The sequence below is a fragment of the Pseudomonas sp. NFPP25 genome, from assembly GCF_900116505.1.
GTDB lineage: Bacteria > Pseudomonadota > Gammaproteobacteria > Pseudomonadales > Pseudomonadaceae > Aquipseudomonas > Aquipseudomonas protegens.
The window spans coordinates 848,225-896,597 of record NZ_FPBG01000003.1 but is presented as its reverse complement, the minus strand read 5'-3'; the positions used below and the strand labels follow the sequence as shown (position 1 = coordinate 896,597).

Below are 48,373 nucleotides of genomic sequence, written 5' to 3'. Positions count from 1 at the left end.
GGCCGCTTGCCCGGCCACTTCGGTGTAGCCCTTGAGCTGGCTGGGGCTGCCGCCGTTGACCTCGTTGAGGATCACATTGGCCGCGCGGCCGCCCAGGTTGGAGTTGCCGAGAATGATTCCGCCCAGTTGGGTTTCCTGGGTGCGGCCGGTGGCGTTGTTGAGGATCAGCCCCTGCTGGCCGACGTTGTAGTCGCTGAACTTGTTGTGCGACAGGCCGCTGCCATTGGGCGTGGCAATGTTGACGATGGGCACGCCATTGCCCGCCTGACCCAGTGTTGTGCCGCTGCCGTTGACCACGATGCCGTCGGCCATCGCCACCACGGGCTGCCAGAACATCACGTTAGCCAGGATGAACGCCAGACCGCGTTTGGACAGCCCCCAGAACGTATCCCGCGCTTGCAGGGTGGCGGAAGGCTGGCGGGCCAGAAAGGCGAACTGACGAGCGTCCATGTCGTATATCTCGGGCAAAGAGCGGAGTTAAAGGAACAGGTCCAGGCGGAAATAGATCGGGGCTTCCCGTTCACTCAGGGCTTCGGGCCGTTCGAGGGAATGGGCAAAGGTCACGCTGGCGGCAAGGTGCTTGCCCCGGGCGAAGAATTCGATGGAGTCGCTGGAGACCCGGCCATGCTGCTCGGCGTTGTAGCGGTCGTTGCGGATCGCGCCGAAGTCATAGCCCAGCCCCGTGCCGTATTCGGCGAACACCGGACGCAGCCAGTCCCAGCCCACCGGACGAGTCCAGCGCAGGTCGTTGCGCCAGTAGTAGCCGCTGTCGCCGTTCAGGCTCTGGTCCTTGTAGCCGCGGATCGAGGACTGGCTGCCCAGGCTCATGCGTTGCGAACTGAACAGCACGTCCTCGCTGCGCTGGCCGGTGACCAGGCTGCTGAACACCAGGGATTCTTCCCCCAGCTTGAACGGCTGCAGGTAGCTGGCGGTGGCGCTGTACTTGCGATAACGGGCGTTGGCCTGGCGGTTGCCGAAACGGTCGCGCTGGTTTTCACGCTGCGCATCGAAGGCGCCGATGCCGTCCTGCAGCCCCAGGTCGAGGTTGAGAAAACCGCTGCCGATGCGCCGGCCATGGTTGATGCCGAACTGCGCCTCGCTGAGGCGGTTGCTGCTGTTGCTCAGTTTGCTGTCTTCGATGTAGTTGTTGGTGCGCAGGTAGCTCAGGCCGGTATTGAGCGAGGTTTTGCTGAGGGCGTCGCGATGGATCACCCGCTCCAGGCGCAACTGGTGATTCTGGCTGTCGCCGGTCTGCTTGAAGTTGAAGCCCTGGCCCTGGGCCAGGGAACGGTATTCGCTCTGGCTGTAGCTGTAGCTGAGGTTCCACCAGCCAAACGGCAGGTTGTAATAGAGCATGGCGTTGCGCGAGGTTTTCTGGTGGTCGCTGATGGCGTCGTGGCCGCCGCGCAGCACCAGTTGGTCGGCCAGCCCCAGGGGGCTGTCCCATTCGAAGGAGCTGCCCCACTGCTGCTCGCCGGTGCTCTTCTGGCCCTCGTTGCTGCGTGATAGGCCAACGCGCCAGGGCTTTTGCGCGTTGTTCTTGACCAAGACCTCGCTGCCGCCCACGGCCTGGCCCGGGGCCAGTTCCATCTGCGCCTGGTTCGACGGCAGGCGGTTGAGCTGGTCCACCATCTGTTCGATCTGCCGTAGGTTGAGCAGCTCACCGCTACTGCCGGGGAAGGCCATGTTCAGCTCACGGGCACTGAGCTTGCTGTCTTCGGCGGCCTTGAGCCCTTCGAGCTTGCCCTCCACCACCAGCACTTGCAGTTGGCCGCTGGAGAGGTCTTGCTGCGGCAGGTAGGCACGGCTGGTGACCAGGCCTTTTTCGATATAGCGGTCGGTGATGACCTTGAGCAGTGCATTGAGCTGCGCTACCCCCAGGCACTGGCCGATGTAGGGCTGGAGCAGGCGCTCGCGCTCGGCAGCCGATAGCGAGTCGGCGCCCTTGAGCTGGATGTCCTTGATCGGGAAGCAGCGGCTGTCGGCCGGCGCCGTGGGCGCTACAGGCGCGGCGCTCTTGCCGGGCAGGTCCTTGAGTTCTTCGAGGCGCCGCTGCTGTTCTTCCAGCAGGCGGTTCTGGCGGTCGCGGATCAGGTCCTGGTCGCCGGGGTTGAAAGCCGGGCCCGGCAACGGCGCGGCAGTGGCGCTGGGCAGCGCAGTGACCAGCAGCAAGCAGGACAAGGCACAGCACAACCTCATCCCGAGGGTGGAGAGAGACATATTCGGTCCTTCGAAACGGCAGCAAGGGTAGAGAAAGGGCGCGCGATGTTAATGTGCCACCATTCTGACGTCAATTAAGCGCGAGCATCGTCGATGGATGGCTGGTTTTGCGGGGCACGCGCCCTGCTACAAGGCCGGATGCTAGAGCTATCGGCGACGCCGGCAAATCAGATCCATCTGAATTGCCGAGTAAGAATTCCTGATCAGGCACGGCAATCAAAGCCGCGGCCACCGGCTCAATCCAACTGAACTTTCCCTGCCTCCGCTGCCTCAACCGGATGACTGCCCGTTCCGAATCACGAGGCCTACGCCATGAAGAACCTGAGCATTCTTACCCTCGCCAGCAGCCTGCTGTTCGCCCTGCCCACCTGGGCCTGCACCCCGGACGAAGCCACCGCCAAGCGCGAACAGCTGGCCCAGGAAGTCAGCAAGATCACCGAGCAGAACCCGGCCAAGGCCAAGGAGATCAACGCCGAACTGCAGAAGATGGACCTGAGCACCTCCAGCAAGGACCTGCCGGACAATTGCCAGTTGATCGACCAGCGGCTCAAGGAACTGGCCACTGCCGAGAAAAAGGCCGAGAGCTGACACCCGCAAAGCAAAAAGCCCGGACCAGGTCCGGGCTTTTCATCTGCATCAGGCGCCAGGCTTATTCAGCGGCGGGGGCCTGTGGCTTGCGGCGCTTGAGCGGCGCCAGGCCATCCTGGCTGACCAGGCTGTCGCTCTTGGGCCGGTTGGCGGTCTTGCGCTTGGTCGGGGCCTTGGCCACGGCCTTTTTCTTGTCGCCCTTGGCGTCGGTCTTTTTCTTCTTCACGCCCACCGCCTTGCCGGAGGCCTTGACCTTCTTCGGCCCGCTGTAGGTGCCTTTGACTTCCTTGATGGTGCGGCGCTCGAAGCTCTGCTTGAGGTAGCGCTCGATGCTCGACATCAGGTTCCAGTCGCCGTGGCAGATCAGCGAGATGGCCAGGCCATCGTTGCCGGCACGGCCGGTGCGGCCGATGCGGTGCACGTATTCGTCGCCGCTGCGCGGCATGTCGAAGTTGATCACCAGGTCCAGGCCGTCAACGTCCAGGCCGCGGGCAGCGACGTCAGTGGCCACGAGGATCTTCACCCCGCCCTGCTTCAGGCGGTCGATGGCCAGCTTGCGGTCCTTCTGGTCCTTTTCACCGTGCAGGACGAAAGCCTTGTAGTCCTGGGCCACCAGGCGGCCGTAGATGCGGTCGGCCATGGCTCGGGTGTTGGTGAAGACGATGGCCTTCTGGTAGGTCTCGTTGGCCAGCAGCCAGTTGACGATCTGTTCTTTGTGCTGGTTGTGGTCGGCAGTGATGATCTGCTGACGGGTGGTTTCGTTCAGCTGGCTGACGCTGTTGAGTTGCAGGTGCTCAGGGTTGTTGAGGACCTTGGCGACCATTTCCCGCAGGCCGGAGCCGCCAGTGGTGGCGGAGAACAGCATGGTCTGCTGGCGGTTCGGGCATTCGTCCACCAGGCGCTGTACGTCTTCGGCAAAGCCCATGTCGAGCATGCGGTCGGCTTCGTCGAGCACCAGCACTTCGACTTCCTTCAAGTCCAGGTTGCCGGCGTTGAGTTGCTCCAGCATGCGCCCCGGAGTGCCGATGAGGATGTCCGGCACCTTGCGCAGCATGGCAGCCTGGACCTTGAAGTCTTCACCACCGGTGATCAGGCCCGACTTGATGAAGGTGAACTGGGAGAAACGCTCGACTTCCTTGAGGGTCTGCTGGGCCAGCTCCCGAGTCGGCAGCAGGATCAGGGTCTTGATGCTGACGCGGATCTTCGCCGGGCCGATCAGGCGATTGAGGATCGGCAGGACAAAAGCCGCGGTCTTGCCGCTACCGGTCTGTGCCGTCACCCGCAGGTCACGCCCTTGCAGCGCGAGCGGAATAGCCGCTGCTTGCACCGGCGTCGGCTCGACAAATTTAAGCTCGGCCACGGCTTTGAGCAGGCGTTCGTGCAGGGCGAATTGGGAAAACACGGGTGCTACCTCGAAGATATGCAAAAAAACAGCTGCATAGGGTACCGGTTTCGAGCGCGAAGGCCGAGTTTCTTTGTGCAAACGGTGGCAAAGAGTTGGTTTTTTGTTAACCGATTTGTCCTTAACCGTAACTTTCCCAGGGTTAAATGCTCTAATCCCCCTCCTGTGCCTTATAGAAGAATCGTTTTAGCCCATGGATTTCAAACAGCTCTGGCTCAATACCCAGGATCTCTGGGGAGCACTCGACCAACACCCTCTCCTGCACGCCGGCATCGGCCTGGCCCTGTTACTGGTGGTCGCCCTGCTGGTCGGACGAGTGGCACGCTACCTGGTGCTGCACGCGGTCAAGCTGCTGGGCCGCCAGCCGGCCCTGCACTGGCTCAACGACCTGCGCCACAACAAGGTATTCCACCGCCTGGCACAGATGACTCCATCCCTGGTGATCCAGTTCGGCCTGCACCTGGTACCGGAGCTGAGCAAGACCAGCCTGCTGTTCCTCGGCAACCTGGCCATGGCCTTCACCATCCTGTTCCAGCTCCTGGCCCTGAGCGCCCTGCTCAATGCCCTGCTGGACATCTACGCGCGCACCGAACACGCCCGCACCCGCTCGATCAAGGGCTATGTGCAGTTGGCGAAAATGGTGTTGTACGTGTTTGGCGCGATCATCATCGTCGCCACCCTGATCGACCGCTCGCCGCTGTTGCTGCTGTCGGGCCTGGGCGCCATGTCGGCGGTGATCCTGTTGGTCTACAAGGACACCCTGCTGTCCTTCGTGGCCAGCGTACAGTTGACCAGCAACGACATGCTGCGGGTCGGCGACTGGATCGAAATGCCCCAGGTCGGCGCTGACGGCGACGTGGTGGACATCACCCTGCACACGGTCAAGGTGCAGAACTTCGACAAGACCATTGTCTCGATCCCCACCTGGCGGTTGATGAGCGAATCGTTCAAGAACTGGCGCGGCATGCAGCAGTCCGGCGGCCGGCGGATCAAGCGCAGCCTGTACATCGACGCCAGCGGCGTGCGCTTCCTGCATGACGACGAAGAAGTGCGCCTGAGCAAGGTGCGCCTGCTCACCGACTACATCGGGCGCAAGCAGTCCGAGCTCAAAAGCTGGAACGAAGCCCAGGGCAACGTCGCCGCGCTGTCGGCCAACCGCCGGCGCATGACCAATATCGGCACCTTTCGCGCCTATGCCCTGGCGTACCTGAAGAGCCACCCGGAAATCCAGCCGAACATGACCTGCATGGTGCGCCAGATGCAGACCACGGCCCAGGGCATTCCCCTGGAGATCTACTGCTTCACCCGCACCACCGCGTGGGTGGATTACGAGCGCATCCAGGGGGATATCTTCGATTACCTGCTGGCGGTGATGCCGGAATTCGGCCTGAACCTGTACCAGCAGCCCAGCGGCACCGACCTGCGGGCCGGCCTGCTGCCTGCGGTGCTGGGTGCCAGCCATGTGCCGACAGTAGAGAAGCAGGCTCTGTAACCTGGTAGGAGCTGGCTTGCCAGCGAAGGCGTTGGCCGGCCAGACGCAACGCTTGCGGGCCCTTTCGCCGGCAAGCCGGCTCCTACAGGTTAGGGCGTCAGGCGCGGCGCCGCGCCCCGGCGGCTGATCCACACCGCCCCCAGAATCACCAACCCGCCCAGCAACAGCCGCCCCAGGTCTTCGTGCTGGTTCCAGATCAGCAGGTTGATCAACAGCCCCACCGGCACATGCAGGTTGTTCATCACCGCCAGGGTGGCGCCGGTAACCAGGCACGCGCCCTTGTTCCACCAGTACATGCCCAGGGCCGTGGACACCAGGCCGAGGAACAGCAGCACCGCCCATTGCAGCGGCGCGTCGGGCAGGTAGTGGGCCTTGCCGAACAGCAGGAACGCCGGCAACACCACCAGCAGCGCCCCCAGGTAGAAGTAGCCGAAGCGCCGGTAGTGCGGCTCGTCGCTGGGGTAGCGCGCCACCAGATGCTTGTACAGCACTTGCCCGGCGGCATAGGTGAAGTTGGCCAGTTGCAGCAGCAAGAACCCCATGAAGAAGTCCGGGTTGACGCTGTCGTAGCGGATCACCACCGCGCCTGCCACCGCCACCAGCGCCGCCAGCAGGCCCCAGGGGTTGAAGCGCCGGTTCAGGGCGTCTTCGATCAGGGTCACATGCAACGGCGTGAGGATGGTGAACAGCAGTACTTCCGGCACCGTCAGCACGCGAAAGCTCAGGTACAGGCACACGTAGGTGATGCCGAACTGCAGCGCACCGATCAGCAGCATGCCGCGCATGAAGGCCGGGGCCACCCGGCGCCAGCGGGTCAGTGGAATGAACACCAGCCCCGCCAGCAGCACCCGCACCAGCACCGCGAAGTAACTGTCGACATGCCCGGCCAGGTATTCGCCGATCAGGCTGAAGGAAAACGCCTGGATCAGCGTGACAAAAAGTAGATAGCCCATGTTCGCCTCGTCTTGAATGGCGGCGACGATAGCGGTTTTGCCCCCTCAGATGAAATCCCGGGCAAAAAAAAGCCCGATCTCGCTAGGCGTGCAATCGGGCGTCGGTACTGAAGGAGCAACCAGTACAAAGGGAGGTTCGATGCGCGAACCGGCTTGAAGGGGGATGCGCAGGCGCTACTTGAACACCGGTGGATTATCTGCGGATTAACGGCGCCGCCCTGCCCTTCGCTGAGCGGCGCCTGGGCTCAAGAATCGCGGCTCAGGCCACCTGGGCCAGCTTGGCATTGGCCTGGTTCAGGCCCTTCTCGTGGAAATCGCCCCCCAGGTTCAGGCCTTCGGCGTGGATGAACTCCACATCGTGGATGCCGATAAAGCCCATCACCTGGCGCAGGTAGGGTTCCTGGTGGTCCGCAGTGCTGCCGGCGTAGATACCGCCGCGGGCAGTGAGCACGTAGGCACGCTTGCCAGTGAGCAGGCCCTGGGGCCCGGTGTCGGTGTACTTGAAGGTCACCCCGGCGCGCAGTACGTGGTCGAGCCAGGCCTTGAGGGTGCTGGGAATGGCGAAGTTGTACATCGGCGCGGCCATGACCAGGACGTCGGCGGCCAGCAATTCCTCGGTCAATTCATTGGAGCGTTGCAGGGAGTCCTGCTCGGCGGCGCTGCGCTGCTCGGCGGGTTTCATCCAGCCCCCCAGCAGGTTGGCATCCAGGTGCGGCACCGGGTTGCGGGCCAGGTCGCGTACCGTGATCGAATCACCCGGGTGGGCGGCTTGCCATTGCTGGATAAAGGTCTGGGTCAACTGGCGGGATACGGAATCCTGCTGGCGGGCACTGCTTTCAATGATCAGGACGCGGGACATGGCACAAATCTCCATCGGGGTATGCGTAAGTCGATGGAGCGCAGATTAAACAGAGTGATATCGATGAAAAAGCGCAAATAACTGCTATAACCAATCAACAAATTCGTTTATAAGCGGAGCCAGCCCTGCAGCAACCGGCCGGGCCGGGCCCACTTCGATCATTTGGCCTGGCAGGTCAGGTCCAGGCGCAGCTTGATGATCTTGCGATTGAACTTGGCGGTAACGTTCTTGCTCTGCCCTGCGGCGACTTCCACCTTGCGGGTGCGCGGCGCTTCGGGGCCATTGCGAAACACCACCGAGCACAGCGCATCGCTCTTGCCGTAGTTGTTCAACTGGATGGAGCCGATGTCTTCATCGGTGTCATAGGCCGTGTAATCGATGCTCTGGCCGTTGAGCTGCTTCTCGACTTCGATGGGATAGGCCCAGGCGCTCAAGGGCAACAGAGCCAGCAACACACAACAGAATTTTCTCATTCGGCAGTCTCCAGTAAGGAGCGCCAGCTTAGGACAAGAGGAGCCCCTCATGAAAGCGCCCCGCGTGACCCTGGATCAATGGCGCACCCTGCAGGCGGTGGTCGACCACGGCGGTTTCGCCCAGGCCGCCGAAGCGCTGCACCGGTCCCAGTCCTCGGTCAGCTACACCGTGGCCCGCATGCAGGACCAGCTCGGCGTGCCGCTGCTGCGCATCGACGGCCGCAAGGCAGTGCTCACCGAAGCCGGCGGCGTGTTGCTGCGCCGCTCCCGGCAACTGGTCAAGCAGGCCAGCCAGCTGGAAGACCTGGCCCACCATATGGAACAGGGCTGGGAAGCCGAAGTGCGGCTGGTGGTGGACGCTGCCTACCCCAACGCGCGCCTGGTACGCGCCCTGACCGCCTTCATGCCGCAAAGCCGTGGCTGCCGTGTGCGCCTGCGCGAGGAAGTGCTGTCCGGGGTCGAGGAAGTGCTGCTCGAAGGGGTGGCCGACCTGGCCATCAGCGGCTTCAACATTCCCGGCTACCTGGGTACCGAGATGAGCTCGGTGGAGTTCGTCGCCGTGGCCCACCCGGAACACGCCCTGCACCGCCTGCAGCGGGAACTGCACTTCCAGGACCTGGAAAGCCAGCTGCAAGTGGTGATCCGCGACTCCGGCCGCCAGCAACCGCGCGATGTCGGCTGGCTCGGCGCCGAACAGCGCTGGACCGTGGGCAGCCTGGCCACCGCCGCGACCTTCGTCGGCAGCGGCCTGGGCTTTGCCTGGCTGCCCCGGCACCTGATCGAGCGCGAGCTGCGCGAAGGCCTGCTCAAGGTCCTGCCCCTGGACCAGGGCGGCAGCCGCCACCCGACCTTCTACCTTTACTCCAACAAGGACAAACCCCTGGGCCCGGCGACGCAGATCCTCGTGGAGCTGCTGCGCACCTTCGACACCGCGCCCCTGGATGCGCCCTTTGCCGCCCCCGAGCAAGCCTGACGCCACCCCACCAGAACAGGAGTTCTGCCATGGCCTATTTCGAGCATGAAGGTTGCACCCTGCACTACGAGGAATACGGCCGGGGCGACCCCCTGCTGCTGGTCCATGGCCTGGGCTCCAGCGCCCTGGACTGGGAAAAACAGATCCCCGCGCTCTCGACCCGCTATCGGCTGATCGTCCCGGACATCCGCGGCCACGGGCGCTCCGACAAGCCCCGGGAGCGCTACAGCATCAAAGGCTTCACCGCCGACATCGTGGCGCTGATCGAGCACCTGAACCTGGGCCCGGCCCACTACGTCGGGCTGTCCATGGGCGGCATGATCGGCTTCCAGCTGGGGGTGGACCAGCCGCAGTTGCTCAAGAGCCTGTGCATCGTCAACAGCGGCCCCGAGGTCAAGCTGCGCAGCGCCAACGACTACTGGCAGTGGTTCAAGCGCTGGAGCCTGGCCCGGGTGCTGAGCCCGAGCGCCATCGGCAAGGCCCTGGGCCCGCGGCTGTTTCCCAAGCCGGAGCAGGGCGAGCTGCGGCAGAAGATGGCCGAGCGCTGGGCAAAAAACGACAAACGTGCTTATCTCGCCAGCTTCGACGCCATCGTCGGTTGGGGGGTTCAGGAACGTCTGTCGCGAATCACCTGTCCAACCCTGGTCGTCAGCGCCGACCGCGACTACACCCCGGTGGCGCTCAAGGAGGCTTATGTCAAACTGCTGCCGGACGCGCGGCTGGTGGTGATCGAGGACTCCCGACACGCCACGCCGCTGGACCAGCCGCAGCGCTTCAACCAAACCCTGCTGGACTTCATGACCACAGTCGACACCACCACCCAGGATCACTGACCCATGCTGAAAAAAATCGCCCTCGTCGCCGGCTCCGTACTCTTCGCGGCCAACCTGATGGCCGCGCAACCGGCCAAGGCGCCCCACGTCCTGCTGGACACCAGCTTCGGCAAGATCGAAGTGGAACTGGACCCGGTCAAGGCACCGATCTCCAGCAAGAACTTCCTCGACTACGTCGACAGCGGCTTCTACACCAACACCATCTTCCACCGGGTGATCCCGGGGTTCATGGTCCAGGGCGGTGGCTTCACCGCGCAGATGGTGCAGAAAGACACCCGCGACCCGATCAAGAACGAAGCCTCCAACGGCCTGCATAACGTGCGTGGCACCCTGTCCATGGCCCGCACCTCCAACCCCAACTCGGCCACCAGCCAGTTCTTCATCAACGTCGCCGACAACGCCTTCCTCGACCCGGGCCGCGATGCCGGCTACGCCGTATTCGCCAAGGTGGTGAGCGGCATGGACGTGGTGGACCAGATCGTCAACTCCCAGACCACCACCAAGCAGGGCATGCAGAACGTGCCGATCGACCCGGTACTGATCAAGTCGGCCAAGCGTATCGACTGATACTTCGCAGCCTGTCCCGACGGCGGCGCCCTACCCGGCGCCCCGTCCGTTTTCTGCACAGGAGAGCCCGTACCCCGGGCTTCAGACCCCATGCTCTTTCGTCGTTTTGAACAACTGATCGACATCTTCCGCGACGCTCCCAGCGCCACCCCGCCCAACCGGGTCCTGCCCTTCTACTTCCACTACATCAAGCAAGTCTGGCCGAGCTTCGTCGCCCTGCTGGTGGTGGGCCTGTTCGTGGCCCTGATCGAGGTGTCGCTGTTCAGCTACCTGAGCACCATCATCGACCTGGCCCAGGGCACCCCCAGCGTCCAGGTGTTCACCGACCACGGCCTGGAACTGGCCTGGATGGCGGTGGTGGCGCTGCTGTTCCGGCCCCTGATGGTGGGCCTGCACGACCTCCTGATGCACCAGACCATCAACCCTGGCATGACCAGCCTGATCCGCTGGCAGAACCACAGCTACGTGCTGCGCCAGAGCCTGAACTTCTTCCAGAACGACTTCGCCGGGCGCATCGCCCAGCGCATCATGCAGACCGGCTATTCGCTGCAGGACTCCTCGGTGCAGGTGATCGATGCCCTGTGGCACGTGACCATCTACGCCATCGGTTCCCTGGTGCTGTTCGCCGACGCCGACTGGCGCCTGATGATCCCGCTGCTGCTGTGGATCGCCGGCTTCATCGGTGCCATGCGCTACTTCGTGCCACGCATCCAGAAGCGCTCGGTGGACGCCTCCGACGCCCGCTCCAAGCTGATGGGGCGAATCGTCGACGGCTACACCAACATCACCACCCTCAAGCTCTTCGCCCACACCCACTTCGAGCAGAGCTACGCCCGCGAGGCGATCGCCGAGCAGACCGAAAAGAGCCAGCTGGCCGGGCGCGTGGTCACCGCCATGGACGTGACCATCACCAGCCTCAACGGCCTGCTGATCGCCGGCACCACCGGCCTGGCCCTGTGGCTGTGGAGCCAGTCGCTGATCAGCGCCGGGGCCATTGCCCTGGCGACCGGGCTGGTGATCCGCATCGTCAACATGTCCGGCTGGATCATGTGGGTGATCAACGGCATTTTCGAAAACATCGGCATGGTCGAGGACGGCCTGAAGACCATCGCCCAGCCCCTGCAACTCACCGACCGCGAGCAGGCACCGAAGCTGGCGGTGGCCCAGGGCGGCGTGCGTTTCGAACATGTGGAATTCCACTACGGCAAGGCCAACCGGGTCATCAGCAACCTCAACCTGGAGATCCGCCCGGGGGAGAAGATCGGCCTGATCGGCCCGTCCGGGGCCGGCAAATCAACCCTGGTCAACCTGCTGCTGCGCCTCTACGACCTGCAGGGCGGCAAGATCCTCATCGACGGCCAGGACATCGCCGGGGTAACCCAGGAAAGCCTGCGCGAACGCATCGGCATGATCACCCAGGACACCTCGCTGCTGCACCGCTCGATCCGCGACAACCTGCTCTACGGCCGCCCCGACGCCACCGACGAGGAACTCTGGGAAGCAGTGCGCAAGGCTCGTGCCGACGAGTTCATCCCGTTGTTGTCCGACGCCCAGGGCCGCACCGGCTTCGACGCCCATGTCGGCGAGCGCGGGGTCAAGTTGTCCGGCGGCCAGCGCCAGCGCATCGCCATTGCCCGGGTGCTGCTCAAGGATGCGCCGATCCTGATCATGGACGAAGCCACCTCGGCCCTGGACTCGGAAGTGGAAGCGGCGATCCAGGAAAGCCTGGAGACCCTGATGCAAGGCAAGACCGTGATCGCCATCGCCCACCGCCTCTCCACCATCGCCCGCATGGACCGCCTGGTGGTCCTGGAACAGGGGCGCATCGCCGAGACCGGTACCCACGCCGAACTGCTGGCCCACGGCGGCCTGTATGCGCGCCTGTGGCAGCACCAGACCGGAGGCTTCGTCGGCATCGACTGAGCCTCTGTAGCCGCTACAGAAAGTTGCCGCACAATGCGCCAGAGCCCCCGGTTTCAGGGGGCCCTGGCGTTTTTCATGGGCGAGTGGAATTGCGCCGAAAGCCTGCTGTACTCAGCCTAGGTTCCGGAGCGGAACCTGTAGTTAACCTGCGGGATGCATAACAGTTGTATCGCGTTGATAGGTTGACCTATCAAGGACTCTCTCATGTCTTTGTTCAAACGTTCTGTCACCGAATTGCTCGGTACGTTCTGGCTGGTCCTGGGCGGTTGCGGCAGCGCCGTGCTGGCGGCGGCCTTTCCCAACGTCGGTATCGGCCTGCTCGGGGTCGCCCTGGCCTTCGGCCTGACGGTGCTGACCATGGCCTTCGCCATCGGCCATATCTCCGGTTGCCACTTGAACCCCGCGGTGTCCGTCGGGCTTGTGGTGGGTGGACGCTTTCCGGCCAGGGAACTGCCGGCCTATATCGTCGCGCAGGTGATCGGCGGGGTAATCGCCGCGGCGCTGCTGTACTTCATCGCCAGCGGCAAGCCGGGGTTCGAACTGGCCTCGGGGCTGGCGTCCAACGGCTATGGCGCACACTCCCCCGGCGGCTATTCCATGGCCGCGGGTTTTGTCTGTGAGTTGGTGATGACCCTGATGTTCGTGGTGATCATCCTCGGCGCCACCGACAAACGCGCCCCGGCGGGGCTGGCGCCCATCGCCATCGGCCTGGCCCTGACCCTGATCCACCTGATCTCGATCCCGGTCACCAACACCTCGGTCAACCCGGCCCGCAGCACCGGACCGGCGCTGATCGTCGGCGGCTGGGCGTTGCAGCAGCTGTGGATGTTCTGGCTGGCGCCGATCCTTGGCGCAGTGATCGGCGGTGTGGTCTATCGCTGGCTGGGCAAGGAAGACGGCTGAGCAACGCTGGCGAGGGTCACGCCTGCCGATAGGGCAAGGCGTCCCTCGCCTCTTGCGCATAGGCGCGGATTCCGGCCTGTTCCTGTTGCAGGAAATCCTTCACCGCAGCCTTCAGCCCGGAATGGCGCAGGTAGTGCCAGGAGCGGGTGAGCACCGGTTCGAAGCCGCGAATCAGCTTGTGCTCGCCCTGGGCGCCGGCGTCGAAGCGCTGCAGCCCCTGGGCGATGGCGTACTCCATGCCCTGGTAGAAACAGGTCTCGAAATGCAGGCGGTCGAACTCCGCCAGGCAACCCCAGTAGCGCCCATAGAAACTGTCGCCGCCCACCAGGCTGAAGGCCATGGCCACCGGGCGCCCGCCCTGCTTGGCCAGGACCACGCGGATCGCTTCGGGCATACGCTCGGCCAGCAGGCTGAAAAATGCTCGGGTCAGGTAGGGTGACTGGCGCCGCACTGCGTAAGTGTTGGCGTAGCAGGCATAGACGAAATCCCACTGCGCCTGGTCCAGTTCATGGCCTTCGAGCCACTGGAAATCAATGCCCTGCCCCGCCACCTGCTCGCGCTCCTTGCGCATCTGCTTGCGCTTGCGCGAGCTCAGGGCATCGAGGAAATCCTGAAAGTCCCGGTAGCCACGGTTCTGCCAGTGAAACTGGCAGCCCAGGCGCTGCAGCCAGCCCGGTTGCTGCTCCAGGGCCGCGTCGCTGAAATCGTCGGTGAAGTTGATATGGGCACTGGAAAGCCCTTCGATCTCCAGGTAGCCGGGCAGGCTTTTCAGCAGTTCGAGCGCATCTGCCTGGGTCGCTGCCAGCACCCGGGCGCCGCTCACCGGGCTGAACGGCACCGCCGTCAGCAGCTTGGGGTAGTAGTCGATTCCGGCCCGGTCGCAGGCATCGGCCCAGCCATGATCGAACACGTATTCGCCGTAGGAATGCCATTTGCGATAGCTGGGCAGCGCCGCCAGCAGCCGACCGTCTTCGACATGCAGCAGGTGCTCGGCCTGCCAGCCAGAGCGCGGGCCAAGGCTGCCGCTGTCTTCCAGGGCACTGAGAAAGGCGTGGCGCACAAAGGGCTGCCCGTCCTTGAGCAGGCCATCCCATTGCGCAGGATCGACGGCGGACAGGCTGTTCAAGGATTGCAGCGGCATCGGGGTCCCCGGAATTCAGATCGAACAACCCGGGGAGTATCCTCCATCCCCGGGTTCACCGAAACCGCCGCAGCGCTAGCGCCCCAGGCGCTCCGCCAGAAAGTCGATGAACACCCGGGACTTGCGCGGCAGGTGCGCACTGTTGGGAAACAGCACATGCACCGGCTGCGTGGCCAGCCGGTACTCGGGCAATACCCGCACCAGCCGCCCGTTGCCCAGGTCATCGAGGACCATCCACTCCGGCAGCACCGCCAGCCCCAGGCCGGCCAGGGCCATGGCGCGAATCGCCGTCGCCGAGTTGGACTCGTGCCCGGGGCTGACCTTGACCTCCACCTCGCCACGGCGCGGATGGCTGAAGGTCCAGCCCGGCGGCCCACCCAGGTTGCTGTTGCCAATCCAGGGCCAGGCATCGAGCTCTTCAGGCTGCGTCACCTGCCGGTCCTTGAGCAGCGCCGGGCTGGCCACCAGGACAATGGCGTAGTCCGCCAGCTGGCGCCCCTTGAACCCCGAGTCCGCCAGGTGCCCGAGGCGGATCACCAGGTCGAGCTTTTCCGCCACCAGATCATTCAACGACGAGTTGAAGTGATAACTCAGGCGCACCTCGGGATAACGCGCGGTGAACAACCGCAGGATCGGCAACACGAACGCCTCGGCATACTCCGCCGTGGAGCTGATGCGCAACTTGCCACTGACCCGGTCGCGCCCGTGCAGCACATTGTCGAAGGCGGTGTCGATATTGGCGACAATCCCCTTGAACTCGTCGTAGAGGGCCTGGCCGGTCTCGGTCAGTGTCACCTGCCGCGTGGTGCGGATCAGCAAGGTGCTCGCCAGCGCTTGCTCCAGGGCCTTTATGTGCAGGCTGGCCATGGCCTTGCTGATGCCCAGGTACTGCGCGGCGCGGGTGTATGAGCCGAAGTCCACCACCGCAAGAAAGGTCTGTACCCGGTGCAGCTGGCCGTGAAAATTTTCGCTCACTGTCAAATCCCATTAAACAATGCGTCAAGTATAGGCACCTCGACACCCTGCCCCCAAGCTCCCTAAGCTGCGCGCCAAAAGGGAGACGGCATGACTTACAGATACAAAGTGGCGGTGGTATTCCTTCTCGGATTCTTCATCGACTGCGTCAACATTTTCATGTCGGCGGTGGCCCTGCCCACTATCGCCGCCCAACTGCAAGTGTCCAGCGCCGCCGTGGCCTGGGTCGCCAATGCCTACATCCTCGGCCTGACCCTGGTGATCGCCATCAGCACCTGGCTCGCGGCGCGTTTCGGCAACCGCCAGGTGCTCTGCGCCTCGATGCTGCTGTTCAGCGTTGCCGGGCTGATGTGCGGGCTGGCCGACAGCTTCATGCCACTGGTGTTCTGGCGGCTGGTCCAGGGCATGGCCGGCGGCCTGCTGATTCCCCTGGGGCAGGCACTGACCTTCAACCTGTTCCAGGGCACGCAACGGGCGCGGATCTCCACCCTGGTGATGGCCGTGGCGCTACTGGCGCCAGCGCTGTCGCCCACGGTGGGTGGCGCCATTGTCGACCACAGTTCCTGGCGCTGGGTGTTCTTCGCCAGCCTGCCGCTGTCGCTGCTGGCGGCGTTGTTGTCCTGGTGCTGGATCAACGCCGAGCGCTCGGCGCCACCGCCGCGCCCGGACCTGCGCGGCCTGCTGCTGGTGACTGCGAGCCTGGGCTGCCTGTTGCTCGGCATGTCGCTGTACGGCAGCGGCTACCCGGCCCATCAGGCCGCACCGGGCCTGGTTGCCGGCCTGCTATTGGCCGAGTGCTACCGGCGTCACTGTCGGGCCTGCGCCCGGCCCATCGTCGAACTGCGGCTGCTGAAAAATCCGCGCCTGGGCCTGTCGGTGGCTATCTATCACGCGATCCCCGGGCTCTTCACCGGGGTCAATCTGCTGAGCCTGTTCTTCCTTCAGGAGAGCCTGCACCTGAGCGCCCAGCACAGCGGCATGTTCATGCTGCTGTATGCCGCCGGCGCACTGCTGGCGATGCTCGCCTGCGGACGTTTGTACAATCGCCTGGGCGCCGCACGGCTGTTCGCCATCGCCCTGGTGCTGCACAGCGCCGGCATCGCCAGCCTGTACGGGGTCGATTCGCTGGCCGATCTGCCCCTGATCAGCCTGGCCTACCTGCTGATGGGCCTGGGCGGCGGCGCCGGTGCCAATACCGCGCAGACCACCGCCCTGCTGGACTTCGACGGCGCCGATACGCACAAGGCCAGCGTGATCTGGAACATCAACCGGCAGATGGCCTTCAGCCTCGGCGCGGCCTTGCTGTTGATGCTCTACAACCTGCTGCTGGGTTATCGGGGCGTCACCGGCGCCTACCACCTGAGCCTTTTGCTGGCCGCCGCAGCCGGCCTGCTACCCCTGTTGACCCTGAACCGACTCCCACCACCCGAGGTCTCCCATGCCCAACTCGATCGCTAGACAGGCGCAATACAGCGTGCACTGGATTCACCAACTGATTCACAGCGTCTTCACCAACCAGCGCGGGGATGCCGAGGCCTGCATCGATCCCTTGCTGGGGCTGTTCGCCGAAGACTTCCAGATGGTCACCACCGGCGGCGCCATGGTCGGCCGCGAGCAGGTGGAACAGCTGTTTCGCGAAGGCCTGGGCCAACGCCCCGGTCTGGAAATCAGCATCAGCCAGGTGCGCTGTGTGTGGCAGGAAGGCCAGAGCGCGGCGATCCACTACAAGGAAACCCACCGCCTGGGCCAGGTCGAAAGCGCGCGCCTGTCCCTGGCGATCATTCGCGTGCAGGGCGATGCGGCGCAGTGGCTGTACCTGCACGAAACCGCCTGCCCTTGAGAGGCGCCCGTGCAGCGGGCAAAAAAAAACCCCGCCGGGGCGGGGTTAAAACGAGAGGAGCTATAACGGATGAGAAAGAGCTCTACCTGGGTGTTGCAACAGCGTTAGAACACGTACTGCACACGGGCTACGAGGGCATCGCCGCTGTCATCGCCAACGTTGTTGGTGATCTTGTCGGTGTTGACCTTGATGTAGTTGGCGGAAATCTTGATCGCCTCGTTGGCGTACCAGTTGACCCCGATGGTGTTCATGGTGGCCTTGGCATCGCCGACGTCACGGGTGGCGGTGGCGGCTACGACGTTCTTGTCATCGACCTTGATGTTGTCGTAGCGGTAGAACACTTCCCAGGCACCGTACTGCTTGTTCTCGGGCTTGATGGTGTCGAACTTGGCGCCGTCGAGTTTGTACACCCGGGCCTCGCCGGTCAGGGTATAGGCCAGTTGGCCGTAGAAACCGGTGGCCTTGACGTCCTTGTAGGCGTTGCTGTCGGCCTGCAGCTTGCGGGTCAGGTATTCCGCCTGGGCCGAGAACGGGCCGGTGGCGAAGGCGAATTCACCGCCGAACACCCGGTCATTGTCATAGGCGCCAACGGCCGTCTGGCTCGACGCGTTGAGGCCGGCACCGCCGCCGAAGGTGGCACGGTTGCCGTTGGTGCCGGCATCGTTGCCGCCGTTGGTGGCGATACCACGCACGCCCAGGCGTGGGCGGATCCGCGAGTCGAAAGCGGTGTCGCTCACATCACGGCTGGCAAAGTCCAGACCGAAGTGCAGGACGTTGCCGGTCTCGTGCATCGGGGCGAACACGGCACGGGCGTTGAACTGCTTGACGCTGTCGCCGTCCTTGTCGTTGATGTCCTTGGCCGCCACGCTGCCGGACAGGTAGGCCATGTCGGCGACCACCGAGCTGGCCTGCAGGCCCATGCCGTTCTCGTGGGAGTTGACCCAGTCGGCCAGCTCGTAGGCGGCGTTACGCTCCATGGCGGTAACCCACTTGGAACTGGTGGCCTTCTCCAGGCCGAAGTCTTCGTCGAAGCGGCCGGCGCGCAGGGTCACCGGCTTGAAGCCGACGTAGGAGATGGACGCCTCGTCGAAGTAACCGTCATCGGCGGTGCCCGAGTTGTGGGAGAAGTCGTAGTTGATCTGGTATTTCCAATCCTTGTAGGCGGTACCGCCCAATTCCAGATAGGCGCGGCGGAAGTACGCGCCGTCGCCGCTGTCACCATTCTTGGTGTAGAACCCGTCGAAACGGCCATAGTCGGCTTGCAGACGACCGCCCAGCTTGAAGCTGAACGCGGAGTCGGTGGTAGCAACCTCAAGGCCGCCCTTGGTTTTGACTACGATATCGGCGCCGTCGGTGGTGACGGTGCCAGCGAAAGCCTGGGCGGTTACTGCCAGGGCCAGGGCGCTGGCGGCAAAACCGGCGAAGTGCTTACGGATCATCGAAGAGTTCCCCTAATTGGTGGTCTGTAGCGTTGGAAAACACGCGGGGTTGGCCCGCTGGTGTTGGGTGGGAATCTTGGCGAGGGGTTATTTCAGCCGGGTTGCTGATAGATAAAGATTTGATTACAGGGGAACTTTTTTACTTCGAAATGAAATAAGGCAAAAAGCCTGTACTAGAGCCTTTGCCCTGGGTTTTGCGGGGGAATAGGGGGACACAAGAACACTGTCACCTTTGATCGGATGACAGTTTCATGTGGTGTCTGTAGCCGTCGAGCCCCGGCGAGGCGGCGAACGGCTCCGTAGGTGACGCCGCGATCCTGAGGGCGCTGGAGGTTCGACGGGAGACCGTCAAGCAAGGCCCTGCGGGCCTTTTCGCAGCCTCGCCGGGGCTCGACAGCGGCTACCAAGCCATGGGGGGAGGCAGGATCAGCGGTGGTTCTGGCGCTCGGCGGCCAGACGCTCGGCCAGTTCGTCGAGACCTTCCAGGGGCGGCTCCGGAAGCACCCGCAAGGTGGCCTGGAGCAGGCGCATCTGGCGAATGAAACGCCGGCAATTGGGGCAGAACAACAGATGATGGCGCACCATCAAGCGCTCGCGAAAGCTCAACTGGCCATCGAGATAATCGCTGGATCGTGCCACTTGTTCCTTGCAGGTCAGCATTGGCCGGTTTCCTCAAAATGCTCCACGGTGGCGAAGACCTTCAGACGCGCCCGGTGCAGCAGTACCCGGACATTGGAGAGCGTGAGCCCCAAAAGGTTACAGATCTCTTCCAGCTCCAGGCCCTGGCGTTCGCGCAACAGCAGGACACTGCTCTGCAACTCGGACAGGCTGAGCAGGGTGTGCTCCAGGCAGTCACGCAGTTCGGACTCGGTCAGCAGGGCTTCCGGGGTGTCTTCGTGCCAGGCGAAAGGCGCCACCAGCCAGTGACCATCGCTGGAGGAGAAACGCTCATCACCCACGGTGCCATGGGGCGCCGGCAGATCGTCGAGCAACACTTCCCGGCGGTTCTGCTTGTAGCGGCTCTTGGCCGCGTTGGCGGTGATGGTCAGCAGCCAGGTCTTGAGGCTGGAACGCCCCTGGAAACCCGCCAGGTTGCGCACCACCGACAGCCAGGCGTCCTGTACCACTTCGTCGGCGTGGCGGTTGCCGACAATGGCGTAGGCCACGGCGCGCATGGCGCTCTGGTAGGTGCCGACCAGTTCCTTGTAAGCCTTTTGTTCGCCCGCCAACAGGCGCTCTAGCAGTTGCGTGTCATCAGCAGCGGCCATTCGTGCCTCGTTCAATCATGCAGGTTTGAGGGGGTGTGACGCGCCAATCCCGCCCGACGCCACACCCCAACCCTGGATCAACGCTTGCGCAGCAACACGCTACCGATCGAATAACCGGCGCCAAAGGAGCTGAGCACGGCCAGGGAACCGCTGGCCAGGTCGTCCTGGTACTTGTGGAAGGCAATCACCGAACCCGCCGAACTGGTGTTGGCGTAAGTGTCGAGAATCACCGGCGCTTCTTCCACCGAGGCTTCGCGGCCCAGGAGCTTCTTGACGATCAGGTGGTTCATGCTGAGGTTGGCCTGGTGCAGCCAGAAGCGCTTCACGTCGCTGACGTTGAGCTGGTTTTCTTCCAGGTGCGCAGCGATCAGCTCGGCCACCATCGGACATACATCGCGAAATACCTTGCGGCCTTCCTGGACGAACAGCTTGTCGCGGGCACCGATACCCTCTTCCGCGGCGCGGTTGAGGAAGCCGAAGTTGTTGCGGATGTTATTGGAGAACTGGGTCAGCAGCTTGGTGCTGACGATGTCGAACTGGTGCTCGGAGGTGGCCAGGTCGGCTCGCTCGATGACCACCGCGGTGGCGGCGTCGCCGAAGATGAAGTGGCTGTCGCGGTCACGGAAGTTCAGGTGCCCGGTGCAGACTTCCGGGTTGACCATCAGGATCGCCCGGGCCTGGCCCAGTTGCACGCTGTTGCAGGCCGCCTGGATGCCGAAGGTCGCCGAGGAGCAGGCCACGTTCATGTCGAAGCCAAAACCCTGGATGCCCAGTGCGGCCTGGACTTCGATGGCGATGGCCGGGTAGGCGCGCTGCAGGTTGGAGCAGGCGACGATCACCCCGTCGATGTCGGCGGCAGTCTTGCCGGCCCGCTGCAGGGCTTGCTCGGCGGCGGCCACGGCCATCTGGCAGAGTACCGACCATTCGTCGTTGGAGCGTTCCGGCAGGCGTGGAGCCATGCGCTGCGGGTCGAGGATGCCGTCCTTGTCCATGACGAAGCGGCTCTTGATGCCCGAGGCCTTTTCGATGAAGGCAGCGTTGGATTCGGTCAGGGCCTGCACTTCGCCGCGCTCGATGGCGGCAGCGTTGTCACTGTTGAACTGGTGGACGTAGGTATTGAACGATTCCACCAGCTCTTCGTTGGAGATGCTGTTGGCCGGGGTAAACAGGCCGGTGCCGCTGATGACGACGTTGTGCACGGTCGTTCCTCTAATGTGTTGAGGCAGAAGGTATTGGCACTCACGTGCCAAACCGTAAAGGGACGACTCCCGCCAGGGGAGCCGTTTCTGGCATCGCTTTATTCCGATCCGCCCAGGCTGCCTGCGATGCAGAAAGCCGGGGCCGGCATTTATGACGGCGGAGTTTGCCATAACCTCCGCCATTTCGCCGCAACTGCAAGATCGACGGAGTCAACCCTGTGCCGCCCCTGGCGGCGCTTTCGCTGGCACGCCAGCGCCTGCGAAGGGCTTTAGATCAGGCGTCGACCAGGCTCCACTGCTTGCTCAGGCGCTTGTCGGAAATCGGCACCTTGGTCCCCAACTGCTGGGCGAACAGGGACACCCGGTACTCCTCCAGCCACCAGCGGTACAGCTCCAACTGCGGGTCGCGCTTGCCTTCCTGGGCATGCTTCTGGGCCCGGGTCTGGTACTGGCTCCACAGGCCCGTGAGCTCGCTGCTCCAGACCCGGTCCTTCTGCACCTGGCTGCCGAGTTTCTCGAAGCGCAGTTCCACGGCCTTGAGGTAACGCGGCAGCTCCTTGAGCCACAGGGCCGGGGTTTCCCGGACAAAGCCCGGGTACACCAGGTTCGCCAGCTGGGCCTTGATGTCGTTGAGGGCCACGGCCTGGGCCAGGTCGATCTTGCCCTTGAAGCGCTTTTGCAGGCCGTGCCAGAGCTTGAGGATCTCCAGGGTCAGGCGTGCCAGGCGCTCGGCGTGCTCGGTCCAGGCACCACGCTTGCGCTCGGCCAGGGAGGCCAGGCCCGCGCCATCCCGAGGCAGCACGGCCTCGCCTTCAAGAATGCAACTGTCGAGGCTGGCCAGGAGAATGTCCTCCACCAGCGCATCGACCCGGCCCAGTTCGCGGTACAGCAGGCCCAGCTCGGTAAGGCCCGGCAACTTGCCCCGCAGGAACTTGGCCGGCTCGGCCAGTTGCTGCAACAGCAGGCGCTGCAAGGCCCGGCGATGCTGGAACTCGGCTTCGGCAGCGGTGGAGAAGCGCCCTTCCTTGACCGTACCCGCCTCCTCCACCAGGGCCGGGTACACCGTCATCGACAGCCCGGCGATCTTCTGCTGGGTCTTTTCCGCCACCGCGGCAAATACCTTGGCTTGCACCGGTTGCTGGCTCTTGGCAGTCTGCGGCACCGCCAGGGCAGCCTGGCTGGCTTCGGCGAAACGCGCGGTCAGTTCGGCCAGGTCGCGGCCTTCGCCGAGGAACTTGCCCTGGGCGTCGACGATTTCCAGGTTCATCCGCAGGTGGCTTTCCACCTGTTGTTCGGCTTCGCTCCAGGCCTCGTCGCTGACCCGGGCACCGGTCATGCGCAGCAGCTCGCGGCCCAGGGCCTGGGGCAAGGAGCCCTCGGCGAAGACCATGCGCTGCAGGGCGGCCTTGACGAAGTCCGGCACCGGCACGAAGTTCTTGCGCAGGGCCTTGGGCAGGTTGCGCACCAGGGCGATGCACTTGGCCTCGATCAGCCCCGGCACCAGCCATTCCAGGCGTTCGGCGGGCAGTGCCGGCAGTAGCGGCGCCGGCACCCGCAGGGTTACGCCGTCCCGGGGATGGTTGGGTTCGAAGTGGTAACTCAGGGCCAGTTCCAGGTCGCCGATATGCAGGGTGTCCGGGTACTGCTTGGCGGTGACCTCGCTGGCCTCGCGAGCCAGCACGTCTTCCTCGCGCATGATCAACAACTGCGGGTTCTTCTGGCTGTGCACCCGGTACCAGCTGTCGAAGGTCGCGGTCTGGTGGATCTCCGCTGGCAGGCGTGCGTCGTAGAAGGCGAACAGGGTTTCCTCGTCGGCCAGGATGTCGCGGCGCCGGGCCTTGGCCTCCAGCGCATCGAGCTGTTCCAGCAACTGGGTGTTGGCGCTCAGGCACTTGGCCTTGGACTGGATTTCGCCACGCACCAGGGCCTCGCGGATGAACAGCTCGCGGGATACCACCGGGTCCACCGGGCCGTAATGCACTGGCCGGCGGCCGACCACGATCAGGCCGAACAGGGTGATCTGCTCGTAGGCCACTACCTGGCCGCGCTTCTTCTCCCAATGGGGCTCGAAGTGGTTCTTCTTCACCAGATGGCCGGCCAGGGGCTCGATCCAGTCCGGCTCGATCTTGGCCACCATGCGCGCATAGAGCTTGGTGGTTTCCACCAGCTCGGCGGTCATCAGCCATTGCGGGCGCTTCTTGCCCAGGCCCGAGGACGGGTGGATCCAGAAGCGCCGCTGGCGGGCCCCCAGGTAGTCGCCGTCTTCGGTCTTCTGGCCGATCTGGCTGAGCAGGCCTACCAGCACCGCCTTGTGCAGTTTCGGGTAGTCCGCCGGCTCCTTGTTCAGGCTCAGTTGCAGGTCGCGGCAGATCAGGCTCAATTGCCGGTGCGAATCACGCCACTCGCGCAGGCGCAGGTAGTTCAGGAAATTCTTGCGGCACCAGTTGCGCAGCGGGCTGGCGGTGAGGGCCTGGCGCTGTTCTTCGAAGCCGCGCCACAGGTTGACCAGCCCGGCGAAGTCCGAATCCACGTCCTTCCACTGGGCGTGGGCCTGGTCGGCGGCCTGCTGGCGCTCCGGCGGACGCTCGCGGGGGTCCTGGATCGACATGGCGCTGGCGACGATCAGCACTTCCTGGAGGCTGCCGAGCTTGGCCGCTTCCAGCAGCATGCGGCCCATGCGCGGATCCACCGGCAGGCGCGCCAGTTGCCGGCCCAGTGGTGTCAGCTGGCTGTTGCGGTCGACTGCCGAGAGTTCCTGCAGCAGGTTGAAACCGTCGCTGATGGCCTTGCCATCCGGCGGCTCGATAAACGGGAAGGCAGTGATTTCCCCCAGGCGCAGGTGCAGCATCTGCAAGATCACCGCCGCCAGGTTGGTACGCAGGATCTCCGGGTCGGTGAATTCCGGCCGGCCGAGGAAATCTTCCTCGCTGTACAGGCGTACGCAGATCCCCGGTTCGACCCGGCCGCAACGGCCCTTGCGCTGGTTGGCGCTGGCCTGGGAAATCGCCTCGATGGGCAGGCGCTGGACCTTGGCCCGGTAGCTGTAGCGGCTGATGCGCGCAGTGCCGCTGTCGATCACGTAGCGGATGCCCGGCACGGTCAGCGAGGTTTCGGCGACGTTGGTGGCCAGCACCACGCGGCGGCCCGGGTGGGACTGGAAGATGCGCTGCTGTTCCGCCGGCGACAGGCGCGCGTACAGCGGCAGGATCTCGGTGTGCTTGAGCTGGGCCTTGCGCAGCATCTCCGCGGCGTCGCGGATCTCCCGCTCGCCGGGCAGGAACACCAGCACATCCCCGGGGCTGCGCCTTTCACTGCGTTCATGGGCGGCGATTTCATCCAGGGTGGCGAGGATCGCCTGGTCCACCGTGAGGTCGTCCTCGACCCGGTTGCCCTCCTCGTCCTGTTCCAGGGTCAACGGGCGATACCAGGTTTCCACCGGGAAGGTGCGGCCGGACACCTCGACGATCGGCGCGTTATCGAAGTGCTTGGAGAAGCGCTCAAGGTCGATGGTCGCCGAGGTGATGATGACCTTCAGGTCCGGGCGCCGCGGCAGCAGGGTCTTGAGGTAGCCGAGGAGGAAGTCGATGTTCAGGCTGCGCTCGTGGGCCTCGTCGACGATGATCGTGTCGTAGCGTTCCAGGTAGCGATCGTTCTGGGTTTCCGCCAGCAGGATGCCGTCGGTCATCAGCTTGATCAGGGTGCTGGAATCGCTCTGGTCCTCGAAGCGCACCTGGTAGCCCACCAGCGAGCCCAGGGGCGTGGCCAGCTCTTCGGCGACTCGGCTGGCCACGCTGCGGGCGGCAATCCGCCGGGGCTGGGTATGGCCGATCAGGCCATGCTGGCCACGACCGATTTCCAGGCAGATCTTCGGCAACTGGGTGGTCTTGCCCGAGCCGGTCTCGCCGGCAATGATCAGCACCTGATGCTTGAGCAGCGCCTCCTTGATCTCGTCGCGCTTGGCGGCAATCGGCAGGCTGTCGTCATAGCGGATCTGCGGCACGCTCTGGCGCCGCGCCGTCACCAGGTTGCAGGAAGCCTGCATGCGCTCCAGCCACTGGGCGAGCTTGGCCTCGTCGGGCTTCTTGCGCAGTTCGAGCAACTGCCGGCGCAACCGGTGACGGTCGCCGAGCATGGCTTGATCGAGGTTTTTCAGCAGTTGGTCGATTGCAGGCGATTCGTCAGTCATCAGGTACGCAAGGGTCGTCTATTTAGGCAGGGCGCGATTGTCGCAGAAAAGTCCATGCAATAAGTAGGAGCCGGCTTGTCGGCGAAGGGGCCAGTGAGGGCGCCCTCGCCGGCAAACCGGCTCCTGCACGTCTATTTATTCGTCTTCCAGGCCTTGGCGCCGGTAAGGGAAGACATCGATCACCTTGCCGGCGCGGATGGCCTCCTGCAGGCCCTTCCAGTAATCGGCGTTGTACAGCTCGCCGTGCAGCTGGTCGAACAGCTTGCGCTGGCCGGCATCGGCGAACAGGAACGGCGGGAACTCCTCGGGAAACACGTCGTGGGGGCCGATGGAGTACCAGGGCTCGGAAGCCATTTCATCTTCCGGGGTACGGGGGGCCGGAATGTGGCGGAAGTTGGCTTCGGTGAGGAAGCAGATTTCGTCGTAGTCATAGAACACCACCCGGCCATGGCGGGTGACGCCGAAGTTCTTCAGCAGCATGTCGCCGGGGAAGATGTTGGCCGCCGCCAGCTGCTTGATCGCCAGGCCGTAGTCCTCCAGGGCCTCGCGCACCTGGGCTTCGTTGGCATGCTCCAGGTAGAGGTTGAGCGGGGTCATGCGCCGCTCGGTCCAGCAGTGGCGGATCAGTACCGTCTGGCCTTCCACCGCCACCGTGGAGGGCGCCACTTCCAGCAGTTCCTCAAGGCACGCCGGGTCGAACTTGCTCAGGGGGAAGCGGAAGTCGGCGAACTCCTGGGTATCGGCCATGCGGCCCACCCGATCCACGCTTTTCACCAGCCGGTATTTCTCGATCACCGTGGCCCGGTCGACGTTCTTCGACGGCGAGAAGCGGTCCTTGATGATCTTGAACACGGTGTTGAAGCCCGGCAGGGTGAACACGCTCATGACCATGCCGCGCACCCCGGGAGCCATGATGAAGCGATCGTCGGTGCTAGCCAGGTGGTTGATCAGGGCCCGGTAGAACTCCGACTTGCCGTGCTTGTAGAAACCGATGGAGGTGTACAGCTCGGCGATGTGCTTGCCCGGCAGGATGCGCTTGAGGAAGCCGATGAATTCCGCCGGCACCGGCACGTCCACCATGAAGTAGGAACGGGTGAAGGAAAAGATGATCGAGACGTCCGCCTCGTCGGTGATCAGCGCGTCGATCTGGATCCCCCGGCCTTCGCGGTGCAGCAGCGGGATCACCAGCGGCCACTGTTCTTCATGGGTGAAGATACGCCCCACCAGGTAGGCGCCCTTGTTGCGGTAGAGCACCGAGGAAAACAGTTCCAGGGTCAGTTCGGGGTCCTTGCACACCCAGTCCGGCAGGTTCTCCCGCAATTGCGCCTCCAGGCGCCGCAGGTCCCCCGGCAGGTCGGCGTAGTCCTCGCTGAAGCGGTAGTCGGCGAATACCTGTTCGAGCATCGTCGCCAGTTCGCCCTGGGGCTTGTAGCTGCGGGTCTGCGCGGCCCGGGCCCGGCGCAGGCTGGGTCGGGTGGTGTGGATGAACATGCAGCCGTCGCTGATCAGGTCGTGGCTGAACAGGCCGCAGAAGATCGAGTTGTACCAGGTCTCGGACAGCTCATCGTCAAAGCGCAGGTCGATCAGGCTGATGTAGGCGCTTTTCACCAGTGGCCACTGGCTGACATCCATCAGCGACTCGGTGCTGAAGGCCTGGTGCAGGCGGGCCACGGTCTCGCCCACCTTCTCTTCATACAGGTTGATCCGCGCTGCCGAGGCCTTTTGCGCTTGCTGCCACTGCGCCTGCTCGAAGCGTTGCCGGGCACCGTCGGTGATCTGGCGAAAGTGCTCGCGGTAGTCGTCGAAGCCATCGAGGATCATTCGAGCGATATCGGCGGCGGGCCATGACTGCGACATAAAGAGACCTCTGCGGGAATTTACGATGCCAGAGCTTAGCCAGTGAAACGAGGTGAAGAGAAGCGTATTTTTGTGATGGGATGTACGCCGAAAAATGACCCGGCGGTCGCTCTGTCTCCAGGCCTCTGCAACGCAGGATTGAACGCAACAATCGGGGTGCGGGTTTTCTTCGCCCCGTGCGCCAATAAGGTTTGCCATGCCCGGCCACGCTGGGCAAGATCCCTCGCCCCGAACCCAAGGAACCTCCTGTGAAACCTGTCGATCTGCTGCGCCTGCTGTCGCTGGCCGCCATCTGGGGCGCGAGCTTCTTGTTCATGCGCATCATCGCCCCGGTGCTGGGCAGCGTGCCCACGGCCTTCTTCCGGGTGTCCATCGCCGCGCTCGGGCTGCTGGTGATGCTGGCGTTGATGCGGGTCGACTGGAACTTCCGCGGCAAGCTCAAGACCGTGCTGCTGCTCGGGGTGATCAACTCCGGGATACCCGCGACGATGTACTCGGTGGCGGCCCAGGTGCTGCCCGCCGGCTACTCGGCGATCTTCAATGCCACCACGCCGTTGATGGGGGTGCTGATCGGCGGCCTGTTTTTCCATGAACGCCTGACCCCGAGCAAATTCGCCGGGGTCTGCCTGGGCCTGCTCGGCGTCGGCATCCTGACTCGCGCCGGCCCCGTGGCCTTCGACCGAGACCTGCTGCTGGGCGCCCTGTCCTGCTTGATGGCCACCACCTGCTACGGCTTCGCCGGGTTCCTCGCCCGACGCTGGCTGGACCAGGCCGGCGGCCTGGACAGCCGCCTGTCGGCCCTGGGCAGCATGCTGGGAGCGACCCTGCTGCTGTTGCCGCTGTTCGCCTACAACGCCATCAGCCAGCCGCCCCCCAGCTGGGGTGGCTGGAGCGTATGGCTATCGCTTTTGGGGCTGGGGCTGGGCTGCACCGCGTTTGCCTACGTGCTGTATTTCCGCCTGCTCAGCGCCATCGGCCCGGTGCGTTCGATGACCGTGACCTTCATGATCCCGCCATTCGGCGTACTGTGGGGCGCGTTGCTGCTGGACGAGCCGCTGTCCATGGCCCACCTGTATGGCGGCGCGCTGATTGCCGCCGCGCTGTGGCTGGTGCTCAGGCCGGCGGCAAAGGCCGCAGCCTGAAACAGGCTGCCGGCATCTGCTCAAGGCCTGTTGCGGCCGCCCAGGGTCAAAGCGCGGCGTTGCTCATTTCTCCGTCCACCAGGCGTCGTATACCCAGCGGGTTGGCATTGCGCAGGGCTTCAGGCAGCAGCGCGTCCGGGTAGTTCTGGAAACATACCGGGCGCAGGAAGCGCGCGATCGCCAGGCTGCCCACCGAGGTGCCACGGGCATCCGACGTTGCCGGATAAGGCCCGCCGTGAACCATCGCATCGCAGACTTCGACCCCGGTCGGATAGCCATTGAGCAATAGCCGGCCGACCTTTTCCTGCAAGACCTCACTGAGCCAGCGATGCTCCAGCAGTTCCTGTTCCTCGCCGATCAAGGTCGCGGTCAGTTGCCCACGCAGCCCCTGCAAGGCCGCCGCCAGTTCACGCTGATCCGCCACTTCGATGACGATGCTGGCCGGGCCGAAGACTTCCTCCTGAAGCAGTTCATCGCCCTCCAGCAACAGGCTGACATCGGCCTGAAATAGCTGAGCCTGTGCCTGGGCGCCCTGCTGTGGCCGCCCCGCCAGGTGCCGCAGACGTGGATGCTGGTGCAAGGCTGCAAGCCCCTGGCAATAGCTGACCAGCGTGCCGCTGTTGAGCATGGTCTGCGGCGCCTGCTGGTCCATCTGCGTGCTGAACTGCTGGAGAAAGGCGCTGAACTGCGGCGAGCGCAGGCCGATGATCAGGCCAGGATTGGTACAGAACTGACCCGCACCCAAGGTCACCGAACCCGCCAGTTCGGCGGCGATCTGCGAACCCCGGACCCTGAGAGCCTCCGGCAGCAGGATCACCGGGTTGATGCTCGACATCTCGGCGAACACCGGGATCGGCTGCGGCCGGGTCGCGGCCATCTGGCACAAGGCATTGCCACCCTTGAGGGAGCCGGTAAAGCCCACCGCCTGGATCGCCGGGTGCTTGACCAGCCACTCCCCGACCCCGGCTCCGTAGATCATGTTGAACACTCCGGCGGGCATCCCGCTGCGCTGCGCCGCGCGGATGATCGCGTCCGCCACCCACTCGGCGGTCGCCATGTGCCCGCTGTGGGCCTTGAACACCACCGGGCAACCGGCGGCCAGGGCCGCAGCGGTGTCGCCACCGGCGGTGGAGAACGCCAGGGGGAAGTTGCTGGCACCAAACACCGCCACCGGGCCCAGGCCGATGTGGTACTGGCGCAGGTCCGGGCGCGGCAGCGGCTGGCGCTGGGGCAAGGCGCGATCGATGCGTGCAACATAGAAGTCGCCCCGACGCAGGACCCTGGCGAACAAACGCAACTGGCCGCTGGTACGCCCTCGCTCGCCCTGAATGCGCCCGGCGGGCAAGGCAGTTTCCCGGCAGACAGTGGCGATGAAATCATCCCCGAGGCCGTCCAGTTCATCGGCAATGGCATCGAGAAACTGCGCACGCCGCTCGGCGCTGAGGTTGCGGTACAGCGGGTAGGCCAGCGCCGCGGCCCGGGCCGCGGCATCCACTTCCGCCGCGGTCGCCTGAAAGAAGCTTCCCGGCAGGGCTTGGCCACTGCTGGCATCCAGGCTGTGCAACTGCACCTCGCCCAGAGCGCTGCGGGCGCCACCAATGTAGTTATGTCCAGACAAGCGAGTCATGAGAATTCCTTGACCGGCGCCAGAGGCCGGTGGTTGAAGATTTACAGGGCCCGTACCTGGCCGATGGCCAAGGGCTGGACGCTTGCACCGATGGTGTTTTCCAGGGGCGCGCCGAAGGCTTCGAGGCTGATCTGGAAGCGGTCGCCGGGGCGCGTGCGTACACCGTCGGCAAAGGACAGGGTGGCGGTGCCGAAGTAGTGCACATGGACGTCGCCGGGACGCAGGAACTGCACGTACTTGAAGTGGTGGTATTCGAGGTTGGCCAGGCTATGGCACATGTTGTCCTCACCGCTGAGAAACTCCCTTTCCCAGAGCACTTCAGCGTTGCGGATAATGCGGCTGCGGCCCACCAGGTGCCGGGGCAGTTCGCCGACCCGCAATTCCGGGCCGTAGGCGCAGTAGCGCAGCTTCGAGTGGGCCAGGTACAGGTAGTTGCGCCGCTCCATCACATGGTCGGAGAACTCGTTGCCCAGGGCATAACCGACGCGGTACGGCAGTCCATCGTCACCGATCACATAAAGGCCGGTGAGCTCCGGTTCCTCCCCCCCATCCTCGGCAAACGGCGGCAGCGGAAAATCGCCGCCGGGACGCACGACAATGCTGCCGTCGCCCTTGTAGAACCATTCCGGCTGGGCCCCCACTTGCCCGGCCTCGGGCTTGCCGCCTTCCAGGCCCCATTTGAAGATGCGCATGGTGTCGGTCATGCCCGCTTCGACCTCGCCGTCATGCTGGTGCATCTTGTCCCGGGCCGAGGCACTGCCCAGGTGGGTCAGGCCGGTGCCGCTGATCAGGCAATGGGCCGGGTCCTCATGGTCCAGGGGCGGCAGCACCCGGGCCTGCTGCAACAGCTGTGCATAGTCCGGTCCCGGATCACTGCCGCGCAGCTGCGCTTCCTGCTGCAGGCTGCGCTGGTTGCGGATCGCCGCCAGAGCCAGTTCACGGGTGCTGGAGGTGTTGCGCAATACTCGCACTTGCTGCTCTTCGATCACTCCGACCTGACGCTGGCCGGTGCTGCTGGCAAATTGAATCAAGCGCATGTTCGCTCTCCCATAGGTGTGTACGGCGCCGCCCGCAAGCGGCGCCCGAGGCTTATTCGATGATGTTGAATTCGCTCAGGTAGTCTTCGCAGATTTCCAGGCCCAGGCCCGGCTTGTGGTCATCGAGCTGGATGTAGCCCTTGACTGGCTGCGGCTCGCCCTTGAACACGTAGTAGAAGAGTTCGTTGCCGACCTCGACGTCGAACACCGGGAAGAACTCGGCCATCGGCGAGGCCGTGGTGGACAGGGTCAAGTGGTAGTTGTGCATCTGCCCGGCATGGGGAATCACAGGCACCGACCAGGCTTCGGCCATGGCGTTGATCTTGCGCGCGGCGGTGATGCCGCCGACGCGGTTGGTGTCGTACTGGATCACGTCGACGGCGCGGCGTTCCAGCAAGTCCTTGAAGCCATAGGAGGTGAACTCGTGCTCACCGCCGGAGATCGGCATGATGCCCATCTTCTTCAGTTCGACGTAGCCTTCAAGGTCGTCGGCGATCACCGGCTCCTCCAACCAGCGCGGCTCGAACTCCGCCAGCTTGGGCAACATGCGCCGGGCGTATTCCAGGGTCCAGCCCATATAGCACTCGAGCATGATGTCCACATCCGGGCCGGCCAGTTCGCGCAGAGCGCGTACCTGCTCGATGTTGCGGCGCATGCCGGCCGGGCCGTCCTTGGGACCGTAGCCGAAGCGCATCTTCAGCGCAGTGAAACCCTGGTTGAGGTAGCCCTGGGCCTCTTCGAGGAACAGGTCGAGATTGTCATTGGCGTAGAGCTTGGAGGCGTAGGTCCAGATCTTGTCCTTGGTGCGCCCGCCGAGGAGCTTGAACACCGGCTTGTTCACCGCTTTGCCCATGATGTCCCAGAGGGCGATGTCGATCGCCGAGATGGCCGCCATGCCGATGCCCTTGCGCCCCCACGCGTGACTCTGACGGTACATTTTCTGCCAGATGTATTCGTTGTCGAAAGGGTCCTCACCGATGGCGATCGGAGCCAGATAGGTGTCGATGACTTCCTTGGCCACCCGCGGCGCCAGGGCGCAATTGCCGATGCCCACCAGGCCGTTGTCGGTTTCCACTTCCACCACCAGCCAGCCGTGGAAACGGAACGAGCCCATGGCATCGCCACGCTCGAAGAGGATGTCCGTGGCATTGGTGCAGAAGTGCGCCTGAGGTGGCACGACTTTGCCTTTCCATTCGAATACACGGGTACGGATCGCGGTGATTTTCATCAGGGGGTTTCCTTGCAAGGCGTGGGTAGTGATCAGCCGACCTGGGACGGTGTGAGCTGTTTGGGAGCTGTCGGGGTGTGCCGAGTATTCAGGCGTGATAACAGGATGGCGCCGAGGATGCCTACCAGAGCCAGGGCGAACATCCCCGCACGTGGATCGGCAAACTGGGTTTCCATCAGGGTCTTGAGGTTCGGCGCGACAAAGCCGCCGAGGTTGCCGATGGAGTTGATCAGGGCGATGCCGCCGGCCGCCGCGGCACCGCTGAGATAGCCGGTGGGGATGGTCCAGAACAGCGGCTGCACCGCGACGAAGCCGGCGGCGGCGAAACAGAAGGCCAGGACCACCGGGACCATGCTGCTACCCAGCGCGGAAGCAGCGATGCCCAGGGCGGCCATGGTCAGCATCACCACCGCCAGGCGCTGATGCTGACCACTGCGGTCGGCATAGCGGGTCACCAGGCGGGTCACCAGCAGGGCACAGATCCACGGAATCGCGGTGATCAGCCCGACGCTGAGGCCCACGTGGCCGTCCAGCAGCCCGGCGATGCGTGTCGGCAGGTAGAACACCACGCCGTAGACGCTCATCTGGATGGTGAAGTAGGCCAGGCAGAATTGCAGGACCCGGGGATTGCGCAGGGCACTGAGGAAGCCGTGGGGGCTGCTGTCCTTTTTCCTTGCGTCCTCTGCGGCCAGGGCGTCATGCAGCGCCTGCTTCTGCTCGACGCTCAACCAGCGCGCATCGCCGGGACGATCCACCAGGTAGAAGTAGGCGGCGATGCCGACCACCGACGCCATCAGGCCCTCGACCACGAACAGCCATTGCCAGTTGGTCAGGCCGAACACCCCATGGAATTCCAGCAACCAGCCCGACAGCGGGCTGCCGAGGACCAGCGCCAGGGGTAGGCCGAAGTAGAACAGCCCCAGGGCCTGGCCCCGGCTCTGGGCCGGAAACCAGTAGGTGAGGTAGAGAATGATCCCCGGGAAGAAGCCGGCCTCGGCCACGCCCAGAAGAAAACGCAGCACATAAAACGTCTGGGCGTTGTGAGCGAACATCATCGCCGCCGACACCAGACCCCAGGTGACCATGATCCGGCACAACCAGACCCGCGCACCGAGGCGATGCAGCATGTAGTTGCTGGGCACTTCGAAGAAGGCGTAGCCAATGAAGAAAATGCTCGCGCCAAAAGCGAAGGCTGCATCGCCGAGGCCGGTGTCGGCTTGCAGCGCCGCCTTGGCGAAGCCGACGTTGGAACGGTCGATAAAGGCCAGGATGTACATCAGGATCAGGAAGGGCAGCAGACGCAGCCGGCTTTTGGAGATGGCGCTGGCGAGCGCCAGCGCAGAATCTGGACGGGTCATGTGGAGGTTCCTTGAGTGCCGGTCAGGCCTTGCGCAAGGGACAAGGCGGGCTTTTTGTAGTTGTTCGATCGCTGAGCGAGTGGCTGGCAGCCGCTCAATCGATGAGGCGACTTTAGCCAGCGCCGACAGCAGCGGCTAATCACTTATGGGCATCCAACGATAACCACAGGTGATCGCCGGAGGGCTTTTATTGCCTTTTAGGGTTATCGGAGATATCTCGTTCCTTTCGCGGGCAAGCCGACGCCTGCAGCCATGCCGGCCAAGGCGCTCTAGCAAACGGCGGATGCCAGAAAGCATTCCCATGCCAAGGCATGGGAATGCGGGAACCAGGAAATGCTCCGATCAGTGGCGGTGGGCGCCCATGCGGCAAGCGATCTCGAAGGCCTGGCGTCGCCCTGAACCTTGAGGAAGATGGTGTCGCCCGGGTAAGGCCCGTCGGTGGCGATGCCCAGAGCCTGGGCGGCCTTCACCGCCGGGCCGATGATCATCCTATGTACCTGGGCGCGCTTGGCGCGCTATTGGCTGACCCTGCTGCGCAGCACTCTGGTGGGCTGCTGGATGGGCATCACGCCCGGTGGCCCGACTGCGGCCTCGTTCATGAGCTACAGCCTGGCGCGGCCCTTCTCCAAGCACCGAGAGAACTTCGGCAAGGGCGAAATCGAAGGCGTGATCGCCCCGGAAACCGCCGACCAGGCTGCCGGCACCAGCGCCCTGCTGCCGATGCTGACCCTGGGCATTCCCGGCTCTGCCACCGCTGCGGTAATGCTTGGCAGCCTGATGATCTGGGGGCTGCACCCGGGGCCGACACTGTTTGTCGAGCAGCACGATTTCGTCTGGGGGCTCATCGCCAGTATGTACCTGGGCAACGTGGTCAGCCTGATCGTGGTGCTGGTCACCGTGCCGCTGTTCGCCTCGATCCTGCGAATTCCGTTCTCGATCATTGCACCGATCATCATGGTCTGCGCCATTGGTGCCTACTCGGTGCACAACGCCTTCTTCGACGTGGTGCTGATGCTGTTCTGGCCGCTGCTGTCTGCCGACCTGCAGCGGCTGCTTCAGCGCCGTGCAGAAAGCTGAACGAACATCCCCTGGCCCAATGAGCCCCTACCCTTGACGTAGCCCCTGGCAAGGCCTGGCATTTATTGTCAGGCTTGCCGCTGCCTTTTACTGCGAGCCCGGCCCATGACCAAGATTCCTGATGCCAATGTGATCCACAGCCGCCTGCGCCTGCGACAACTGCGGCTGATGCTGGCCTTGCAGGAGTTCGGCTCGCTACGCCGCGCAGCGGACAACATTGGCATGACCCAACCAGCAGCCACCAAGATGCTCCACGAAGCGGAGGACCTGCTGGGTGTGGAGCTGTTCGAACGCCTGCCTCGGGGCATGCGTCCCACGCCCTTCGGCGAGACAGTGATCTACTACGCACAGATGGTCTTCGCCGAGCTCAGCGGCATGCGTGAGGAACTGGTGGCACTGGAATCCGGCAACCTCGGGCGGGTCGCCGTCGGAGCCATTCCGGCCCTGGCCTCGGGACTGCTGACGCGGACCATCGCCACTCTCAAGCAAAGCCATCCACGGTTGTCCATGAGCATCCAGGTCGACACCAGCGACGTGCTGGTACAGGCCTTGCTTCAGGATCAACTGGACATCGTCCTGGGCAGGATTCCCGGCGGCGCACGGGCCGAGGAACTGCTCTTCGACAGCCTGGGTGAAGAGGCCCTGTGCGTGATCGCCGGGGTGCAGAATCCACTGGCGCAAGCCACGCACCTGAGCTGGGCACAATTGCAGAACGAGACCTGGGTCTTGCAACAGCATCCCAGCCCCATGCGCTCGATCATCAACCAGGTGTTTCACAACGCCCGGGTCGATATCCCCAGCAGCATCGTCGAGACCACCTCGATCATGACCTTGCTGTCTCTGGTGCAGCAGACCGACATGATTGGTGTTACACCGGTTTCGGTAGTCGAAGACTATCCCGGGCGTCACCTGTTGGCGGTGCTGCCGATCCAGTTCGAGGCGCGCTTGCCGCCCTTCGGGTTGATCACCCGGCGGCACCGCATCCAGTCATCGGCGATGCAGGCCTTCATGAACTCGGTTCGCAAGGAACACGGGCTGAGCCGAGACTGAATCCCGCCAAGGGGCTCAGGGAACGTTCAGGGTGATCAGGTAGGCGCCCGAGGTCACGGCCTTGCCTGCCTGGTCGATAACGGCATAGTGCTGGTCGTAATAGCGCCCCTCGCGCCCGCTGTCGGCCAGGAGCTTGACCTTGACTACGGAGTTTCCCGGGCCGCTGGCGCTGGCCAGCGGGCCGACCCGCCGAACGTCAATGGATCCCCCACGCGAGCCCTGAGGGCACTGCCGCAAGTTCAGCCCATCGCTGGCAGCATTGGAGGTGCAGTTGGACTCTACGATCTTGCCGTAAAAACGGATGATGCCTTGCCCTGAGGGAGTGGCGGCAAGGCAACTGCCCGATAGCCCAAGGAACAGACTCAAAGCAGTGGAAGCAAGCGCTACGTTCATCCTGACTCTCCTTGTGTGTAAGGACTGTATCGTCAGTCTAGGTACGGGCTTTAGCTTTTGAGAAAAGTCTGATGGACTGTTTGGAAGCATTAGAAAAGAAGTCCAATCAACTGGTTATCAAAATCACCTGCAAGCGTTGCTCAGGCGACTCTTCGAGCTGCCTCACGCGGCGCTGAAGCCCTGTCCCAATGCAGTTGGCGAGTACCTTTTCGACAATGATGCCATATGGCCACCATTCGACATAAAAGTCGACCCTTCATGCCATAAATAGGGAAAACAACCGACCGGGCATTGCACCCGGCCGGTGTCGTCAGCGACGGCGCGCAGAGCTCACGCCGCCCAGGGCGGTCAAGGCTGCTTGCGGAACACGAACACCAGCCCGACGATGATCAGGCCCATGCCCACCAGGCTCAGCAGCCCCAGGCGGTTGCCGAAGAACAGGTAGTCCATCAGCGCGGTCACCGCAGGCACCAGGTAGAACAGGCTGGTGACATTCACCAGGTTGCCCTGGGCAATCAGCCGATACAGCAACAGCGTGGCCAGCACCGACACCACCAGCCCCATCCACAGCAGTGGAATCACGAAACCTGCACTGTGCTCGAAGTGAAACGGCTGGAACGGCACGAACAGCGCGCACAGCAGCAGCCCTGCCAGGTACTGCACCGGCAGCGTGCCCAGGGGATTGTCGGTGATGCGTTTCTGCATGATCGAACCGGCGGTCATGCTGACCAGGGCCAGCAGCCCGCACAGCATGCCGGTGATGGACATCCCCGCCAGGCCGATGCTCTGGTAGACCACCATCACCAGCCCGGCAAGCCCCAGGCTCAGGCCAAACAGCCGGCTCCAGGAGCGCTGGCGCTCCATCAGCACCACCGTGAGGATCGGCTGCACCCCCATGATGGTGGCCATGACCCCGGGGGTCACCTTCAGGTCCAGGGCCAGGATGTAGAAGATCTGGTAGGCCCCCAGCAGCACCAGGCCGGTGGCCACGGCAAAGCCCATGGCCCGGCGCCCACGGGGCAACCTGAGCTTGAGCAGGGGCGCCAGCAGCATCAGGCCGATCAGGGCAATGACGAAGCGCAGCAGCAGGAAGGCAAAGGGTGAAGCGTGGGCCAGGCCCCATTTGGAGAAGATGGCGCCACTGCTCCAGAGCAGGACGAACAGGGTCGTGGAAGCGGCCGCGAGCGCGGACTTTTTTGAAATGAGCAACATGAAAACCACCTGTAATCAGGCAAGAAGCCAATTCAGCCGAGGCTGAAGTTCAGTAGTGTTTTTTTCAGGCGGGCGCAGGGAACAGCAGCGGTTGCTGATCAGCCCGAGAAGCCAACGCCCGGCGGTGATACGACTGCGTACACCGGCGTGCTACTGACAGGTGGGGGGTAATGACCGATCTGCACAGGCTGCTGATTCCCGCACGGCACGACGCCAGCGTTGACCGCTGAAACCACTACCGCGTTGAGAAGGGAAAAGGCCATGTACTGATGGTTCTCGAGAGAGGAAAAACCTGAGTCGCTGGACTCATCGGACGCCGAATATAACCAGCGCCCGATATTCATTGCAAGATTTATCCGAACAGCCACTTCCACAGGACTACCAGCACCACCACTGCCAGCACCGGGCGCAGGATGCGGTACAGCTTGGGATGGCGGCGCTTCCACTGCTTGACCACGCCACTGAAGCTGTCGCTGAAGCGCTTGCTCCAGGCGTAGGCCTGGTTGATCCCGCCGACACGCTCGTCATCCAGGTTCTGCGGCGCGGTGGCGCGGCCCAGTTGGGCGCTGACCCAACGGTTGATGCGGGTCATCAGGCGGCTGCTCAGCGGACGCTCGATGTCGCAGAACAGGATCACCCGGGTGATCTCGGTTTCGTTCTTCACCCAATGCACGTAGGTCTCGTCGAACATCACGTCTTCACCGTCGCGCCAGGCGTACTCCTGGCCATCGACGAAGATCCGGCAGGCATCGGAGTTGGGGGTCGACAGGCCCAGGTGATAACGCAGGGAACCGGCGAAGGGGTCGCGGTGCGGGTTGAGGTGGCTGCCACCGGGCAACAGCGCGAACATCGCGCCCTTGACGTTGGGAATCGCGCTCACCAGCTCGACGGTCTTCGGGCACAGGGCCTCGGCCGAGGGCAGCGGCTTGTCGTACCACTTGAGGTAGAAGCGCTTCCAGCCCTTCTTGAAGAAGGAACCGAAACCGGCATCGTTGTTCTTCTCGGCGGCGCGGATGTAACCCTCGTCGAACAGGTGCATGGCCTCTTCGCGGATCACTTCCCAGTTGTCCCGCAGGATGTCCAGCTCGGGAAACTTGCTGCGGTCCAGGTACGGCTTGGAAGGCACCCCGGAGAACAGGTACATCAGGGCGTTATAGGGGGCGAACAGCGCCGAATGGTTGACGAACTGGCGCAGTACCGGCAGACGCGCCTTGCCGCGCAGGTGCACGTAGAGAATGCTGCCGACGAACAGCGACAACACCGCGACCTTGGCGGTAAAGGAAAAGCTCATGCAACGACTCCTTGGAAATAGGCACCTGTAGGGGGAGCGTTCACCCGACCTGGCAGCCGGCAATGATAAACACTCCTGGGCCCTGGAAAAACCCGCACAACCCAACATTCAGCGTTAACGGTTATGCAACAAAGGCGTTAAGTAGCATAAGCAGCCAGGCCCTGGCCTGATATGGGTCAGCATTCGCCGGCAAGCCGGCTCCTGCGGGCGAATGCCTGATCCGTGCTTACTGCTGGTTTTCCTGCTCGGTGAACAGGTCGCTGAAAAGCATGCTCGACAGGTAGCGCTCACCGGAGTCCGGCAGGATCACCACGATGGTCTTGCCCTGCATTTCCGGGGTTTCCGCCAGGCGTACCGCCACCGCCATCGCCGCGCCGCAGGAGATGCCGCAGAGGATGCCCTCTTCCTGCATCAGCCGCAGGGCCATGGCCTTGGACTCTTCATCGGTCACCAGCTCCACCCGGTCGACCATCGCCAGGTCCAGGTTCCTGGGCACGAAACCGGCGCCGATGCCCTGGATCTTGTGGGGGCTGGGCTTGATCTCTTCACCGGCGAGTTTCTGGGTGATCACCGGAGAAGTCGCCGGCTCCACCGCCACCGAGAGAATCGGCTTGCCCTGGGTCTTCTTGATGTAGCGCGACACACCGCTGATGGTGCCCCCTGTGCCAACCCCGGCCACCAGCACGTCCACCGCGCCGTCGGTATCGTTCCAGATTTCCGGACCGGTGGTCTTTTCGTGGATCGCCGGGTTGGCCGGGTTATCGAACTGCTGCGGCATGAAGTACCTGGCCGGGTCGCTGGCAACGATTTCCGCCGCCTTTTCGATCGCCCCCTTCATGCCCTTGGCCGGCTCGGTGAGCACCAGCTCGGCGCCCAGGGCCTTGAGCACCTTGCGCCGCTCGATGCTCATGGACGCCGGCATGGTCAGCATCAGCTTGTAGCCACGGGCGGCGGCGACGAAGGCCAGGCCGATCCCGGTGTTGCCCGACGTGGGCTCGACGATGGTCATGCCCGGCTTGAGCTTGCCGCTGCTTTCGGCGTCCCAGATCATGTTCGCGCCGATCCGGCACTTCACCGAATAGCCCGGGTTGCGTCCTTCGATCTTGGCCAGGATGGTCACCCCGCGCGGGGCGATGCGGTTGATCTGCACCAAGGGCGTATTGCCGATGGAATGGGCGTTATCAGCAAAAATTCGGCTCATGGCTGGGTCCTTATGCAGCAGTGAAGAAGTCCCCAAGGGTATGCCTGGCGCCCTTGAGCGTCCAGTCGCGCAACACCCGGGCCAGCCGGGCCAGTCGTGCCTATGCAAGAGACACATCAGCGACGCCGAGTTCATGGCCCGGCTCCTGCGTTCCCCGAACCTGCGCCCCAGGCCACCCCGGGAACATTGACTCGAACGTCTGCCAACGGACGCAGTCAATGCCTGTATACGGCTGGAGGCTGCTGATCATGAAAGCTCGTTACCGTTGGCCCCTGTGGGTCCTGGCAAGCCTGGTGGTGCTGCTGGTGGCCCTGCATATCGCCCTGCCCTACCTGGTGCGCGACTACTTGAACGACAAGCTGGCGGACATGGGCGACTACCGCGGACGCATCAGCGACATTGACCTGGCCCTGTGGCGCGGCGCCTACCGCATCAATGGCCTGGAGATCGTCAAGGTCAGCGGCAAGGTGCCAGTGCCCTTCGTCAAGGCGCCGCTGATCGACCTCTCGGTGAGCTGGCATTCGCTGTGGTACGACCACGCGGTAGTGGCCAAGGTGCAGTTCATCCAGCCGGAGCTGAACTTCGTCGACGGCGGGGCCGACAAGCAGGCATCGCAGACCGGTGAGGGCACCGACTGGCGAGCCCAACTGGGCAAGCTGCTGCCCATCACCCTCGACGAAGTGCGGATCGATGACGGCAAGATCCACTTTCGCAACTTCAGCTCCAAGCCGCCGGTGAACATCGGCGCGACCCAGGTCAACGCCAGCTTCTACAACCTGACCAACGTGGTGGACCCCCAGGGCAAGCGCGATGCGCGCTTCGACGGCAAGGCCCTGCTCCAGGGCCAGGCGCCCATGGAAAGCACCGCCACCTTCGACCCCTTGAGCAACTTCGAGAACTTCGAGTTCCGCCTGCGGGCCCGGGATATCGAGCTCAAGCGCTTCAACGACTTCGCCTCGGCCTACGGCAAGTTCGACTTCAATGCCGGGCACGGTGACGTGGTGATCGAAGCCCAGGCCGAGAAGGGCCAGTTGCACGGCTATATCAAGCCGCTGTTGCGGGACGTGGAAGTCTTCAACTGGCAACAGGACGTGGAGAACCGCAACAAGAGCATTTTCCGCTCGGTGTGGGAGGCCCTGGTGGGCGCCAGCGAAACCCTGCTGAAGAACCAGCGCAAGAACCAGTTCGCCACCCGGGTCGAGCTCAGTGGCAGCGTGCACCAGCAAGATATCAGCGCGTTCCAGGCGTTTTTGCAGATCTTGCGCAACGGTTTCATCCAGGCCTTCAATGCCCGCTACGAGCAGCCCAAGCCGTCGCCTGACTGAGTCACCCCGTGACGCTCCATTCAGAGACTGAATGGGGCGTCCACGTTCACAGTCGACCGGGCAGCGCGTTATAGTCGCGCCATCACTCCCCATTCAATCGACCTGCCCCGGGCAGCTCGCCGTCACCGTTCGAGGAATTGCAGATGAAGTTCGAAGGCACCAGCGCATATGTCGCCACCGATGACCTGAAGCTGGCAGTCAATGCCGCCATCACCCTGGAGCGTCCGCTGCTGGTCAAGGGCGAACCCGGCACCGGCAAGACCATGCTTGCCGAGCAACTGGCCGAATCCTTCGGCGCCAAGCTGATCACCTGGCACATCAAGTCCACCACCAAGGCCCACCAGGGCCTGTACGAGTACGACGCGGTCAGCCGCCTGCGCGATTCGCAACTGGGCGTGGACAAGGTGCACGACATTCGCAACTACCTGAAGAAGGGCAAGCTGTGGGAAGCCTTCGAATCCGAGGAGCGGGTGATCCTGCTGATCGACGAGATCGACAAGGCCGATATCGAGTTCCCCAACGACCTGCTGCAGGAACTCGACAAGATGGAGTTCTACGTCTACGAGATCGACGAGACCATCAAGGCCAAGCAGCGGCCGATCATCATCATTACCTCCAACAACGAGAAAGAGCTGCCGGACGCCTTCCTGCGTCGCTGCTTCTTCCACTACATCGCCTTCCCCGACCGCACCACCCTGCAGAAGATCGTCGATGTGCACTACCCGGACATCAAGAAGGACCTGGTCAGCGAAGCCCTGGACGTGTTCTTCGATGTGCGCAAAGTGCCGGGCCTGAAGAAGAAGCCCTCGACCTCGGAACTGGTGGACTGGCTCAAGCTGCTGATGGCCGACAACATCGGCGAAGCGGTGCTGCGCGAGCGCGATCCGACCAAGGCCATCCCGCCCCTGGCCGGCGCCCTGGTGAAGAACGAGCAGGATGTGCAATTGCTCGAACGCCTGGCGTTCATGAGCCGTCGCGGTAGTCGTTAAGAGGCTGATGCCATGCTGCTCAACCTGTTCAATGAAATGCGCGCGGCCAAGGTGCCGGTGTCGGTGCGCGAGCTGCTGGACCTGATCAACGCGCTCAAGCAGCGCGTGACCTTCGCCGACATGGACGAGTTCTACTACCTCGCCCGGGCGATCCTGGTGAAGGACGAACGGCATTTCGACAAGTTCGACCGGGCCTTCGGCGCCTACTTCAACGGCCTGGAAAAACTCGACGACCACCTGCAGGCGCTGATCCCCGAGGAATGGCTGCGCAAGGAGTTCGAGCGCTCGCTGACGGATGAAGAGCGGGCGCAGATCCAGTCCCTGGGCGGCCTGGACAAGCTCATCGAAGAGTTCAAGAAACGCCTGGAAGAACAGAAGGAACGCCATGCCGGCGGCAACAAGTGGATCGGCACCGGCGGCACCAGCCCGTTCGGCTCCGGTGGCTTCAACCCGGAAGGCATCCGCGTCGGCGATGCCGGCAAGCGCCAGGGCAAGGCGGTGAAAGTCTGGGACCAGCGCGAGTACAAGAACCTCGACGACTCGGTGGAACTGGGCACCCGCAACATCAAGGTGGCCCTGCGCCGGCTGCGCAAGTTCGCGCGCCAGGGTGCGGCGGAGGAGCTGAACATCGACGACACCATCGACCACACCGCCCGGGATGCCGGGCTGCTGAACATCCAGATGCGCCCGGAACGGCGCAACAGCATCAAGTTGCTGTTGCTGTTCGACATCGGCGGTTCCATGGATGCCCACGTGAAGATCTGCGAGGAACTGTTCTCGGCCTGCAAGACCGAGTTCAAGCACCTGGAGTACTACTACTTCCACAACTTCATCTATGAATCGGTGTGGAAGAACAACATGCGCCGCGGCTCCGAGCGCACCTCGACCCAGGACCTGCTGCACAAGTACGGCGCCGACTACAAAGTGATCTTCGTCGGGGATGCCGCCATGGCGCCCTATGAAATCACCCAGGCCGGCGGCAGCGTGGAGCACTGGAACGAAGAAGCCGGCTACGTGTGGATGCAGCGCTTCATGGAGAAGTACAAGAAGCTCATCTGGATCAACCCCTATCCCAAGGACACCTGGGGCTACACCGCTTCAACCAATATCGTTCGCGAGTTGATCGAAGACCAGATGTACCCGCTAACCCTGCGTGGCCTGGAAGAAGGCATGCGCTTCCTGTCCAAATAAACCCGTTCGCCAGCAAGCCGGCTCCTACAGGGCGATGTAGGAGCCGGCTTGCCGGCGAAGCTTTCAGCCCCTCACCCGAACCGGCGCAGGAACGCCACCTGCTGCCGATGCGCCGTTTCCTGCACCACCGGCGCCAGGCGCACTTCGCTGCCCGGCAGGCACTGCGCCAACCGCGCCAGTGATAGCGGCGTCAACGCTCCCAATCGCGGATAGCCGCCAATGGTCTGGCGGTCATTGAGCAGGATGATCGGCTGGCCGTCCGGCGGCACCTGGATCGCCCCCAGGGGAATGCCCTCGGAAATCATCGGCCGGCCCTGGTACTGCAATGGCGGCCCGAGCAAGCGCGCGCCCATGCGGTCGGCCCGGCTGTCCAGGCTCCAACTGCTATTGAAGGCATCGAACAGGCTCAAACCGCTGAACTGGCCGATTTGCGCCCCCAGGATCACCTCCAGCGGTGCAGCGGATTGCCAATCCGGCAGTTGCTCCGCCGACAGGCTCTTGAGCGCACCGCCAGCTCCCGAATAACTCAACACCCCGCCCTCGCTCAGGGCGCGGCCATAACCATCGGGGCCACCCAGGGCTTCACGCAACACACTGGCGCAACTGCCCAACACCTTGGGCGCGTCGAAACCGCCAGGGGCGGCCAGATAGGCCCGGGCCCCAGAAAATGGCTGGGTGAATCGCAGTCGCTGGCCCTTTTGCAGGATGAAACTGCGCCCCGGGGTCAAAGGCCGCTCATCCACATAGGCCCCAAGATCAGCCCCGGCCAGGGCCAGCAGGCAATAGTCCTCGGCCTGCAGGGTGAAACCGCCCAGGGTAATTTCCACCACCGGCGCATCCAGGGCATTGCCCAGCAGCCAGTTGGCCCAGGACATCGACACCCAGTCCAGCGCCCCGCCCTGGGTCACGCCCAGGTGGCGCACGCCAAAGCGCCCGGCATCCTGCAGCAGGCACAGCGGGGTGCTGGCCTCGATCGTCAGTCGGCTCATGCCGGCACCTCCAGTGGCGTGTCATCGCCCCCCAGGCGCAGGAACTCGGCCCGCTCCACTGGGGCAAAGCGCACCCGGTCCCCCGGTTGCATCAGGCTGTAGCCGTCGCGCTCGCGATCGAACAACCGGCTCGGGGTGCGGCCGATCAGGTTCCAGCCCCCCGGCGATACCACCGGGTAAGCCGCGGTCTGCCGTTCGGCGATCCCCACACTGCCCGCCGCCACCCGCTTGCGCGGGGTGTTCAGCCGCGGCGCCGCGAGCGCCTCCTCCACCAGCCCCATGAAGGCAAACCCGGGAGCGAAGCCCAGGGCAAACACTTGATATTCACGCTGGCTGTGACGCTCGATCACCTCGGCCACCGACAGCCCGCTGCGCCGGGACAACAGCACCAGTTCCGGCCCGACACTGAGGTCGTACCACACCGGCAGCACGTGCTCGCGCCCGGCCTGGGTGGTGCCGGGCGCCAGGTCGGCCAAGGCGATCTCGATCCGCTGCCGGGCCTCGGACGGGCTCAGGGCCAGCAAATCGTAATGCACCATCAGCGTGGTATAGGACGGCACCAGATCGACCAGAGACTCGCCGAAGGCCCGCCGCAGCCCTTCGGCGGCGGCCAGCATCCAGGGCATGTTGTCCTCGGCGATCACCTCGAACAGCCGCACCATCAGGCAGTCGATGGCAACTACTTCAACCTGTGGCTTCATAGGCCGGACTGCTGGTTCAGGGCCTCGCGAATGCGCTGCACCGCCGCCACCGAACTGGCGTTGTCGCCATGCACGCACAGTGTGTTGGCGTGCAGCAGCAAGGCGCTGCCGTCGCTGGCGGCCAGGGGCTCGCCGCGGGCGATGGTCAGGGCCTGCTGGAGGATGGTTTGCGCGTCATGGTGCACCGCCCCCGGCAACTGCCGCGACACCAGATGCCCGGCGTTGTCGTAGGCGCGGTCGGCAAAGGCTTCGAACCACAGGGTCACGCCGTACTCATCGCCCAGGGCCTGGGCCGCGCTGTTGTCGCGGGTGGCCATGAGCATCAGCGGCAGTTGCGGGTCGTAGGCTGCCACGGCCTGGATCACCGCCCGCAGTTGCGCAGGCTTGGCCATCATGTCGTTGTACATCGCGCCATGGGGTTTGACGTACTCGACCCGGCCGCCCTGGGCTCGGCAGATGCCGTCCAGCGCACCGATCTGATAGTGCAGCAGGTCCTGGATTTCCTCGGGCGAGTAGCTCATGGAGCGGCGGCCAAAGCCTGCCAGGTCCTGGTACGCCGGATGGGCACCGATGCGCACGCCATTGGCCAGGGCCAGGGCTACGGTCTTGCGCATGATGCCCGGGTCACCGGCGTGGAAACCGCAGGCGATGTTGGCGCAGTCGATAAAGGGCATGACTTCGGCATCCAGGCCCAGGGTCCAGTTGCCAAAGCTTTCGCCGATGTCGCAATTCAATAACAGGCGGCTCATGGTCAGTGTTCCTGTGTTTTTATAAGGGGTCCGCTGCGGGGCAGCGCTGGCAATGCCCCGCAGATTATCAGTTAGCGTGCCTCAAGTTCCTTGCCGCGGGTTTCCGGCAGGCTCAAGGCTGCCAGCACCACCACGCCGTAGGACACCGCGGCAAAGGTGCCGATGGCCGCGCCCAGCGGCACATGCTGGCTGAGCAGGCCGATCAGCAGGGGGAACAGCGCCGCCAGCGCCCGGCCGCTGTTGTAGCAGAAACCCTGGCCGGAACCGCGGATGCGGGTGGGGAACAGTTCGGTGAGGAACGCTCCCATGCCGCTGAAGATGCCCGAGGCGAAAAAGCCCAGGGGAAAGCCCAGCCAGAGCATCACCGCGTTGCTCACCGGCATTTGCGTATAGAGCAGGACGATGGTGAAAGAGCCGGCGGCGAACAGTACGAAGTTCTTCTTGCGCCCGAGAATATCGGTCAGGTAGGCGCTGATCACATAGCCCATGTAAGAGCCGAAGATCACCATGGCCAGGTAGCCGCCGGTGCTCAGCACGCTCAGGCCGCGCTCGGTCTTGAGGAAGGTCGGCAGCCAGAAAGTGATGGCGTAGTAGCCGCCCTGGGCCCCCGCCGCCAACAGCGATGCGCGCAGGGTGGTGCTGAGGATCCCCGGGGCGAAGATCTCGTAGAACCGGGCCGGGTTGCTGGGCTCTTCCCGGGCCCGGGTTTGGCGATAGACCTCAGGCTCCTTGACCAGGCGGCGGACGAAAATCACGAAGATCGCCGGCAGGATGCCCAGCAGGAACAGCCCGCGCCAGGCGTCTTCCGGCGGCAGCAGGGAGAACAGCAGCGCATATAGCAACGCCGTTATGCCCCAGCCCAGGGCCCAGCCGGACTGCACCATGCCCACCGCCTTGCCACGGTTCTTGGCACGGATCACCTCGCCGATCAGTACCGCCCCGGCGGTCCACTCGCCACCGAAGCCGAAGCCCATCAGGGTCCGGGCGATCAGCAACTGCTCGTAGTTCTGCGCCAGGCCACACAAAAAGGTAAAGAATGCGAACCACAGGACCGTGAGTTGCAACGTCCGCACCCGGCCAATGCGGTCGGAGAGGATCCCGGCGATCCAGCCCCCCAGGGCGGAGGCCAGCAAGGTACTGGTATGGATCAGCCCGGCTTCGGCGGAGGTGATGCCCCACAGTGCGATCAGGGTCGGGATCACGAAACTGAGCATCTGCGTGTCCATGCCATCCAGGCCATAACCGAGCTTGCAGCTCCAGAATGTCCGGCGCTCCTGCTGGTTGATGTCCCGGTACCAGTCAAACGGGCCGGCGCGGCGCGGGGCCTTGGCGGCCAGTGTTTCGGGCGCACTCATGGCGATCTCCAGGGTAATTTATTGGTGTTGTTCTGGGCCCCGACGACGCATATCGTGGGTTGGCGCATTCTTCGGCTCGAGCGCCAACTGCGTCCAACTAATAAAAACTGCCCTTATGCATAAGAAAAGTTGATCCCATGAACCTCAAGTTCCTCGAAACCTTCGTCTGGGTCGCGCGGCTGAAGAGCTTCAGCCACACCGCGGAAAAACTCTTTACCACCCAGGCGGCGATCTCCAGCCGCATCGCGGTGCTGGAGGGCGAACTGGGCGTGAAGCTGTTCCTGCGCGACTCCCGGGGCGTCAGCCTGACCCCGGAAGGCGTCAAGGTGCTGGAGCACGCCGAGCAGATGCTCGACACCCTGCAGGTGCTGAAACAGTCCATCCAAGCGCCGTCGAGCAAGGTCGGGCGGGTTCGCATCGGGGTCATGGATACGGTGATCCACACCTGGCTCAGCCCCCTGGTGGCGGAGATGATGGACCACTACCCGCAGGTGGAAATCGAGCTGGTGGCCGACACGTCGCTGAACCTGTGCGAACAGTTGCAAAAGGGCTTTCTCGACCTGGTGCTGCAAACCGACCTGCTGCGCCAGGAAAGCATCCGCAGCCTGGAACTGGCCAGCTATCCCATGGGCTGGATCGCCGCCAGCAACTCGATCTACAACCGCGACTACGCCAACGTCGCCGAGCTGGCCCGGGAACGGATCGTCACCTACTCGAAGAACTCCCTGCCCCACCAGCAGGTGCTGAGCCTGATGCAGGCCAACGGCGTGCTGGCGCCGCGGCTCAACTGCGTCAACTCGGTGTCGGCCATCACCCGCCTGCTACGGGACGGCTTCGGCATCGGTGCCCTGCCGCCGGTGCTGGTGCGCGAGGAACTGGCCCGGGGCGAACTGACCCTGCTGGCCATCGAACAGCGCCCGCCGAACCTGCAAGTGGTGGTGTCGTGGCGGGTGGGAGTGGAATTGGTGGAGGACATAGTCGAGCTGTGCCAGCGCGTGGTGCAGCGCTATGGGCAGAAGGTCGGCGCGGATTACCTGGTGCTCAGCGAACCCCAGTGAACATCGCCATCCCCTCTCTCGTAGGAGCTGGCTTGCCAACGAACCGCGCGCTGCGGTGTATCAGGCGCGTCGCTTTCGCCGGCAAGCCGGCTCCTACACAGAAAACAAAATCGATACGGCTCCTACAGGGGGTCAGAGGCCTTTGAGGTCGCGCTCTTCAATCGGGCGGCTCTGGCGCAGGCGCTTGCCGCCCAGCACTACCCAGTCGATCAGCCGGTACAGGCATTCCAGGCCGAAGGACAGCAGCAAGGCGCCACTGATACCCCAGATCATGGCTTCCGGGGTCAACAGGATCTGGTAGCTGTAGCC

General features: G+C 63.9%; 42 protein-coding genes and 2 pseudogenes (1 of these 44 only partly in view). 16 read left to right on the top strand and 28 right to left on the bottom strand.

Annotation, left to right across the window (positions count from 1 at the left end; translation table 11 throughout):
* A partial coding sequence (locus BM382_RS16200; RefSeq protein ID WP_139238030.1) for a two-partner secretion domain-containing protein occupies window positions 1–450 on the bottom strand: 450 nt, incomplete at its 3' end.
* Window positions 451–477: 27 nt separating this feature from the next.
* The gene (locus tag BM382_RS16195; protein ID WP_072443299.1) at window positions 478–2,220 is read right to left on the bottom strand and encodes a ShlB/FhaC/HecB family hemolysin secretion/activation protein; all 1,743 of its coding nucleotides are present in this window, start codon (window positions 2,218–2,220) and stop codon (window positions 478–480) included.
* A gap of 312 nt (window positions 2,221–2,532) precedes the next feature.
* Between BM382_RS16195 and BM382_RS16190 the strand changes: the two genes are divergently transcribed.
* On the top strand, window positions 2,533–2,808 hold the full coding sequence (locus BM382_RS16190; RefSeq protein WP_011059888.1) for a hypothetical protein: 276 nt from the start codon (window positions 2,533–2,535) through the stop codon (window positions 2,806–2,808).
* Window positions 2,809–2,869: 61 nt separating this feature from the next.
* Here BM382_RS16190 and BM382_RS16185 read toward each other — a convergent pair whose 3' ends face one another.
* Window positions 2,870–4,210, bottom strand: coding sequence for a DEAD/DEAH box helicase (locus BM382_RS16185; protein WP_011059887.1), 1,341 nt, complete (start codon window positions 4,208–4,210; stop codon window positions 2,870–2,872).
* 193 nt (window positions 4,211–4,403) lie between these two features.
* On the opposite strand from BM382_RS16185, the gene BM382_RS16180 reads away from it, so the two are divergent.
* The gene (locus BM382_RS16180) at window positions 4,404–5,702 is read left to right on the top strand and encodes a mechanosensitive ion channel family protein (protein WP_011059886.1); all 1,299 of its coding nucleotides are present in this window, start codon (window positions 4,404–4,406) and stop codon (window positions 5,700–5,702) included.
* A gap of 89 nt (window positions 5,703–5,791) precedes the next feature.
* Here the strand turns inward: BM382_RS16180 and BM382_RS16175 are convergent, their stop codons facing one another.
* The 3 genes from BM382_RS16175 to BM382_RS16165 form a co-directional block, all read right to left on the bottom strand.
* Window positions 5,792–6,655 carry a carboxylate/amino acid/amine transporter gene (locus tag BM382_RS16175; RefSeq protein WP_011059885.1) on the bottom strand — a complete coding sequence of 288 codons (864 nt, stop codon included), beginning with the start codon at window positions 6,653–6,655 and terminating at the stop codon, window positions 5,792–5,794.
* 259 nt (window positions 6,656–6,914) lie between these two features.
* Window positions 6,915–7,514 (bottom strand): FMN-dependent NADH-azoreductase, encoded by a 600-nt coding sequence (locus BM382_RS16170; RefSeq protein ID WP_011059884.1) that lies wholly within the window; start codon window positions 7,512–7,514, stop codon window positions 6,915–6,917.
* Between the two features lie 158 nt (window positions 7,515–7,672).
* Complete coding sequence (locus tag BM382_RS16165; RefSeq protein ID WP_011059883.1) at window positions 7,673–7,987, bottom strand: hypothetical protein; 315 nt, start codon at window positions 7,985–7,987, stop codon at window positions 7,673–7,675.
* A 49-nt stretch (window positions 7,988–8,036) separates the two neighbouring features.
* Between BM382_RS16165 and BM382_RS16160 the strand changes: the two genes are divergently transcribed.
* The 5 genes from BM382_RS16160 (at window position 8,037) to aqpZ (ending at window position 13,186) form a co-directional block, all read left to right on the top strand.
* Window positions 8,037–8,960, top strand: coding sequence for a PA3225 family LysR-type transcriptional regulator (locus tag BM382_RS16160; protein ID WP_011059882.1), 924 nt, complete (start codon window positions 8,037–8,039; stop codon window positions 8,958–8,960).
* Window positions 8,961–8,989: 29 nt separating this feature from the next.
* Window positions 8,990–9,793 (top strand): alpha/beta fold hydrolase, encoded by an 804-nt coding sequence (locus BM382_RS16155; RefSeq protein WP_072443297.1) that lies wholly within the window; start codon window positions 8,990–8,992, stop codon window positions 9,791–9,793.
* Window positions 9,794–9,796: 3 nt separating this feature from the next.
* The gene (locus BM382_RS16150; RefSeq protein WP_011059880.1) at window positions 9,797–10,360 is read left to right on the top strand and encodes a peptidylprolyl isomerase A; all 564 of its coding nucleotides are present in this window, start codon (window positions 9,797–9,799) and stop codon (window positions 10,358–10,360) included.
* Between the two features lie 90 nt (window positions 10,361–10,450).
* Window positions 10,451–12,283: an ABC transporter ATP-binding protein gene (locus tag BM382_RS16145; protein ID WP_053149644.1), complete on the top strand. Its 1,833-nt coding sequence runs from the start codon at window positions 10,451–10,453 to the stop codon at window positions 12,281–12,283.
* Window positions 12,284–12,487: 204 nt separating this feature from the next.
* On the top strand, window positions 12,488–13,186 hold the full coding sequence (gene aqpZ, locus BM382_RS16140; RefSeq protein ID WP_011059878.1) for an aquaporin Z: 699 nt from the start codon (window positions 12,488–12,490) through the stop codon (window positions 13,184–13,186).
* 16 nt (window positions 13,187–13,202) lie between these two features.
* Here aqpZ and BM382_RS16135 read toward each other — a convergent pair whose 3' ends face one another.
* Both BM382_RS16135 and BM382_RS16130 read right to left on the bottom strand, forming a co-directional pair.
* Window positions 13,203–14,327 carry a GNAT family N-acetyltransferase gene (locus BM382_RS16135; RefSeq protein WP_072443295.1) on the bottom strand — a complete coding sequence of 375 codons (1,125 nt, stop codon included), beginning with the start codon at window positions 14,325–14,327 and terminating at the stop codon, window positions 13,203–13,205.
* Between the two features lie 75 nt (window positions 14,328–14,402).
* Window positions 14,403–15,308 (bottom strand): LysR family transcriptional regulator, encoded by a 906-nt coding sequence (locus BM382_RS16130; RefSeq protein ID WP_072443293.1) that lies wholly within the window; start codon window positions 15,306–15,308, stop codon window positions 14,403–14,405.
* 84 nt (window positions 15,309–15,392) lie between these two features.
* On the opposite strand from BM382_RS16130, the gene BM382_RS16125 reads away from it, so the two are divergent.
* Together BM382_RS16125 and BM382_RS16120 are read left to right on the top strand one after the other, a co-directional pair.
* A complete protein-coding gene (locus tag BM382_RS16125; protein ID WP_072443291.1) occupies window positions 15,393–16,760 on the top strand; it encodes an MFS transporter in 1,368 nt (455 codons plus the stop codon).
* Window positions 16,741–17,142 (top strand): nuclear transport factor 2 family protein, encoded by a 402-nt coding sequence (locus tag BM382_RS16120; RefSeq protein WP_026019998.1) that lies wholly within the window; start codon window positions 16,741–16,743, stop codon window positions 17,140–17,142. Before BM382_RS16125 ends, BM382_RS16120 begins: the two co-directional genes overlap by 20 nt.
* Window positions 17,143–17,246: 104 nt before the next feature.
* Here the strand turns inward: BM382_RS16120 and BM382_RS16115 are convergent, their stop codons facing one another.
* From BM382_RS16115 to aceK, 6 genes are all read right to left on the bottom strand, one after another.
* Entirely contained in the window at window positions 17,247–18,581 is a 1,335-nt protein-coding gene (locus BM382_RS16115; RefSeq protein WP_011059873.1) for an OprO/OprP family phosphate-selective porin, read from the bottom strand.
* Window positions 18,582–19,007: 426 nt separating this feature from the next.
* A complete protein-coding gene (locus tag BM382_RS16110) occupies window positions 19,008–19,241 on the bottom strand; it encodes an anti-sigma factor family protein (RefSeq protein ID WP_011059872.1) in 234 nt (77 codons plus the stop codon).
* Window positions 19,235–19,849: an RNA polymerase sigma factor gene (locus BM382_RS16105; protein ID WP_011059871.1), complete on the bottom strand. Its 615-nt coding sequence runs from the start codon at window positions 19,847–19,849 to the stop codon at window positions 19,235–19,237. The genes BM382_RS16110 and BM382_RS16105 overlap by 7 nt, the downstream gene beginning before the upstream one ends.
* 77 nt (window positions 19,850–19,926) lie before the next feature.
* Window positions 19,927–21,048 (bottom strand): beta-ketoacyl-ACP synthase III, encoded by a 1,122-nt coding sequence (locus BM382_RS16100; RefSeq protein ID WP_019093329.1) that lies wholly within the window; start codon window positions 21,046–21,048, stop codon window positions 19,927–19,929.
* A gap of 274 nt (window positions 21,049–21,322) precedes the next feature.
* Window positions 21,323–25,234, bottom strand: a complete 3,912-nt coding sequence (gene hrpA, locus BM382_RS16095) for an ATP-dependent RNA helicase HrpA (RefSeq protein WP_011059869.1) — start codon at window positions 25,232–25,234, stop codon at window positions 21,323–21,325.
* A 135-nt stretch (window positions 25,235–25,369) separates the two neighbouring features.
* Window positions 25,370–27,091 (bottom strand): bifunctional isocitrate dehydrogenase kinase/phosphatase, encoded by a 1,722-nt coding sequence (aceK, locus tag BM382_RS16090; RefSeq protein ID WP_011059868.1) that lies wholly within the window; start codon window positions 27,089–27,091, stop codon window positions 25,370–25,372.
* A 248-nt stretch (window positions 27,092–27,339) separates the two neighbouring features.
* Between aceK and BM382_RS16085 the strand changes: the two genes are divergently transcribed.
* Window positions 27,340–28,233 (top strand): DMT family transporter, encoded by an 894-nt coding sequence (locus BM382_RS16085; protein WP_015634568.1) that lies wholly within the window; start codon window positions 27,340–27,342, stop codon window positions 28,231–28,233.
* A 46-nt stretch (window positions 28,234–28,279) separates the two neighbouring features.
* Here BM382_RS16085 and BM382_RS16080 read toward each other — a convergent pair whose 3' ends face one another.
* From BM382_RS16080 to BM382_RS31885, 5 genes and pseudogenes are all read right to left on the bottom strand, one after another.
* Window positions 28,280–29,860: an aldehyde dehydrogenase (NADP(+)) gene (locus tag BM382_RS16080; RefSeq protein WP_072443289.1), complete on the bottom strand. Its 1,581-nt coding sequence runs from the start codon at window positions 29,858–29,860 to the stop codon at window positions 28,280–28,282.
* 41 nt (window positions 29,861–29,901) lie between these two features.
* Complete coding sequence (araD1, locus tag BM382_RS16075) at window positions 29,902–30,897, bottom strand: AraD1 family protein (RefSeq protein WP_019093326.1); 996 nt, start codon at window positions 30,895–30,897, stop codon at window positions 29,902–29,904.
* 52 nt (window positions 30,898–30,949) lie between these two features.
* Window positions 30,950–32,125, bottom strand: a complete 1,176-nt coding sequence (locus BM382_RS16070) for an L-rhamnonate dehydratase (RefSeq protein WP_011059864.1) — start codon at window positions 32,123–32,125, stop codon at window positions 30,950–30,952.
* Between the two features lie 32 nt (window positions 32,126–32,157).
* Window positions 32,158–33,483, bottom strand: a complete 1,326-nt coding sequence (locus BM382_RS16065; RefSeq protein WP_019093324.1) for an MFS transporter — start codon at window positions 33,481–33,483, stop codon at window positions 32,158–32,160.
* 383 nt (window positions 33,484–33,866) lie between these two features.
* Window positions 33,867–33,968: pseudogene (locus BM382_RS31885) on the bottom strand (4-hydroxythreonine-4-phosphate dehydrogenase PdxA); the annotation flags it as partial.
* Here BM382_RS31885 and BM382_RS16055 point away from each other — a divergent pair.
* Together BM382_RS16055 and BM382_RS16050 are read left to right on the top strand one after the other, a co-directional pair.
* A pseudogene (locus tag BM382_RS16055) lies at window positions 33,961–34,515 on the top strand (tripartite tricarboxylate transporter permease); the annotation flags it as partial. The pseudogenes BM382_RS31885 and BM382_RS16055 sit on opposite strands and share 8 nt — an antisense overlap.
* A gap of 150 nt (window positions 34,516–34,665) precedes the next feature.
* Window positions 34,666–35,610, top strand: a complete 945-nt coding sequence (locus BM382_RS16050; RefSeq protein WP_019093322.1) for a LysR family transcriptional regulator — start codon at window positions 34,666–34,668, stop codon at window positions 35,608–35,610.
* 15 nt (window positions 35,611–35,625) lie between these two features.
* On the opposite strand, the gene BM382_RS16045 is transcribed toward BM382_RS16050, so the two are convergent.
* The 4 genes from BM382_RS16045 to cysK form a co-directional block, all read right to left on the bottom strand.
* On the bottom strand, window positions 35,626–36,003 hold the full coding sequence (locus BM382_RS16045) for a hypothetical protein (protein ID WP_015634561.1): 378 nt from the start codon (window positions 36,001–36,003) through the stop codon (window positions 35,626–35,628).
* Between the two features lie 348 nt (window positions 36,004–36,351).
* Window positions 36,352–37,215, bottom strand: coding sequence for a DMT family transporter (locus BM382_RS16040; RefSeq protein WP_011059859.1), 864 nt, complete (start codon window positions 37,213–37,215; stop codon window positions 36,352–36,354).
* A 352-nt stretch (window positions 37,216–37,567) separates the two neighbouring features.
* Entirely contained in the window at window positions 37,568–38,506 is a 939-nt protein-coding gene (locus tag BM382_RS16035; RefSeq protein WP_011059858.1) for an aspartyl/asparaginyl beta-hydroxylase domain-containing protein, read from the bottom strand.
* A 226-nt stretch (window positions 38,507–38,732) separates the two neighbouring features.
* Window positions 38,733–39,707, bottom strand: coding sequence for a cysteine synthase A (gene cysK / locus BM382_RS16030; RefSeq protein ID WP_011059857.1), 975 nt, complete (start codon window positions 39,705–39,707; stop codon window positions 38,733–38,735).
* Between the two features lie 248 nt (window positions 39,708–39,955).
* Here cysK and BM382_RS16025 point away from each other — a divergent pair, with 248 nt between their 5' ends.
* The 3 genes from BM382_RS16025 (at window position 39,956) to BM382_RS16015 (ending at window position 43,212) form a co-directional block, all read left to right on the top strand.
* Window positions 39,956–41,032 (top strand): DUF748 domain-containing protein, encoded by a 1,077-nt coding sequence (locus BM382_RS16025; RefSeq protein WP_072443287.1) that lies wholly within the window; start codon window positions 39,956–39,958, stop codon window positions 41,030–41,032.
* 143 nt (window positions 41,033–41,175) lie between these two features.
* Window positions 41,176–42,021, top strand: coding sequence for an AAA family ATPase (locus BM382_RS16020; protein WP_011059855.1), 846 nt, complete (start codon window positions 41,176–41,178; stop codon window positions 42,019–42,021).
* Between the two features lie 12 nt (window positions 42,022–42,033).
* Window positions 42,034–43,212 carry a vWA domain-containing protein gene (locus BM382_RS16015; RefSeq protein ID WP_072443285.1) on the top strand — a complete coding sequence of 393 codons (1,179 nt, stop codon included), beginning with the start codon at window positions 42,034–42,036 and terminating at the stop codon, window positions 43,210–43,212.
* Between the two features lie 71 nt (window positions 43,213–43,283).
* Here the strand turns inward: BM382_RS16015 and BM382_RS16010 are convergent, their stop codons facing one another.
* The 4 genes from BM382_RS16010 to BM382_RS15995 form a co-directional block, all read right to left on the bottom strand.
* On the bottom strand, window positions 43,284–44,201 hold the full coding sequence (locus tag BM382_RS16010) for a 5-oxoprolinase subunit C family protein (protein WP_072443283.1): 918 nt from the start codon (window positions 44,199–44,201) through the stop codon (window positions 43,284–43,286).
* Window positions 44,198–44,902, bottom strand: coding sequence for a 5-oxoprolinase subunit PxpB (gene pxpB, locus BM382_RS16005; RefSeq protein WP_053156828.1), 705 nt, complete (start codon window positions 44,900–44,902; stop codon window positions 44,198–44,200). The genes BM382_RS16010 and pxpB overlap by 4 nt, the downstream gene beginning before the upstream one ends.
* On the bottom strand, window positions 44,899–45,651 hold the full coding sequence (locus tag BM382_RS16000; RefSeq protein ID WP_015634555.1) for a 5-oxoprolinase subunit PxpA: 753 nt from the start codon (window positions 45,649–45,651) through the stop codon (window positions 44,899–44,901). Before BM382_RS16000 ends, pxpB begins: the two co-directional genes overlap by 4 nt.
* Window positions 45,652–45,722: 71 nt before the next feature.
* Window positions 45,723–47,006, bottom strand: coding sequence for an MFS transporter (locus BM382_RS15995; protein WP_072443281.1), 1,284 nt, complete (start codon window positions 47,004–47,006; stop codon window positions 45,723–45,725).
* Between the two features lie 137 nt (window positions 47,007–47,143).
* Here BM382_RS15995 and BM382_RS15990 point away from each other — a divergent pair, with 137 nt between their 5' ends.
* Window positions 47,144–48,064: a LysR family transcriptional regulator gene (locus BM382_RS15990; protein WP_053156822.1), complete on the top strand. Its 921-nt coding sequence runs from the start codon at window positions 47,144–47,146 to the stop codon at window positions 48,062–48,064.
* A gap of 132 nt (window positions 48,065–48,196) precedes the next feature.
* Here the strand turns inward: BM382_RS15990 and BM382_RS15985 are convergent, their stop codons facing one another.
* Window positions 48,197–48,373 carry the end of a DUF2937 family protein gene (locus BM382_RS15985; protein ID WP_011059848.1) on the bottom strand. The gene runs 366 nt beyond the window's last position, so 177 of the gene's 543 nt are visible here — the last part of the coding sequence; its start codon lies beyond the right edge, outside the window; its stop codon occupies window positions 48,197–48,199.

What these genes read in the sequence shown, in the direction of transcription:
- BM382_RS16175 (WP_011059885.1), bottom strand. Translation starts at nt 6,655, where the DNA reads ATGGGCTATCTACTTTTTGTCACGCTGATCCAGGCGTTTTCCTTCAGC.
- BM382_RS16190 (WP_011059888.1), top strand. Translation starts at nt 2,533, where the DNA reads ATGAAGAACCTGAGCATTCTTACCCTCGCCAGCAGCCTGCTGTTCGCC.
- BM382_RS16050 (WP_019093322.1), top strand. Translation starts at nt 34,666, where the DNA reads ATGACCAAGATTCCTGATGCCAATGTGATCCACAGCCGCCTGCGCCTG.
- araD1 (WP_019093326.1), bottom strand. Translation starts at nt 30,897, where the DNA reads ATGCGCTTGATTCAATTTGCCAGCAGCACCGGCCAGCGTCAGGTCGGA.
- BM382_RS16195 (WP_072443299.1), bottom strand. Translation starts at nt 2,220, where the DNA reads ATGTCTCTCTCCACCCTCGGGATGAGGTTGTGCTGTGCCTTGTCCTGC.
- BM382_RS16165 (WP_011059883.1), bottom strand. Translation starts at nt 7,987, where the DNA reads ATGAGAAAATTCTGTTGTGTGTTGCTGGCTCTGTTGCCCTTGAGCGCC.
- BM382_RS16105 (WP_011059871.1), bottom strand. Translation starts at nt 19,849, where the DNA reads ATGGCCGCTGCTGATGACACGCAACTGCTAGAGCGCCTGTTGGCGGGC.
- BM382_RS16000 (WP_015634555.1), bottom strand. Translation starts at nt 45,651, where the DNA reads ATGAGCCGCCTGTTATTGAATTGCGACATCGGCGAAAGCTTTGGCAAC.
- BM382_RS16015 (WP_072443285.1), top strand. Translation starts at nt 42,034, where the DNA reads ATGCTGCTCAACCTGTTCAATGAAATGCGCGCGGCCAAGGTGCCGGTG.
- BM382_RS16045 (WP_015634561.1), bottom strand. Translation starts at nt 36,003, where the DNA reads ATGAACGTAGCGCTTGCTTCCACTGCTTTGAGTCTGTTCCTTGGGCTA.
- aqpZ (WP_011059878.1), top strand. Translation starts at nt 12,488, where the DNA reads ATGTCTTTGTTCAAACGTTCTGTCACCGAATTGCTCGGTACGTTCTGG.
- BM382_RS16145 (WP_053149644.1), top strand. Translation starts at nt 10,451, where the DNA reads ATGCTCTTTCGTCGTTTTGAACAACTGATCGACATCTTCCGCGACGCT.
- BM382_RS16125 (WP_072443291.1), top strand. Translation starts at nt 15,393, where the DNA reads ATGACTTACAGATACAAAGTGGCGGTGGTATTCCTTCTCGGATTCTTC.
- BM382_RS16150 (WP_011059880.1), top strand. Translation starts at nt 9,797, where the DNA reads ATGCTGAAAAAAATCGCCCTCGTCGCCGGCTCCGTACTCTTCGCGGCC.
- BM382_RS16115 (WP_011059873.1), bottom strand. Translation starts at nt 18,581, where the DNA reads ATGATCCGTAAGCACTTCGCCGGTTTTGCCGCCAGCGCCCTGGCCCTG.
- BM382_RS15990 (WP_053156822.1), top strand. Translation starts at nt 47,144, where the DNA reads ATGAACCTCAAGTTCCTCGAAACCTTCGTCTGGGTCGCGCGGCTGAAG.
- BM382_RS16120 (WP_026019998.1), top strand. Translation starts at nt 16,741, where the DNA reads ATGCCCAACTCGATCGCTAGACAGGCGCAATACAGCGTGCACTGGATT.
- pxpB (WP_053156828.1), bottom strand. Translation starts at nt 44,902, where the DNA reads ATGAAGCCACAGGTTGAAGTAGTTGCCATCGACTGCCTGATGGTGCGG.
- BM382_RS16160 (WP_011059882.1), top strand. Translation starts at nt 8,037, where the DNA reads ATGAAAGCGCCCCGCGTGACCCTGGATCAATGGCGCACCCTGCAGGCG.
- BM382_RS16020 (WP_011059855.1), top strand. Translation starts at nt 41,176, where the DNA reads ATGAAGTTCGAAGGCACCAGCGCATATGTCGCCACCGATGACCTGAAG.
- BM382_RS16170 (WP_011059884.1), bottom strand. Translation starts at nt 7,514, where the DNA reads ATGTCCCGCGTCCTGATCATTGAAAGCAGTGCCCGCCAGCAGGATTCC.
- BM382_RS16155 (WP_072443297.1), top strand. Translation starts at nt 8,990, where the DNA reads ATGGCCTATTTCGAGCATGAAGGTTGCACCCTGCACTACGAGGAATAC.
- BM382_RS16035 (WP_011059858.1), bottom strand. Translation starts at nt 38,506, where the DNA reads ATGAGCTTTTCCTTTACCGCCAAGGTCGCGGTGTTGTCGCTGTTCGTC.
- BM382_RS16065 (WP_019093324.1), bottom strand. Translation starts at nt 33,483, where the DNA reads ATGACCCGTCCAGATTCTGCGCTGGCGCTCGCCAGCGCCATCTCCAAA.
- BM382_RS16070 (WP_011059864.1), bottom strand. Translation starts at nt 32,125, where the DNA reads ATGAAAATCACCGCGATCCGTACCCGTGTATTCGAATGGAAAGGCAAA.
- BM382_RS16110 (WP_011059872.1), bottom strand. Translation starts at nt 19,241, where the DNA reads ATGCTGACCTGCAAGGAACAAGTGGCACGATCCAGCGATTATCTCGAT.
- BM382_RS16010 (WP_072443283.1), bottom strand. Translation starts at nt 44,201, where the DNA reads ATGAGCCGACTGACGATCGAGGCCAGCACCCCGCTGTGCCTGCTGCAG.
- BM382_RS16080 (WP_072443289.1), bottom strand. Translation starts at nt 29,860, where the DNA reads ATGACTCGCTTGTCTGGACATAACTACATTGGTGGCGCCCGCAGCGCT.
- BM382_RS16180 (WP_011059886.1), top strand. Translation starts at nt 4,404, where the DNA reads ATGGATTTCAAACAGCTCTGGCTCAATACCCAGGATCTCTGGGGAGCA.
- hrpA (WP_011059869.1), bottom strand. Translation starts at nt 25,234, where the DNA reads ATGACTGACGAATCGCCTGCAATCGACCAACTGCTGAAAAACCTCGAT.
- aceK (WP_011059868.1), bottom strand. Translation starts at nt 27,091, where the DNA reads ATGTCGCAGTCATGGCCCGCCGCCGATATCGCTCGAATGATCCTCGAT.
- cysK (WP_011059857.1), bottom strand. Translation starts at nt 39,707, where the DNA reads ATGAGCCGAATTTTTGCTGATAACGCCCATTCCATCGGCAATACGCCC.
- BM382_RS16040 (WP_011059859.1), bottom strand. Translation starts at nt 37,215, where the DNA reads ATGTTGCTCATTTCAAAAAAGTCCGCGCTCGCGGCCGCTTCCACGACC.
- BM382_RS16135 (WP_072443295.1), bottom strand. Translation starts at nt 14,327, where the DNA reads ATGCCGCTGCAATCCTTGAACAGCCTGTCCGCCGTCGATCCTGCGCAA.
- BM382_RS16025 (WP_072443287.1), top strand. Translation starts at nt 39,956, where the DNA reads ATGAAAGCTCGTTACCGTTGGCCCCTGTGGGTCCTGGCAAGCCTGGTG.
- BM382_RS15995 (WP_072443281.1), bottom strand. Translation starts at nt 47,006, where the DNA reads ATGAGTGCGCCCGAAACACTGGCCGCCAAGGCCCCGCGCCGCGCCGGC.